Consider the following 56,243-nt stretch of genomic DNA (forward strand, 5'->3'; position numbering starts at 1 on the left):
GTTCGACAGGGGGCAACAGTCATGCCGGGCCCGGAGGCCAGCAGCCCTCTTGCAGGACCGCGGAAAAGATAACGGGGCGGAGAGGGCCGTTGCGGGGGATCACAAGGGCCTCGGAGGCGGCACGGGCCGTCGAGGCGGCGCGGGGACGCGGCCTCCCACCGTCCGGCAGGCCCTGCCCGTTACCGGACGGAGGGGTTCATGCGCCGGGGACCGTGACGGGCGCGGCCTTCCTGAGCGTCACGTGAACTCCTTTGCGGCAGGGCGGGCCGACCGGCAGGAGCCGGGTGCGGCTCCGTCGTCGCGTTCCCCGCCGGATGAGTACGGTGGGCCGGCGGGTCGCACGGCTGGTGGGCAGCCGGAGAGACCGCAGGCATCCTCCGCTGTTTCAGGTCTAGACCATGGCAGGTGGATTCAGGCCCGTCAACGCTCATATTTGGTCAAGGCGTTCATGGCTGGAACTACGGCCGGGGCGGGGTCAGTGCCGGACCGGCCCGCGGCGTACGGGTTTCAGCCGGTCGTAGCGGCCCAGGAACTCGAAGCGGTCGTGCCTGGCCTGGAAGAGGAAGGCGGTGTGGGTGGGGTCGAAGCTGTGGTCCTGGCCGGTGAGGAACCGCACCGGTTTGGCCACCCCGTCCAACGTGGTGCGGAAGAGCTGGTCCACGATCCGGCCGCGGGTGGCCCGGCTGCCGCCGCCGAGGGCCTCAAGGGCCCGGGCGACGAGGTTGACGGCGTCGTACGCCTCGGCGGCCCACGGCCCGGGAGCGGTGCCGTGGCGAGCGCGGTAGGCGGCGGTGAACGCCCGTGCGCCCTCGGTGGTCATCGAGGCCGGCTCGGTGTACGGCGAGGCGAACACCCAGTCCTCGGCGGCCGCACCCGCGGCGGTGAGGAAGGCGGGCCGCATCACGGGCCCGATGGTGAGGCGGGCGCCGGTGAAGCGCGCGGCGGCGAGGGCGCGGGCGCAGGCGGCGGCCCGCTCGGGCGAGGTGCCGGCGTAGACGACGGCTTGGGGCCGGCCGGCCAGCGCCTGTGCGACGGCCGGCCGGATGTCGTCGTGCGCGGCTACGGGGTGGAGGGTGGCCGTGCCGCCGACCGGTGGCTGGTCGCGGAAGCCGGCGGCCAGTTCCGTGGCCACCGTGCCTCCTGCCTCGTCCTCGATGACGGCGGTACGGCGGCTGGGGCGGGTGCCGGTGAGGTAGTAGGCCAGCGGCATGCCGAGCAGCTCGTCACCGATCCGGGTGACGCAGGTGGTGCTCGGATCGTCGGGCTGCGGCGAGCCGGGGGGTAGTTCGCCGACGGTGGAGGACACGAGCACCATCGGCATGCGGGCGGCCGCGTACAGGGGTCCCGCCGCACGCACGGCGGTCCCGCTGGCGGGACCGAGGACCGCGCACACGGCCTGATCGGCGATCAGACGGCGGGCCGCAGCTTCGGTGCCTGCGGGCCGACCGCGGTCGTCGAGCGCGGTCAGGGCGAGCCGGAAGCGGATGCCGGAGCGGGAGTTGTGCGCGTTCACGGCCAGCTCGGCGCCGCGCTGCTCCTCGGTGTCCGTGCCGTGCAGCGCGATGGTGCGGGTCGGCGGGCCGTCGCCGGGGCCGCGTCGAAGGGCCAGGGCCGCCCCGATGACGCCGGTGGCGAGTACGGCGGTCGCGGTACCGCCGACGGCGAGGAACCGGCGCCGTGTGGAGTCTGGTGCCTCCGGGCCCTTCTCCGGCTCGCCTGACCCCTCGGCCGTCTCCCGCGGGCCGCCCTCCTCGTGTGCCGGCGGGTCGGCCCGCGGCGGGGGGTCGAGCGCACGGGCGGCGTGCGCGGCGATCAGCCGCAGCACGCCCGGGGGCAGCCAGTCGTCGGCCCCGTCGGCCCCGTCGGCCTGCGGTGGCGCAGGTGACGGCAGATGGGCGAGCGGGAGCCGCGGGTCGGGGAGCGGCGGCCGTGAACCGGGCGGCTCACCCGTGCGCGACGGGCGTGGGCCCGGACGGGTCAGGGCGCCGGTGCGGTGCAGCGCGTCCCGGAGTTCCGCCGTGCCGGGCCGTTGCGCGGGGTCCTTGGCGAGGCAGCGGACGATCGTCGCGCGTGCCGGGTCCGGGAGCCGGGCGAGGCCGTCGAGGTCCGGTTCCTCGTGGACGGTGCGGTAGAGCACGACGGCCGGGTTGCCGGTGCCGAAGGGAGCCCGTCCGGTGGCCGCGTGGACGAGCACGCAGCCGAGCGCGAACACATCGCTCGCGGGGCCCGCGCTGTCGCCGTGCACCTGTTCGGGCGGCAGGTAGCCGGGGGTGCCGAGTACCGCGTCCGGTGTGGTGAGTGTCGTGGTGGCAGGACCCCAGGCGATGCCGAAGTCGATGAGCCGGGGGCCGCTGCGGTCCAGGAGGATGTTGGTGGGTTTGATGTCGCGGTGCAGCAGGCCGGTGGTGTGCAGGTCCGTGAGGGCCTCGGCGATGCGCCGGCCGAGGACGAGGACGCTCCGCGCGGGCAGCGGGCCCAGCGTGGCCACCGTCTCGGCCAGGGTGGGGCCGGCCACGAAGGCGGTGGCCAGCCAGGGCGCGCGGGACTCGGTGTCGGCGTCCGTGACCCGTACGACCCAGGGGCTGCGGAGGTGCGCCGCGAGACGGGCCTCGCGTTGGAACCGGGCCCGGAAGTGGGGGTCGCCGGCGTGTTCGGACCGGATCACCTTGAGCGCGACGAGTTCGCCCGCCGCGGTGCGGGCGAGGTAGACGATGCCCATGCCGCCGGCGCCGAGCCGCGCCAACAGCCGGTGCCCGCCGAGTTCTCGTGGGTCGTGTGCGTGCAGCGGCCGCACCGATCGACCTCCCCTCAGCCGATCGGCGCCGTGCCCGCGTAGCGGAACCGTCCGCCGCTGACCCGCACCCGGAAGAGGTGGTCGGCCTTGAACGTACGGTCCTTGTCGAACGCGTAGGTGGTGGCCAGCCCCTTGAAGCGGGAGGTGAGCAGTGCCGCGGCCAACTGCGACCGGGTGGGCCGCCGGTGTTCCCGCGCGCGCAGTGCGGCGAGCCGGTCGATGATCAGGCGGGTGGCGTCGTACGCCTCGGCCGCCCAGATGCCGGGTGCGCTGCCGAAACGTCTGCGGTGGGCGGCGGCGAACGCCTTCACCGCGGGCGCGTCGGGGCTGATGTAGGGGGTGATGGCCTGCCATCCTTCGGCGGCCGAGCCGGCGGCCGCGGTGAAGACGTGCGTGGCGGCCGGGTGGTCGAGGAACCGTGGGCCGTCGAAGCCCCGGCGGGCCAGAGCACGGGCGAGGAGGGCGGCGCGTTCGGGGGTGCCGGTGTAGTAGAGGCCGTCGATGCGCCGGTCGAGCATGTCCGTCAGGACCACCGACGGGTCAGGGGCGAGGGCGGGAACGTAGCGTGCGTAGACGTCCAGTCCCATCCCGGCGGCGGACTGCTGGGCCATTTCGGAGGTCTCCCAGCCGGTCAGCCGCCCTGCCCGGTCGATGAGCAGACCGGGCCGCCGTGCGCCCCGGGCGGCCAGGGCGGTGTCGGTGAGGTAGCCGCCGATCATGGTGAGTGGTGCGGCGTGGAAGTAGGCGTGCGGGTTGAACACGAGGGCGGCGTTGGCCGCGGAGACGGAGAGTTCCGAGACGCTCACCAGGGCGAGTCCCACCCGTTCGTAGGTGCCCACGGCGGCCTCCGCGGACGTCCATCCCGTGGGGCCGAGGACGGCCAGTACGCCGTTGTCACCGGTCAGCCGCTGCGCCGCCGACCTGGCCCCGGCGGCGGTCCCGTGGTCGTCCACGACGTTGAGGTCGAGGGTGAACGGACGGCTGCCGCGGGCGTTGAACTCCTCGACGGCCAGCCGTGCCCCGCGCTCCTGAGCCAGGCCCGCATCCCGTCCGGGCCCGCTCAGGTCCGCCTGGACGCCGAGCGCCCAGCGGCGGCCGCCGCCGGCCGACCCGCCGCCGTCGCCGTGCAGCGCGGCCCAGCCTGCCGCCGTGCCGCCCGTCAGGAGCGTGGCACCGGCGGCGGCCGCGGCGAGGAACCGCCGCCGGGTCGAGGGCCGGGTGGCGGACGGTGCGGGTTCGGGCGGCGGCGCGGACGCGGTGGGTGGGACGGCCGGCAGGTCCAGCATGTCGGCCGTCTGGTCGGCGATCATCTGTACCACCGGGTCGGGCAGCCAGTCGGCGGCGTCGGCCCGTGCCGTGTCCGCCGAGGCGCCGGCCGGCGTGCGGACCGCCGCGTTCTCCGCCAGCTCGGCTGCCGGGGGCCGCTCGGCGGGGCCCTTGGCGAGACACCGCTCCAGCAGGGTCCGCAGCGCAGGGTCGCTGACGCCGTGCAGGTCGGGCTCGTCGTGCACGGTGCGGTACAGGACGGCGTCCGCCGTGCCGGTGCCGAAGGGCGGTCGGCCGGTGGCGGCGAAGGCCAGGACGCAGCCGAGCGAGAACACGTCACTGGCCGGTCCGGCCTGCTGGGCCCGTGCCTGCTCGGGGGAGAGGAACCCCGGGGTGCCCACGACCACGTTGGCGGAGGTGAGGGCCGTCTGCTGGGCGGACGTGGAGCGGGCGATGCCGAAGTCGATCAGCCGTGGGCCGTCGAGGGCCAGCAGGACGTTGCCGGGTTTGACGTCGCGGTGCACGAGTCCCGCCGCGTGCACGGCGGTCAGGGCACGGGCCAGCATCCCGCCCAGGGCCCGTACCGCGTCAGGGGGCAGTGGACCGCAGGACGCCACCGCCTGGGCCAGCGAGGGTCCGGGCACGAACGCGGTCGCGAGCCACGGCGCCGACGCCGCGGGGTCGGCGCCGGTCACCCGTACCACCCAGGGGCTATCGACGCGCCGGGCCGCGGCCACCTCGCGGTTGAACCGGGTCCGGAAGTCCGGGTCGTCGGCGTACTCGGGCTGGATCACCTTCACCGCTGCGAGTTCCCCGGTGCGGGCGCGCGCGAGGTAGACCACGCCCATGCCGCCCGCACCCAGCCGTGCCAGCAGCCGGTGTTGGCCGAGCCATGCCGGGTCGTGGGGGAGTAGCCGCTCCATCACGCGCCTCCTGCGCCTGCGCCGGGCGCGCTGGTGCCGGTGCGGCGGGCCGCCGGCCCGCCGATCTCGGCCTTCGCCCGTCCCAGCATCCTGACCATGGATGCCGACGCCGACCGCGCGAACGGATCGGAGTCTTCGTCCCGGCCTCCGCAGGAGGACGTGCTCAGCACGACGGGGCCGAAGGCGGCCTGGGTCCAGAAGTAGGCGTACGGGCCACCTCGCTCATCGCGGCATTGGCCGCGCTCCTTCAGCTCGTCGTCGCTGTAGTCGTTGGAGCCCTCACCGAAGGCGAAGGCCGAGGACCGGAGCCCGGTCAGCCGTTCACCCGGGCGCAGGGTCTGCTGAGGGCACGCCATGGCCTCGTCGAGCACGCCGGCCTGCTCCCAGGCGGCCTGCAGGGCCGTGCGGTGCACGGTCACCGTGGCCGTCAGGCGCGCCGTGCGGCCGTGGCCGTCGGGCATCTCGAAGTGCCGGGTGAGGGTGGCCAGGACGTCACCGGGCAAGCGCTCGCGCCGCCAGGTGCAGCCGTCGTCCAGCACGGCCCAGGTCGCCGGGTCGCTCTCGTAGGGCGTGCCGCGCTCCGCGTCGGGACCGATCAGCTCCGGATCGGCGATCACCTTCCGCACCAGTGCCCGCGCTTGTGCGGTGGTCCGGGGGAATCCGGCGGGATCGGCCTGTGCGCCGGGTGCCCGCAGGGACTCGTCGCCTGCCGGCGATCCGTTCGAGCCGTGTGCGGGCGCCGGGGGTTCGCCGGTGCGCGTGCCGTGATCCGTCGCCGTGCATGCCGTGAGCAGCAGGCCGCATGCCACCAGCGCACTCCGTTCGCGCCACGCTCTGTTGAGCCCCACTGTCCTCCTCCGCCCCGCACGGCCACCGCACTCCGGCTCTCCACGGAACCTGACGTCGTGCCAGGCCGGGCGGTTCCGCCGGTGTCGGGTGACATGCGCTCAGGGTGCCATCCCGTCATGGACCGCGCGGGGCCGGGCGGCGTGTTCGCGGTCGGTGGCCGGTATGCCTCCGTGGAGGGTGGCCCTGTCCTGACTCTTGAGAGTTAAGAATTACTAGCCAGTACAGTCGAGGGCAACCGGTTCGACCTGTCGGAACACGGCTTCGGCGGCCCACCCGCCCCTGGCGCCCACGCCGGTCGGTGCCGTCGCGCAAGGCTCCCGGGTGGCGCACGGGAGCACCGCGGTGCGCCGGTCGCCGGCCGGTGGGCAGCGCGCCTTCGGTCGGCGGGCAGTGCGGCCGGCCGGCGGATGCGCGACGGGCCGTCGGCGCCGGGCAGCGTGCACACCCTCCTCGGCGGCGCCCGGGCGACGACGAGGTCACCGGAAAATGGGTTGGACGGGAAACACGCGGCTGTTAACGTGCGGGAGACCGTGCTGCCGCAGGAGGAGGTGAGACCCATGAACGCTGTATTCGAGTGGGTGCTCCCCCTCTTGGTCACGGTCGGGCGACTGACGTAGGTGTCGCCGGGAGCGCCTCGACAACAAGGCCTCCCGAAAGGCAACAACCTGTGTTTTCCCTGCATTTCACCGCGGAGACGTCATCGGACGGCGTCGTCGAACGCGACTTCACCGTGGGTGAGGTCACCGGCGTGCTCTGGTCGCCCGCATCCGGCCCCGATCGCGCGCCCCTGGTGCTCATGGGCCACGGCGGCGGCACCCACAAGAGGTGGCCGGCGATGACGGGCCGCGCACACCGTCTCGTGAAAGGCTGCGGTTTCCACGTCGCCGTCATCGATGCGCCCGGTCACGGCGGCCGGCCGCGCACAGCGGTCGACGAGCGGGAGATCGCCGCGATGCAGCGGGCGATGGCGGCGGGCGAGCCGGTCGGCCCGATCGTCGTCCCCTACAACGCCCACCTGGCGGAGCGTGCCGTGCCGGAGTGGCGGGCGACCCTGGACGCCCTCCAGGAACTGCCGGAGATCGGCACCGAAGGGCCGGTCGGGTACTTCGGTCTGAACATGGGCACCGCGATCGGGGTGCCCTTGACGGCGATCGAACCAAGGATCGTCGCCGCGGTCTTCGGCATCTTCTGGCACGACGAGTCCCTGGCCGAGACGGCGGGGCGGATCACCGTTCCGGTCGAGTTCGTGCTGCAGTGGGACGACGAGCACATCCCGCGCCAGTCCGGCCTCGCACTGTTCGACGCATTCGCCTCTAAGGAGAAGACGCTGCACGCCAACGCGGGCAGACACAAGGAACTGCCCAGGTTCGAGGCCGACAGCGCGGTCCGGTTCTTCGCCCGGCACCTCGGCGGTGCCGTCACCTCACCGGCGTGACCTGACCCGCTCTGACCAGCCCGGATCTGCTCTGCCGTCTCCGGGTTGAGCTGCTCGGAGCTGCACTGATGCGCTCAGATCCGCCATGGTCTGCCGCTGTTTGCCCTGTTTGATGGTATCGGCATCCGGCCACCGGCCGGATGCCGATACCGCAGTCCAGGGGCTGATGCCGGGGCGGCCCCCTCCGGGGCGGGCCTTCGGACCCTCTGGAGGCCGGGGCGGCGGAGATGTGGAAGGGCGGGTGCTCCGTGGGAAGGGTGGAACGGGAGCCGGGCGTTACAGGGGCCGGCAGGACGGGGCTCTGAGAGCCGACCGATGGATGGAGTCGAAGATGAACGAGAGTACGGGGCTGCTCAACGAACAGTCCGCGGTACGCACGCTGACCGTCGGAGGCACCCGCCTGACGTACGTACTGGACGGCGCCATGGAGATGGAGCCGGCCGGCTTCTTCCCCGCCGTACCGGCTTCCTTCTGGGCGGACCATCCGCAGGCCCTCACGCCCCGCGGGCGGGTCGCCGCCTCGGTGGGTGGTGTGCTCGTACAGCGTGGTGGCCGCACCCTGCTCATCGACGCCGGGCTGGGCTCCGTCACCATCCCCGCCGATCTCGGGGCCTCCCGCGCCGGCGCCCTGCTAGACACCCTCGCCGCCCTGGGGGTGGCGCCCGAGGGCATCGAGGCCGTGGCCTTCACCCATCTGCACAGCGACCACACCGGCTGGGGCTTCACCCTCGACTCCGACGGTGTGCGGCACCGGACCTTTCCGCGGGCCGCCTATCTCGTCGCCGGTCGGGAGTGGGAGCCGTACTGGCGCGACGAGATAGCGACCGGCGCGCCGTCGCGCTCGGAGGTCCTCGAACCCATGGCGGGCGTGCTCACCCGGATCGACGACGGGCAGGAGGTCTTCCCCGGTGTGAGCGCGCTGGTGACTCCGGGGCACAGCCCCGGCCACACCACGTATGTCGTGACCGACCCGGACAGCGAGCAGCGGGTGCTTGTGCTCGGCGACGCCTTCCACACCCCCGGCCAGATGACGCACCCCGAATGGCCCTCCGGCCCCGACATCGACATCCAGGGGGTCCACAAGGCCCGGGAGCGGCTGCTCGGGGAGCTCGAACGCCCCGGCACACTCGGTTTCGCCTTCCACTTCGGCGACCAGGTCTTCGGCCGTGTCGTCCGTGACGGCGCAGGCCGCCGGACCTGGGAGACGGTCCCCACCGAGGTGGTGCTGCCCACTCCGCTCAGGCTCCCCTGACCCCGAACGACCGCTCAGGACCTATGGCGCGGCGCTCCCGGGCGCGGCGCCACGGGCCGGCCCGGGGCCCTCGCTGCCTCGGGCCCGGCCCGGCGCGGTCCGCGGTCCCGGCGACGCATCGCCGGGGGACCGGTCGGACCCCGGCAGCGGGCCGGGCCCCGGAGCCCGCCGTTGACCGGCGACGGCGTCGCGCACCTTTCCCAGCAGCCGCTGCGTCGTGGCCACGTCCGCCGGGTCGAAGGAGCCCGCGGCCGCGACCATGGCGTCGATAGTGGCCCGAAGAAGGACCAGCCCATGGCGACGGCCTTGTCCTGCACGGTCAGCAGCACCCGGCGGCGGTCACGCGTGTCATGCTCACGGCACACCAGGCCCATTCCTTCGAGCCGGTCGATCAGCGCGGTGGTGGACGCCGAGTTCAACCCCAACTGCCTGCCGAGGGGGCCCGGCGTGGCCGTAAGCCCGGCCCGGCCCGTGTCCGGGCCGCAAGAAGGTCGACCCGGCCGAGATCGACACCGGCCTGCTGGCCGGGTCGTGGCGGCGCCTGGTGCTCGCGGCGCCGCACCTGGAGCCGGGCACGGTGGACTGGAGGGCGTACACGTTCTGCGTGCTGGAGCAGACGCACCGGATGCTGCGAAGCAAGCAGGTGTTCGCGAAGAACTCCTCGAAGTGGGGCGACCCGCGGGCGAAGCTGCTGGCCGGTGAGGCGTGGGAGCAGGCCAGGCCGACCGTGCCGGCCTCGCTCGGACTGCCCGGCGAGGCTGGTGAGCACCTGGCGGCGCGGGCGGTGCTGCTGGACGGCACGTACCGGGAGGTCGCCTCCCGGTTGCCGGACAACGCGCAGATCGTCTTCTGACGATGGCCGGCTGCACTTCGCCGCGCTGGAGCCGGAGCCCGAACCGGCCTCCCTGTTGGAGCTGCGGGCAGCGGTGAACGCGATGCTGCCCCGCGTGGACCTGCCCGAGGTGCTGCTGGAGGTGTTCTCCTGGACCGGCGCTGACCAGGCGTTCACCTCGGTCACCGGCGCCGGGCCCCGCCTCAAGGACCTGCACGTCACGATCGCCGCGCTGCTGGTCGCCCACGGCTGCAACGTCGGCTACACCCCGGTCATCGGCGGGATCGACGCGCTGAAGCACGGGCGGCTGTCCCACGTCGACCAGACCTACCTGCGGCTCGCGACCTACCGGGCCGCGAACGCCACCTTGATCGAGCACCAGGCGTCCATCGGCCTCGCGACCGCGTGGGGCGGCGGCCTGGTGGCCTCGGTCGACGGCATGCGGTTCGTTGTGCCCGTGCCGTCGGTGTACGCGCGGCCGAACCCGAAGTACTTCGGCCGCCGGGGCGGCGCCACCTGGCTCAACATGATCAATGACCAGGCCTCCGGGCTCGGTGGGAAGGTGGTGGCCGGCACGCCGCGTGACTCCCTGTACGTGCTGGACGTCCTCTACGACCGCGACGGCGGCCGCCGTCCGGAGATGATCGTCACGGACACCGCCTCGTATTTAGTTACATGGACACCTCGTCCCTCGTTGAGGGTCGGGGGCGGTCGGCCTGGCCGTCGAGTGCGACAGCGGCGGAGGGTTCCATGCGGGTACGCGAGAGCCAGGAGAGCGGGTCACTGCGCGTCGAGTTGCTCGACGACGGGGGTCAGCCGGTCGAGGCAGTCTGCGGCTTCCTGCGGTTCCTCGCGGCTCGGGACTGCTCGCCGAACACGCTGGTCTCCTATGCCTACGACCTGCGGCACCTGCGGCTCTTCTTCGCTGGTAGCGGTCTGACCTGGGAGCGCTTCGGACCGCCGGACTCGATCGCGCTGCTGGATTACCTGCGGTCGGTGCCGTCCCGGCGTCCGCGGCGGCGGATGACCCTGTCGGTGGTGACCGTGGACGCGGAGGGCCCGGCGACCAAGCTGGCGGCGAGCACGGTGAATCGAATCCTGGCGGCGGTGTCCTCGTTCTACGAGTACGCGATCCTGTCCGGCCTGGTGGAGCGGGCCAACCCCTTGGAGAAGCGACTGGACCCGGCGCTCGGCCGGGTCTCGGAGCGGCACCGGCCGTTTATGGGCCGGGCCAGCCGCCAGCGACCGGTCCGCCGGGCGGTGCGCGTCAAGACCGTGCAGCGGGTGCCACGCCCGCTGTCCGATGACCAGGTCCAGGCCCTACTGGCCCAGCTCCGCGGCCTGCGCGACAAGGCGATCGTGCTGCTGATGCTGCACGGCGGCCTGCGGCCCGGCGAGGTCCTGGGCCTGCACCTGGACGACTTGGCTTACGGCCGAAGGCGGGTGGTGGTCCGCCACCGCGACGACCATCCCAAGGGAGCCCGGTCGAAGTCGCGCTACGAACGAGTCGTCGACCTGCACGAGGCCGAGACCCTGGCGACGGTCAGCGCCTACGTGATGGGAGAGCGTCCCGCCGACGCCGACAGCCGGCTTGTATTCCTGATCGGCGGGCACGGCACCAGGCGGCTGGAGGCGTTGAGCTACGACGGCCTGGTGCGAATGTTCTCCCGGGCCTGCACCCGGGCCGGGATCCGCGAGCCGTGGATGACCCCGCACGCCCTACGGCATTCTCACGCGACCAGCATGTGGGAGGGCGGCATGCGGGAACTGACACTGCAGAAGCGACTCGGTCACGCCTCTCCCGAATCGACACGTATCTACACCCGGGTCTCCGACCCGGCCGTCGTCGCCGACTATCACAAGGCCCTCGACCAACTGGGCCGCGGGGGAGCCAACACGTGAGGGCCGGAGCAGTTTCCACCGCCGCCCAGCTCGCGGTGCCCTCGCAGCGCGTCTGGCAGCCGGCGAGGCACTGCCCCGAGGCCGAGTACCTCGCGTTCGTGAACAGGCAGGATATCCACCCGGGCTACCGCGGCGCCAAGCTTCGGCACTACCGCGCGTTCATCCAACGCTGGCCGAAAATGACCGATTGGTTCGCCGCCCCGCTGGTGGAACGGGTCGGCCGGCTACCCGGAGAACCGCACACGTCACCGTCCTTCCCGGTTTCCTTCCGGGCCCGCCCCTACCTGCTGTTCCTCGCTCTGCGTGGGCACATCACGTTCGACTACCCGTGGATGCTGGCTGCCGGGCAGCTGCGGGTCATCGACCCGGCCGGCGAGATGGGCATCGACCTGGGCACTGGCGCCCTGATCGAGGAGGCCATTGCGCTTGGATACGCCGCAGGCTCGGCCAGGCAGGCGATGAACTGGACGGTCAGCCGGATCGCCCTGCACGCCAACCTGTCGCGAGCCTCGGAAATCACCGAGGAGCACATCGCCGAGGCACTCGAAGGCGTCAGGCTGTTCGGCGAACGCGAGGACCTGCACCACTTCTACCCGTCGGCGCAGAGCTACCGCGACAACGCCTCCAAGCAATGGGTGACCCATCTGCACCAACTGCAGGTCGTGCTGTTCCACCGCGGTCAGGTGGCCGCCCAGCCACGCAAGTTGATGCCTTCGTGGAAGCTGCCGATGGACATGCCGCCGCGCATGCTGGCGGTCGCCCAGAAGTGGCTGGCGGCCCGCAAGCTGACTGATGCCCCGTCGACCGTGGACAGGCTGGAGCTCGCGGTGCGGGTGTTCGGCGTCTGGCTCGGCGAGAACCATCCCGAGATCACCACCTTCGCTGACGTCACCCGGGAGCACTGCCTCGACTGGATCAGCCACATCGCCCAGGCCCCGACGGAGAGGACCGGTAAGCCGCTGGGCGTGATGTCGCGCATCCAACGAATCTCCGGGCTCTCCCAGTTCTTCCGGGACACCGCCGTCTGGCAGTACGCCGACGTGCCCGGGCACACCCTCATCGGCGCGGGCGACGCCCCCAAGTACCCCCAGAAGGTGCCCCGCTTCATTCCCGAGCACGAACTCGACAAGCTGATGCCGGCCATCGAGGCGCTCGCCTGCCCGTTCCAGCGCGCCGCGCTGCTGGTGGCCCGCTGGTCCGGGGCCCGCCGCACCGAGATCTAGCGTCTGCCGATCGACTGCCTCGACCGCTACCCCGACGGCACCCCTCGGCTTCGGCTATCCGGCCGCAAGACCTACCGTGAGCGGGTCGTCCCGCTGCACGAGGACGCCGCAGCGGCCCTGCAGACCGTCATCGACCTGCGGCAGGATGCGCCCGAGCGGCCCTTCACCGACGAGCGCACCGGGGAGGAGATCCGCTACCTGTTCATGAGCCACGGCAAGCTGCTGTCGACCTACTACCTGTTCGAGACGCCAATCCAGGACGCCTGCAAGGCTGTCGGACTGGTCCGCCCGGGCGGCCGCGGCGGCACCGGACGCGGTACCGTCTCGGCCCACCGATTCCGTCACACGGTCGGTACTCAGCTCGCCGAACGCGGTGCGAAGCTGCACACCATCATGAAGGTGCTCGGGCACACCTCCGTGAGCATGGCCCTCGTCTACGCGCAGGTCAGCGACCAGGAAGTGCTGCGCGACTACCGCGCCGTCCTCGGGCCCGGAGCGACGATCGCGGGGCCGGCTGCCGAGGAACTCAGAACCGGCGCTCTGCCGGACACCTCGATCGACTGGCTGAGGACGAACTTCTTCAAGACCGAGCTCGAACTCGGCCGATGCCTGCGCCTGCCCGCCGAGGGCCCGTGCGAGTGCGACCTCTACCTGACCTGCGCCAAGTTCGTCACGACATCTGACTATGCGCCACGGCTACGGACGCGCCGCCGAGTCGAGCAGACCCTTGCCCTGGACGCCGCCGAGCGCGGCTGGGACCGCGAGGTCGAACGGCATCGCTGCACCAGCCAGCGCATCGAGAAGCTGCTGGCCGACCTCAACGAACCGCTTGACGGCCCCAACGAATCACCGGAAGTCGACCGACTTGAACTCTCGTCGCAGGCCCCGGGCCGCCCCGGCGATCCCAGTCCGCGACGCGGAGCCCCGTGACGGTGGATCAAGAAAGAGCGGATACTCCTCCGCGTGGCCGTGACAGAGCCGTGCGAAACGGTGGCTCGGCGGCCCGACGACATGGGAAGGATCCGAGTGATGGTGGGAAGCGAAGCGGTGGGAAGCGATCTGCTCGCCGACGACCAGATCAAACTGCTCCGGCGGGCGCTGGCCGAATGGGGCGGCCCGGCACACTGCAGCGATCAACTCGCCGTGGGCATGGGCTTTGCAGACAAGCGCGACATGCTCGACCAGTGCCGCAGGCTGCGACTCGCGCTCACCGACGACCTCCCGCTCGCCCAAGTCGACTGGGCCCGTGCCCTACTCGCCGCCGAGATCGTGTTCGTCAGCGACCTCATGGGGTCCGGGGGCGAGTGGTCCACCACCACGGGCCTCAGCGACGAGTCGACGATCCGGACCCTTCGGTCGATCCAGCGGAAACTGGGCAGGACCATCAGGCCGTATTACGGCAAGACTCCGGGCGAATGATGCTGTGGTCTCCAGCCAGCTCGACCGACTTCTCTCGCGCAGGTCAGCACTGCCACAGGAAGGCGGCCTGAAGGCAGGGTCCACAAGCGAAGGTGAAAGCTGCCCCGCCGCCGCCGAAGTTCATGGCCGTGGCATGGTCCGGTCCCTCTTCGAGCTGCGCGACCAGGTCCATCGGGCGAGCGCAGCTCGGGCACCCCGGCGTCTCGTCATCCTGCAGCCAGTCGGCCTGCCCACCAAGCTGTCCCAGGACACTGCGAAGGTCGTTTCCGCTGCGGCTGCCCCACTCCTCGCGAGCACTGCCGTAGTCGGAGCCAGGAACGGACACCAAGTTCACGGCGTTGACGGCGCCGAGACGGAGGAGGCCCTCGTCCTCGCCGGGCCCGGTCATCGGTTGCAGCCCTTCGGCGGGGAACAGGAGGGCCCGGTTGCCGCCGGCCGTCGCGCTCCACTCGTCGCACATACCAGGGTCGTTCTGGCACATGAATATCGCTATGACGTGCCCGGTTTGCGTGTCGTTTTGATCCATCGGCCGGTCCAGATCGTTCAGGACGACCTGAGCCAGGAACTGCATTGGCCCCTCGCATGTCACGCAAGCGGGCCATGGCGTCCCCGCCGGAGCCAGTGGCGCTCCGCCAGTGCGGGTGGTCAGTTCCTCGGGATCACCCGGCCCCGCGTACGTCATCAGTGTCGTTGTCATGGGACCGGACCCTACGGCAGCCCACCGACACCCACGCCGATCAGGCGATCGGGCGGCACGCCGAGGGGTGATCAACTTGAACTGTCCACATAAACAGCGACATCGTCTTCGGCCTGCTTACGCTCGCCGGATTCGCGTACGCGCCGCAGCTCGCCGACCTGCCCCATCAGAAGATGTGGCGCATCGACCGCACAGCCGACTACGGCGCCTTCCAGGGCGCGGCCCGTGGCCGGGTCGACCTCGCGCGGATCGAGCGGCACTGGGAGGACATCCTGCGGATCATCGGCTCCATTCACACCGGCGCCGTCCGCGCCTACGACGTGATCCGGATGCTGTCTCGCGACGGGCGACCGACCCCGCTCGGGGACGCGATCGCGCACTACGGGCGGATCGCGAAGACCTTGCACATCCTGCGTCTGGCTGACGAGCCCGGCTACCGCCGCCAGATCAAGGTGCAGGCCAACCTCCAGGAAGGCCGGCATGCGCTCGCCCGGAAGATCTTCCACGGCCGGGCGGGGCATCTGTACCAGCGCTACCAGGATGGGATGGAGGACCTGTTGACCGAACTACCGGGGGTGTGAGCCGACGAGCCCTCGGAGATCGACGCACGGTGACGGGACCTGGCACCAGGCCGGTCAGCTTGCCCCGAAGCCGTGCCATGCCACCTTCCTGATGTGCTGTCATCACGAGCTGTTGGAGGCCACAGCAGCTCGTGGAGGCTCAGGTGCAAGAGGGCATGCAGTTACGGGACGTCACGGCGCTCATGGTGCCGAGGGTCGGCCGGGTGGAGGAGACCGGCGATCCGTCGCTGCCGTACCGGCTGCTCGACCGGGACGGGATCGAGGTGGCGGCGGTCAGCCAGTTCCTGCTCGACATGCTCGCCGACGACGACAGCCCGGCCTCGCTCCGGTCGTACGCGTACGAGCTGCTGGCCTGGTTCCGGTTCCTGTGGGCTGTCGACGTGCCGTGGGACCGGATCGGCCGAGCGGAGGCCCGAGACTTCGCACTGTGGCTGAAGATGGTCAAAAAGCCGCCGCGGCCCCGGCGGCCGGACGCCCCGGCGCCCGGGTCGGTCAACCCGGTGACTGGCAAGCGGTACGCGGGCGAGAACTACGCGGCACGCACCCGGAAGCACGCGCGGGCGGTCGTCCGCAGCTTCTACGAGTACCACCGCGACATGCACGGACGGCCGCTGCTCAACCCGTTCCCCGAAGACCAAGCGCGCCGAGGACGAGCACCTCAACGCCCACCACAACCCGACGCACGCCTTCAAACGCCCTGCCCGCCGGGCCCCCTACCAGCCGAAGGAACCCCGGCGAACCCCGCGCGGCATCCCCGACCAGGCATTCAACGAACTGTTCGCAGCCCTGCCCTCGCACCGCGACCGCGCGCTGGTCGCCTTCTACATCTCGGCTGGCCCGCGCGCCTCGGAACTCCTCGGCGTCAGCCGCGATCGGGTCAGCCCCGGTGACCAGACGATCGGCGTCATCCGCAAGGGCTCCCGGGCCCTGCAATGGATCCCCGCCTCCAGCGACGCGTTCGTATGGCTGCGGCTCTACCAACAGCAGATCCGCCCGCAGGCCATCGACGGGCCGGAGGAACCACTGTGGTGGACTCTTCGGCGCCCGATCAGGCCGCTAAGCTACGACGCGGCCCGCATGGTGTTCACCCGGGCCAACGAGACCCTGGGAGCGAACTGGACCCTGCATGACCTGCGGCACAGCGCGGCCAAACGCATGGTGCGCGACCCCAAGCTCTCGCTCACCGACGTCCAATGGGTCCTTGGCCATCTCCACATCAGCACCACCGAGCAGTACCTCGAACCCGCCGAGGACGAGGTCGTCACGCACATGCTGGCCCACCACGCCCGGCAGGCTGCGGAGCCCGTCAAGCCGGTGATGCCCGCCCCGGGCTACCGTTCCGAGGTTCTCCAGACGCTGCTCGGCCCTGCCGCCCTCGGTGGAGGCCCGGCATGACCACCGCGACCGTGACTGCCCGGCCCTCCGCCCCCGTCCGTCACGCCCTTTGCCTCCCGGCCAGGAGGAACGCGAAGCGCCGGAGACTTGGTGGCAGACGGAAGAGCCGCGCGAGCAGGTGCTGGAGCGCACACTCGCGCTGCCGTTCACCGCGGACAGCGACGCCAATCAGCGCTCACGGCAGCGCGGCCTCGTCAAGCTGCTGGACTGGCTGGAAGACCAGCCCGGCCGCACCTGGCAGGAGCGCTGGGTGGCCAGCGGAGCTGAGGAGGCCGGCCGAGAGTGGACGCGGTTGCCGGTGCAGTGGCTCGCCGAGCACCAGCGGGCACGCAAGTACGACCGCGCCGATCTGCGCTGCGGCGTGATCCCGCTGCTGGGCGGACAAGTCGTACGCCCCGCCTACCGATGGCTGCTGCGGCAGCGCCCCTCGCAACTGCTGGCGCACATCCGCAGCGTCACCGATCCCGACGGTTTCGTGGCGCTCAAGGACCAGTACGCGGCCACCGGCCACGCGGGAGCCAACGACTGCAACAACGCTCTCAACCGCGTCACCTGGATCGTGGCCTCCAAGGGCGGGAGCGTTCACGACGTCACCATCGGCGACTGCGTCGAGTTACAGCACGCCATCGGCGAGCACCAGAGCAACGGCTACCACGGCAAGCACCTCTTCTACGCGCTCCTCGCGGGCCTCGGTGTCTTCGGCCCCGAGGCCCCGGCACGGCTGAAGACGGTGATGCTGCCGGGGCAGCTGACACCGGCGGCCCTGGTCGACCGGCAGGGCATCACCTGCACCGCGATACGCGACCTCCTGGTCGACTACCTCACCGAACGCGCGGTGGACGTCGACTACACCACGCTGGAGGACATGGCCCGCACCCTGGCCGGACTGTTCTGGCGCGACCTGGAGAAACACCAGCCGGGCATCGACTCGCTGCGGCTGGACGCCGACGCTGTCACCGCCTGGCGGGAGCGCGTCCGCATGGTCCGTGACCGGCACGGCACTCCCATCCGGCCGCGGGTCAACGCACACACCGTGTTCAGCTGGGTCCGCACGTTCTACCAGGACCTCGCCCGCTGGGCCGCCGACGAGCCGACACGCTGGGGCCCGTGGGTCGCACCCTGCCCGGTCCGCGACAGCGACACCGATCACAGTAAGAACCGCGCCCGCGGCAAAGCGGCCATGGACCAGCGCACCCGCACTCTGCTGCCCGCGCTCCCGGCCCTGGTCAAAGCAGTCGAGCGCCAGCTCAAGGACGTCCAGACCTGTCTCGCCACCGGGCGGGAGACCCCGGCCGGAGCCCCGTTCACCACTCCGGCGGGCGAGACTCTCCTGCGCCGGGCAGGGATGTCCTCCCGCGTCTACGCCGACGACCCAGCCACCGGCCAGCGCCGGGACCTGACCGTGGAAGAGGAACGCGCCTTCTGGGCCTGGGCCATCGTCGAGGTCCTTCGCCACATCGGCATGCGCATCAAGGAAGCACTCGAACTCACCCACCACAGCTTCGTCGCCTACCAGATGCCCACCACCGGCGAGATCGTGCCGATGCTCCAGGTCGCCCCGTCCAAGCTCGACCAGGAGCGGCTGCTGCTGGTCTCACCAGAGCTCGGCGAGGTGCTCACTGCGATCATTCATCGCGTCCGGCGCGGGCAGCAGGCCATGCCCCTGGTCTCCGCCTACGACAGTTTGGAACGACTCTGGAGTGCACCGATGCCGTTCCTCTTCCAGCGCCGCTGCGGCCCGGAGGACCGGGCCATTCCGCGCAACTACATCTACACCTGCCTCAACGACGCCCTCGCCGCGAGCGGGCTGACCGGGCCCGGCAACGAGCAGCTGCGATACACGCCCCGCGACTTCCGAAGAATCTTCGTGACCGACGCCCTCGACTCCGGCCTGCCCCCGCACGTCGCCGCCCGCATCTGCGGCCACCGGACGGTCGACACGACCCTCGGCTATGCCGCGATCTACCCCGAGGACGTCATCAACCACCACCGGTCCTTCATCGCCCGCCGCCGGGCGCTGCGACCTGAAGAGGAGTACCGCGAGCCCACCGCCCAGGAGTGGCAGGACTTCCTCGCCCACTTCGAGCTGCGGAAGGTCGCCCTCGGCGTCTGCGCCCGCGACTTCGGCACCCCCTGTGTCCATGAACACGCCTGCATTCGCTGCCCTGTTCTGCGGCCCGATCCCGAGCAGATGCCCCGCTTGGAGGAGATCCACGCGAACCTGATCGACCGGCTCCAGGAGGCCAAGGAACAGGGATGGCTCGGCGAGGTCGCCGCGATCGAGGCCAGCCTGGCCGCCGCCGAGCAGAAGCTCGCCGCCATGCGCGACCTCGCGGCCCGGCATACCACCATCCACCTGGGCATGCCCGATCTCCGTGGCGCCGTCGCGCGCATCGACTCCGAGCAGCGAAACGAAGATGCGAAGGGGTAGTCGTGAGCACTACAACGAGGGGATGACCGTCTTCCTCTGTTCCAAGTGCGGCACCGCGATCACGCCGGAGCTCACCGAGCTTGCCGCCGTCCCTGACGTCTCAGACGACGAGCGCGACCGGGACAAGGAGACACGCCGGGCGCCTTCCACCGTTCCGCAGGGCCACTACGCGATCGATCCCGAGCCCTGGGGACCTCCCTACGTCGTGCAGGACGATCAGGATGACCCGAAGCCAGCTCAGTCGCGCGGACCTGCGGTCTGCCGCGAAGAAGGCTTCGTCACCTCGGCCGGCAGCCGACACACAGTGCTGGTGCACCCTGATGACGCCACCGGCCTTCAGCCGCTACCCAACTGGGAGAACAGCAGTGGGTGCTGCGGACCGACAGGCGATGAGGGGCTCAACCGGTCCTGCCCCTGCGGCGCTCCGGTCGCGACCCTCGCGGCCGACTGTTTCGGACCCTTCGAACTGCACCTCGACCCAGTCCGCACCTACGCGTTCTCCCAGTAGGACCGCAAAGCGCGCGCGGACGACGTCCACGACACTCCCGACGGAACCCGTCCCCCCAACTTCTTCACGACTACTTTCCGTGGTGAACGACGGCTCCCAGGCGGACCTGCCGCCGAGCTGGGCTAGTTCGGATAAGACCAGATCGGCGCCCTCGGCCTCGTCCTCAACGCTCTGGTCCTCTTCAACACCCGTTACATGGATGCCGCCGTCACCCAGCTCCGCGCTGACGGCTTCGCGGTCCGGGACGAGGATGTCGCGCCTCTCCCCGTTCGTGCGGCACCACGTGAACATTTATCTGGACATGTTGCAGAACTGATATTGGCGATCTGCCGTCGAACGGCTGTGGCAGCATGCGGCCATGCCCTTCCCGCACCCCGACGGCGACTACGCGATCACCGCGATGTATTCCGTCCCGGACGACGCCTGGTACCTGGAACTGCACCTTGCCGCCGATCAACGAGGTCTTGTGACCGCCATCGTCCCCGACGAGGACCCGGTGCGAGAACCGACATTGTGCTTCGACCCCCAGGGCGGACACCTGGACATCCCGTACGAGGTCATGCGCTGGTTCATGGGTCAGGTCCAGGAGGAGATCCGTGCGTCCCGCGCCTGGATGCGGCTGCGGCCCGAACTCGTCGAGGTCATCCACCGGCTGCGCCAGGAGTATCTGGGAGCCATCGATGATGACGACTTTCCCCGTGTCCTTGCAGAGGTGCACTCTGTGGTTCCAGCAGCCGACCTCCCCGTCGTTCTCGCGTCTGCGTTCGGGCGGAAGCCTGACGGCACCACCGTGGATTCCTGACTGCGTTGTAACGGGACGTCAAGCAAACTGACCAAAAGAGGATCACGCATCCCTGGGTGCGTCTGGGGAAGTGGACTCACCAAGCTCGGCGAGGAGCTCGCAGATCCGTCCGGAGATCGTGGTATGTCGTTCCACCTCGCGTGGCCAGCCGCGTTCCACTGCATCGTTGATGAGCTGCTGCTCGGTGGCCAGACGGTGCCGCAGCTGCGGCGCGTATTCGCTCGTGGTGAAGAACTTCGAGCAGCGCAGATAGAGACCGCACGCGCAGGGTCCTTCAGCCGGGGTGCGAAGGCAGTGGCCGAGTTCGAGTTCTGTCTTGGAGAAGTTGCTCTTCAGCCAGCGGACGGTTTCCTCACCGAGCTGGTTGGCCAGCAGCGCCTCCGCGGCCGGGCCTGCGATGCGTCCGCCGGCAGCGATGACCTTCTCGTACTGCTCTTTGAGTACAGGGTCGGTGATGTGGGAGTACGTGGCCGCGCGAGCGATGTGTTCGCGCTCGGCTGCGTGCTCGTCCACGCGGCCACCGGACGGGCTCCCTTCGGCACCGGCAACGGGGCCCGCGCTGTCGCCGTGCACCTGTTCGGGCGGCAGGTAGCCGGGGGTGCCGAGTACCGCGTCCGGTCCACCCGAGAGTAGGCACCGGCAAAGGCGTGCCGGGCCGCGGTCGCCCGAGGTGCTTCGGCGGTACGAGGGCTTCAGGCCCCTTCCTCCGGTGCGCGGGTGGTGCTGCCGGCCGGGGTGAGGCAGCGGCGCACGAGTGCGAGGGTGCGCTGTGTGACCGTGTCGAGGGGGGTGCCGTTCTCGACGGCGGTCAAGGCGGTGTGCAGCATTCCGGCGATCAGGTCGGCCGTGAGCGCGGGCTCAGGAGTGCCGAGCTCCCGGACGGCGGCGCGGAACGGTTCGACCTGCTCCAGGTGGAGTTGCATCAGCCGCTGCCGGCAGGCCGGAGGAAGGCCGGCGTTCACGAGGGCGACCGCGGGCCGGTGTGCGCCTTCGGCGCCCAGGCGGAGGCTTTCCCCGAAAAACGCCTCGACGCGTTCCAGCGGGCCTTTCGCGGTGGCCATGGCACGGGTGAGTGCCTCGTTGGAGCGCCTGAAGGCTTCCTCCGTGATGGTGGCCAGGAGGGCTGTCGAAGAGTTGAAGTACTGGTAGACGCTGGAGCGGGCCAGGCCCGCGCGGGCGCCGACCGCCGCCGGTGTGACGGCGGCGGCGCCCTCGTTGACCAGGATGTCGATCGCCGCCCCGATCAGCGCCTCGCGTTGCTGGGCGCGGTGCTCGGCGACGGTGGAGGCGTTGATCTTCGGCATGCGGGGCGGGCTCCTGGAAGGGTGGACAGGGCCGGGAATGCGGCGCCGGTTGGCGGCCCCCGTCAGGACAGGCGGCCGTCGACCATCTCGTACACCCGGTCGGCAGCGTCCATTATCGCCGTGTCGTGGGTGACCATGACCGTGGCAGTGCCGCGCTCATGGGTCTGCTCGGCGATCAGTCGCACCGCCTCGGCGGACCGTACTCGGTCCAGTGCCGAGGTGGGTTCGTCCACCAGCAGGACGGCGGGGGAAGTCATCAGGGCGCGGGCCAGGCCCGCGCGCTGGCGCTCGCCGCCCGACACCTGATGCGGACGGGAGCCGGCGCGGTGGGTCAGTCCGACGGCTTCGATGAGTTCGTCTGCGCGGGCCCGGGCAGTGGTGTCGAGGCGTCCGTCGATGTGCAGGGGCAGCAGGAGCTGTTCCCTCACAGTGAGGGAGGCCAGCAGGTTCGACTGCTGGAAGACGAAGCCGATGTGGCGAAGACGGGCGGCGGTGCGTTCCTTGTCCGAGAGGGCGGTCAGCTCGGTGCCGGCGAAGTGCACGGTGCCCGAGGTGGGCCGCTGGAGGCCGCCGGCGACGGCAAGGAGGCTGGACTTGCCGGATCCGGAGGGGCCGACGACGGCGACGAACTCGCCGGGGGCCACGGTCAGGGCGACGTGGTCGAGGGCGGTGACGGCGGTATCGCCGTCGCCGAGGGTGAGGGTGACGTCGTCCAGGCGCAGCCCGCCGGAGCGGTCGGTGTTCGCGGCGGCCTGGTGGTCGGTGGCGGGTGTGGTCATCGGGTGGCTCCCAGAGCGGTCAGGGGGTCGACGGCGGTGATGTGGCGGACGGCGACGACGGCGCCCACGGTCCCGAGGACGATGAGGAGGCCGGAGGAGGTGGCGACGGCCGGTGCGGAGAGGGAGAAGGGGGCCTTGCCGATCATCGCGCTGCCCAGGGCCAGGCCGACGGCGGTGCCGAGGGCCGTGGCTCCGACGAGCACGGCGACGACCTGGGCGAGCGCGTCGCGCAGGATGTACCCGATGGGGGCGCCCAGTGCCTTCAGCAGGGCGATCTCGGGCTTGCGCTGGACGGTCCAGACGGTGAAGAACGCGCCGACGACCAGGGCGGAGATGACGTACAGGAATCCCTTGATCAGGGCCATGGTGCTCGACTCGGCCTCGTAGCCGGGGGACGCGTCGAACGTGGCCTCCTTGGTCTCGGCGAGGGTCCCGGTTGCCTTTTCGACCACGGCGACGTCGGCGCCCGGCTTCAGGGTCAGGGCCACTGCGGTGGCCTGGCGGCTCGCGGCCTCGGGCAGGTCGCCGGGCAGGCCGTAATGCAGATGCCGCCACGTGTCGAGGTCCGCGTAGACGACGCCGATGTGACCGTAGGAGACGGTCTCGTCGACCAAGCCCACGACCTTCAGCCGCACCCCGCTCCGGTCCGCGGTCAGAACATCGCCGATCTCCACCCCGAGATCGGCGATCTCCCGAGTGATCACGATGCCCGCACCGCCCTTCTTCAGGCCCTCACCCTTGCTGGGGCGGGGCGCCAGGGAGGAGTCCGGCGTCATACCGAAGACGGCGAGGTTGACCTGCTCGCCTTTCTTGGCGCCCTGGGTCACCTGGGCATTGGCCAGGGTGTTCCCGAACGGCTCCGCGCGCTCCACGCCCGGGGCCCTGGACCATGTCTGCCAGTCCTGCTCTTCCACGGTCGAGCGGGAGAACTGCTCGCTGGTCGCCTTCTCGTCGAAAGCCATGTGAGTCACGGGCAGCGCGCGCAGGCCGGATATGCCGCGTCCGCCAGACCGGAGGCAAGCCCGGACAGGAGGACACCGAGTACGGCGATGAGCGCGACCACCGCGCCCATCAGGGCGAAGCGACCGCGGGCGAAGCGCAGATCGCGTAGGGCAAGGAACACGGAGCTCTCCGAGCGATGAAGGGAATGAGGACACGACAGACTGGCCACGTCGCCTCTTTGCCTACACTTGACGACGTGAATGTCGGCATCTTATCGGATGTTGCCGACGCGCCCGTCGGCATGTTGTGTCGCGTACGTCGACCGGGTCCTCCCAGCCAGACCGCCCCTGTGCGGGTGTGGCCAGGCTTCGCCCGGGGTTTGCACCGGGTACGCCGACCGGCCGGATTGCTCACAAGGCCCGGTCGCCTAGCTGTTGATCACGACGCCGGAGCGGGCTGAGGAATCCGCCGTCACGGCCCGGGAACCGGCGGACCGCCGTCGCGGAGAGTTCCTTCTCGCTGGACCGCGGCGTCAAGGGAACAGCACCGACGCCTCGTGCAGTCGGCGCCCGACCAGGCCGCAGGCACGCTGCGGGTGAGGGCCTGCTCCGCGGTCAGCGACGGCTGCCGCCGGGAGCGAGCAGGCTGGTGAGCTCGGCGATCGCCTCTGGGGACGGCTTGAAACAGCGCCGGACGTTCTCCGGCTTCTTGTGCCTCGACTTCGCCATCAGCATCAGCAACGACGCGCCCTGCTCGCCGAGGTGGGTCAGGCAGGAGTGGCGGTACTCGTACAGATCCCGGCCCGTTGCAGGTCCACGTACGGCGGTGTGCTCGTCCAGCAGGGCGCGGGCCTGCCCGTACGACAGCCGGGCGAACCCGGTGTCCGGGCAGACGTCGCGCGGGCAGACGACCTTGCCGGGCCCCGGGCGGCGGTGGGTGACGAACACCGGCCCGCGGGTGCGTCCCTGCAGCAGGCGGGGCAGGAGCCGGGCAGTGCCGGCGTCCCAGTACACCGTCTCCAGCACGTAGTCCTCGCGGACCTGGCCCCCGGCGGCGGGCCTTGGTCCGGGCGCCCTTCGCCCTGACCGGGCAGCGGCGCCCGGCGAAGTCCAGGTCCTCGATGTTCACGCCAAGGATCTCCTCCGCCCTGGCCGACGTCTCGTGGAGCATCCGCCACAGGGTCTTCTCTCGAAGGTGAACCTCGCGCCGGGCGATCAGCCGGTCGACGGCCACCTTCGAGCGGGCCGGGGTCTCAGAGTCTGGTACTGCCAGCCGCTTTGCCCAGGCCGGGACAGTCGGGCCCTCGTAACCGCGCTCGGAGCACCAACTCGTCCAGGAGAGCACGGCGCCGCGGCGGGCGCTCCAGGTGTTCACCGCCGAGCGGCCCCACAGCAGTTCCAGCGCCTCGCCGATCTCGGCGTCCGTCGCGGTGCTGCGGGGCGCCTCCCACCACTCCCTGCCGACCGAGCAGCCGGCCGAGCTCAACCGCCTGCTCACTCACTTCCTGGCGTGAGACCCTGCGGCCGGGCCCGGGCGCGCCTCGGTGCGTCGACCGTACGGGGCCGCACCGGCGGGCAGGGGAGCGGACCACGCACGCCGCACGGGGCCCACTCCCGGCGGGGCCCCGCTCCGGAAGAGGCATGCGGGAGCGGGGCGCGGCTCTGGGGGGTCAGCCCCTGGGGCGGGTCACGAGGCGGCCGCGTACCTTGCCGTGGCGGAGCCGGTCGAGACCTTCGTTGAGGTCGGCGAAGGGGATCTCCTCCACGACCGGTTCGATCCTGCCTTCCGCGATGAAGTCCAGCACCTGCTGGTACTCGTCCTTGCCGGCTCCGTACGAGCCGCGCAGCTCGACACTCTTGCGGATGAAGGTGCCGTTGGAGAAGGCGGTGCTCTTCGTACCGAGACCGACCAGGACCACACGTCCGAGGCGGCGTACGGCGTCGATCGCGTCGGACGTCGTGGAGCCCACACCGGCGAAGTCGATGATGGCGTCGGGTCGCAGGTCCGCCAGCGCGGTGAAATCGGTGAAGCAGTCGCGGGCGCCTGCCTTGCGGGCCGCCTCGAAGGTGTCGGGGTTGATGTCCACGCCGTAGACCGTGGCTCCCGCGATCACTCCGGTACGGACGCCGTTGAGGCCGAGGCCGCCCAGTCCCACCACGGCTATCACATCGCCGGGCTTGGCCCGGGCCTCAGTGCGGACCGCGTGGTAGGCGGTGACGACCGAGTCCGTGGCGACGGCCGCGTGGACCGTGGAGACGCTGTCGGGGATGGGCACGAGGGTGGAGGCGTGTGCCACCAGGCGCTCGGCGTAACCGCCGTCGATGCCGATACCCGGGGCGTAGTACGCCTGGACCTGCGGATGCGCGATGATCGCGACGGCCACGCGGTCACCCGTCGCGAAGCCCTCCACCCCCTCGCCGAGGGCGGAGACGGTGCCCGCCACCTCGTGGCCGAGGGTGAAGGGCGGCCGGGGAGCGGGCTCGATCACGCCGTCGATCATGTGGACGTCGGAGTGGCACAGCCCGGCGACGTCGACGTCCACCACGACCCAGCCGGGGTCCGGCACCGGGTCCGGCAGGTCGACGCACTGCAGCGGGGCGCCCTTGGCCACGTATCGGAAGGCCTTCATCGATCACTCCAAGCTTCAATCGAGGTGGAACCGCGGCAGCCTACCGCCGCGTCAGTAGCCGCTGGTGAACAAGCGGTTGGCTGCCGCCCCGGCCCGGCCCGGCGCTGCCTGCCACCGCTGCCCTGCGCCCCACCACCTCCGACAGGACTCCGAGCGCGCCGCCCGCCTCGCGGCGCTGCCGCACCCCCGCCGGCAGCCGTCCACGTCCGGGTTCGATCGTTTGCGGAGGCGGACAGGTGGAACCCGTCCGGGGCAGCGGAAGAGCCCGTCGACCGGGGACGCGGGCACGCGCGAGGGAAAGGGGCAGGGATGTCTGTTGCAGTGGTGACCGGCGCGGATTCCGGAATCGGGCGGGCGACCGCCGTGCGGCTGGCTCAGGCGGGCATGGACGTGGGCATCACCTGGCACACCGACGAGAAGGGCGCGCTGGAGACCGCCGAGGAAGTACGGGCGGCGGGTCGCCGGGCTGATGTCGCCCGGCTCGATCTCACCGAGCTGCCGGACGCGGCAGGCGTCGTCGACACCCTCGCCGACGCCTTGGGCGGCCTTGACGTACTGGTCAACAACGCCGGCACGGGTACCTCGACGCCGTTCCTGGAGTTGGACCATGCCACGGTGCGGCAGGTTCTCGACGTGGACCTGGTCGGCCCCCTCCTGTGCTCCCAACGCGCCGCGCAGCGGATGGTCGAACAGGGCAGGGGAGGCCGGATCGTCAACGTCACCTCCGTCCACGAGCACCAGCCGCGCGTGGGCGCCGCGCCGTACTGCGCGGCCAAGGGCGGCCTCGGGCTGCTGACCCAGGTGATGGCTCTGGAACTCGCCGAGTACGGCATCACGGCGAACGCGGTGGCGCCGGGAGAGATCGCCACGCCCATGACCGGCCAGGAGGACGAGGACGTCGCACGCAAGGACCGCCCCGGCATACCGCTGGGCCGGCCCGGGGACGCCCGTGAGGTGGCTTCGGTCATCGCCTTCCTCGCGGGTCCCGAGGCGTCCTACACCACCGGGGCCTCCTGGGTCGTCGACGGCGGTATGGTCCGCATGGGCCCCCAGGCCGGTTCCCATCTGACCGGCAACGACTGGCGCCGGCCCTGAACTTGACGTCCAACTGCCCGGCCGGACCCGCCGGGACGCCGGCGTCCTCCGGCAGCGCGACCTACCGGCCGCGCAGGCGGCAGCGGTGCGCGAGGGGCAGCCGGTCACCTCGCTCCGTGGGCCCCGCGCGGCCGCTCGCGCTCGTCGAGCGCCTGACCGACCAGGCCGCCGCGCCGGATACGCCCCGCAACCGCACGCGCCCGCCCTAAGTCGTGATCAGGTGGCCGGGAAAAGGGATGGACGGGGTGTTGCTCGGGCTTGTAGCTTGCAGTCGACCGCGACACCGCCCGAGGAGGTGAGACCCGTGAACGCTGTATCGACGTGGGTGCTCCCCCTTGCCGTCACGGTCGGGCGATTGACGTAAGGTGTCGCCGGGAGCGCCTTGCCCGCAAGGCACTCCCGAAAGGCAACACCTATGGAATCTCCGCAGTGCACCGCCGAGTCGTCGTCGAACGACACGGTCGAGCCCGACTTCACCGTGGGCGACGTCCCCGGACTGCGTTCGTCGGCCTCCGGTGCCGAGCGCGCGCCCCTCGTGTTCGACGTGATCATTGCCGGGTGCGGGCCGACCGGCGCGATGCTGGCCGCCGAACTACGGCTGCACGGTGTGCGGGTCCTCGTCGTGGAGAGGGAAACCGAGCCCGTTTCGTTCGTCCGCATTGTCGGTCTGCATATTCGCAGTATCGAGCTGATGGACATGCGCGGACTGCTGGAGCGTGTGCGCGAACACGCAAGACGGCGTCCGGCCGGCGGATTCTTCGCCGCCATCGACAAACCCGCTCCCAAGACACTGGATTCCGCGCACGCCTATCTGCTGGGCATCCCGCAGCCGGTCATCGTCCGCCTGCTCGAAGAGCATGCGACCCGACTGGGTGCGCAGGTCCGGCGCGGGTGTGCGGTGGCCGGCTTCGAGCAGGACGACGAGGGTGTGACCGTCGAGCTGGCCGACGGCGAACAACTGCGTGCGCGCTATCTCGTCGGCTGCGACGGCGGGCGCAGTACGGTGCGCAGACTGCTCGGCATCGGCTTCCCCGGCGAGCCCTCGCGGACCGACACGCTGATGGGCGAGATGGAAGTGGGTGTGCCGCAGGAGGAGATCGCCGCCAAGGTGACGGAAATCGGCAGGACCAACGAGCGACTCCGGCTCAGGCCCTTCGGTGGAGGCGTGTACAGCGTGGTGGTCCCCGCCGCGGGCGTCGGCGACCGCGCGGAACCACCCACCCTCGAGGATTTCAGACAACGGCTGCGCACCATCGCCGGAACCGATTTCGGGGTGCACTCACCGCGCTGGATGTCCCGCTTCGGGGATGCCACCCGGTTGGTGGAGCGGTACCGGGTCGGGCGGGTGCTGCTGGCCGGCGATGCGGCACACATCCATCCGCCCACCGGTGGACAGGGCCTCAACCTCGGCGTGCAGGACGCATTCAACCTCGGCTGGAAACTGGCCGCACAGATCCGCGGCTGGGCGCCCGCCGCACTGCTGGACACCTACCAGGCCGAACGCCGCCCGGTCGCCGAGGACGTGCTGGACAACACCCGCGCCCAGATGGAACTGCACTCCACCGAACCGGGCCCGCGGGCCGTGCGCAGGCTGCTCACCGAGCTGATGGACTTCGACGAGGTGAACCGCCGTCTGATCGAGAAGATCACCGCGATCGGCATCCGCTACGACTTCGGCGAGGGCCCCGACCTGCTCGGCCGCCGCCTGCCCGACATCGACGTGAAGGACGGCCACCTCTACGGTCTGCTGCATCGCGGCCGCGGCCTGCTGCTGGACCGCACCGAACGCCTGACCGCCGGTGGCTGGTCGGACCGGGTCGATCACCTCGCGGACGCCACCGCGGCACTGGATGTTCCCTGCGTCCTGCTACGCCCCGACGGCCACGTCGCCTGGATCGGCGACGATCAGAAGGACCTGGACGACCACCTCTCCCGCTGGTTCGGCAAGCCCGCCGACTGAGCACGCCCGAGCGGCCGGAAAGCCCGTGAGGAGCATGGCGACGGCCCGCGGCCACAGACCATCGGAAGATCGTAAGGCGGCATCAGCCGCAGGGCCCTGGCTCCGGTCCTGCGGCCGGGGTGGTTGCCGAGACTCCTTCGCCAGGGTGTACTGGAGGGCGGCGTGACGTTGAGCGATGCGGCCTTGGCCAACCTGATGTGCGCCTTGGGTGTGACGGGCGCCTCCGGCACGTGCGCCGTTCGAGGGCCCGCTCCCGTCCCACGCCACTTCCATCCCCAGGGGGCCCATGCCCCCGATGCCTCGGGCCAAGGCCCGTCCGGGTGCCGGTGGGCCGGTACCCGCATGGACGAAAGGGCTGCCGATCACGCGACGGTACGTTCTCACCGGTACGCCGGGAGCGGGCAAGACATCGATCCTGCGCTGCCTGGCCGAGCTCGGCTACGCGGTCGTCGAGGAGGCGGCGACCGCAGTTGTCGCACAGGCCCAGGCGCGGGGGGAGGACGAGCCGTGGACACGGACGTCCTTCATCGACCAGGTCGTCGATCTGCAGAGGAAGCGGCAGTTGGGGACCTCTTCCACTGAGCCTGTCCAGGTGTTTGACCGGTCTCCGGTCTGCACCTACGCGCTCGCCGGATATCTGGGGCTGGGTGTGTCTCGCGCACTTGCTACGGAGATCGAGCGGATCACCTCCGAGGGGATCTATGAACGGCAGGTGTTCTTCATCCGCAATCTGGGATTCTGTGAACCCACCAGTGCCCGTCGGATCAGTTTCCAGCAGTCGCTGGTTTTCGAAGGCGTGCACGAGCAGAGCTACCGTGAGTTCGGGTACGAACTCATCGACGTCCCTGCGGACCGCCTGAACAGCCGTGTGGCCGCGATCAGTTCGACGATCTCGCGGTTGGCCCTGTGAGTTCCTCCGGGGCTCCTCAGGCTGGATCGGGAGGACCGGCGGGGCCGCCCTGCGCAGCCGGTCGTGTGACCGAGCGCATGGTCGCGGGCCGGCGGCGTCGGGCTGGGCGTCGGCTGCTGACCCAGTACTCTGACTCCGCATGACCGACACCGAGATCGAGATCACCGCAGACCTGGTGCGCAACCTGCTGCAGGAACAACACCCAGACCTCGCAGGGCTGGCGATCCGCGAGGTGGCGGGCGGCTGGGGCAACCAGATGTGGCGCCTCGGGGACGCGCTGGCCGTGCGCATGCAGCGCATGGACCCCACCCCGGAGCTCCAGCTCAAGGAGCGGCGATGGCTACCCGTGCTGGCCCCGCGCCTGCCGCTCCCGGTGCCGATCCCGGTGCGGTTCGGCGAACCGTCAGGGCGATTCCCCAAGCACTGGACCGTGATGACGTGGGTCCCCGGCGAGCCGCTGGACCACGGCTCGATCACCCGCGGCGCCCACGCGGCCGACACGCTGGCGGGCTTCCTCCGGGCGCTCCATGTTGAGGCTCCCGCCGAGGCGCCGACCGCCACGGACCGCGGTGCCCACCCCAGGAACTGCACGGACGGCTTCGAGACCTTCTTCAAGGCCGTTGCCCCCGACGACATCGCTGTCGACGTCCGGGCCGTCTGGGACGACGCCGTCGCGGTCCATGCGTGGGAGGGCCCGCCGATGTGGGTGCACGGCGACCTCCATCCCGCGAACGTCGTGGTCTCGGACGGAACGCTCTCGGGTGTCGTCGACTTCGGCGGCATGTTCGCCGGCGACCCGGCGTGGGACCTCGCCGCCGCATGGGTGCTGCTGCCTGCGGGCACGGCCTCGCGGTTCTTCGACGTGTACGCGAACGCGGACGAGGCGGCGATCCGGCGCGCCCGCGGGCTGGCCGCCCTGAAGAGCCTCTTCCTGATGCTCATGGGGCAGAACGGAGACAGGGGCCTTCCCGGCGGCAAGCCGAACTGGGGACCGGTGGGCAGGGCGGCACTCGATCGTGTTCTGCAGGGCATCTGATGCATGCTTCCGCGCTTGCGTTTCATCGTCCGAGGTCGAAATCGCGCCTCAGACCAGGCGGCTTGCCCGGGTGTTCACCGGACGGGGCCTCGGCGTGGCCGAGTGACGCCCAGCAGCTAAGCGATGGAGGCGGCCGTCGCGTCCGGCTGGGCGAGCGGGGCGCGCGCGTGCGGACCTGCTCGGGCGCCATCGCGGGCGGCCCAGGCGCTGGGCGCGGGCGGCGGCCAGGCCCTCGCGGGTGCCCTCGACGGATAGAGCAAGGGGTATCGCCTTGCCACCGCAGTTACGGGACAGACCTCAAGGCTCTGTCTGTGCTTGGTATCCGAAGTGGCGCGCCACGGTAGGCATGGGGTCCTTACCCGAATCGTTGCGCAATGGTTGGTGTCATCCAGCGGTGCCATTCCTGTGGTGTTCCGCTCCGCATGATGCGGGTCTTGATCATGGGATGTTTCTCTTCATCGTCGGGGTGCTTCTCCTCGTGCGCCCGCATGTTCGCGAAGCTGCTGCGCTCGACCGCCTCTGTGAGAACGTTCTCGGCAACTGAAATCCCAAGGTCTTGCAGATTTTTCTGCAGGGTCGGTACGGGACGGGATTTCAGGTCCTCGAACGTCGTGACCGTCATGTGCGGGTAGGCGCCCGCCGCTTCGTGCCACGCGCCGTAGAAGTCGGTCCAGTCGTGGAGGCGGCTCGCGCCGGTGGGTCCTGGCAGTGTGATGTACGTCACATCGATTGAGGGATGTAAACCGGCCGCAGCAACCCCGGCTCAAGGGGAGGCTCGGCCTTCGGCGGAATCATGTGCTTCGGCCAACTGCCGGGGCATATTCTGGAGTGCTCGATGACTTGCACCTGGCAGTGATCAAGCGGGGGGTTCATGAGCAGCGAACGCAACGACGTCCCAGATGCGCCCGAAGCCCCGGACGACACCGCGGCCGCGGTCGTTGAAGTGGCGTCGGACGTGGTGCTCGTCGTAGCAAGCATGGCAGCTACGCCGTTCCTGCAGGCGATCTCCACGTACTTCGGCAACGCCCTTGCGAAGGGGATGAGCACGGGGACCCGCGACATCCTGCGCCGGTTCATTGGGCGCCAGGCCCGGGCGAGCCTGGACGAGCCCGCCGACGACATCCACGCCATCCACCTCCGCACCGAGGACGGCTGGCAGATCGAGATGCGTGTGGACATCGCGCCCGAGGCCCTGGCCCAACTGCCCGCGCTGTGCGACGCCGATGCACCAGTCGGTGAAGCCGACCGACGCCCCGGCGCGGCAGGGACGATCCACTGGGATAACGCGGGACACTGGACGGCGATGACGGTGTCCAGAAGCGGGTATCTCGTCAGATTCACATGGGACGCCGAGGCCGAGCGGTGGCGCGAACGCCCCGGCCGGCCCATTCTCGTGACCTAAGGGTGTCCCGTGATCCCCAGCGGGCTCCCGAGGCCGGCTACGGCCACTCGCCGCGTTGTCGGGATCGCCCACGTACGACCCGGTACGAGGGCGGCCCTCCGCCGTGCGATTGTCCGCATCTGACGCCGCTCGCCGATCCACCGGGATTACGGGACAGCCCCAGACACACATACCAGTGACCCACCGGCCCGACGGAACTCTGATCTGCTACGCCTTCGCAGGTCAGAGCTTGGGACTGCGCGCAGAGTCACCGGCTGCCTCCCGCGCCACGCGCTCCAGCCGGCGGCGGTGGTTCTTCCACCAGGTCTGGTCTCCCGGTGGCATGTTGTCCTTGGCCGCCAGGTACCCGACGGATCCGTCGATGAGCTCTCGCACGATGTCGGCGTGGCCGGCGTGCCGCTGGGTGTCGGAGATGACGCGCACCAGGATGTGGTGCAGTGTCACCTCCCGTCGTTCCTCCGGCCACCACGGGACGCGGCCGATGGCGTCGAGCGCCAGCGTCGCGATCGTACCGTCGGAGTGGTGCCACGCCTGGTGGTACAGCTCGACGATGTCCTCGCGTGACTCGTCCGCGGTGGCCCACATGTCCGAGTTGGGCTCCGTGTCCTCCGTGTACCACCAGGGCGGCGGCTCCTCGTCGAAGAACGGCCGCCCGAACGTGTCGCCGAAGTACCCGAGCTCCACACCGGTGATGTGTTTGACCAGCCCCAGCAGGTTGGTGCCCGTGGCGGTCAGGGGGCGGCGGACGTCGTACTCCGAGAGCCCGTCGAGCTTCCACACCAGGGCGTCACGCCCGTCTTGCAGGTAACGGAGAAGGTCGGCCTTCGGGCTTGTTTCGATCATGCCGGGCAGTTTTCCACCCGCCACTGACAATCGGGCTCCACGGCACGAACGCAAGGCGCCGCCGGCCTTCGAAGCGGAAGCGACCGGATGGTGAACGACGGGCCGGGGGACCGGGCGACCGGCATGGGGGCCGTCGGGCCGCAGGCCCACCGAGGCGGCGTGCCCGGCGAGGGGGGAAGCGGCGGCCTCGGGGCATGTCGGCGTGCACCCGGCGTGCATGCGGCACGCACGGCGTTCCTCACCCCAAGATGGCACGTACGGCGTTCCTCACCCCGGGGCCGGTTCCATGGTCGTCGTGATCCGAGCGAGCGCGGGTGTCCGGGGCACCGAACCGAAGCCGAAGCGCACGGCGGGGGCGACGGGAGCCACCCCGCCGAGGTCGACGCCTTCGAAGAGCGCGGAGACCGAGACGATCGGCCGCAGGTCCCGGGCGCCGTACCACTGGCGGCGGAGGGGACCGCCGGGCCGTGCGCCCTGGTGGGTCCCCGCGCCGACCCTGCCCCGGGCCCCCGCGCCGACCCTGCCCCGGGTCCGCACGCCGGTCAGCAGCAGGCGGGCGGGCGGGTTCATCAGTGTGGCCCATGCCGGACGGCCGGCCACCGCGCCGGGCACGGCATGCAGCACCAATCCCAGGGGCCCTGGCCGACCCGTGGTGAAGCTGAGGTCCAGCGGCCCCGCGGTGACGGCCCAGGTGTTCCTCTCGACGCGAGTGTCGACGGGTGTGAGGCGCACCGCCTCGAAGGCGTAGGCGGAGCTGACGAAGTCGGCCGTCTCCCTGGTGGGGGCAAGCAGCAGCCGTTCCCCGTCCGCGCGTTCGAGCATGACATCGCTGAACGCCCCGAAGGGCGACCGCTCCCAGTGCCCCAGCACGATGCGTGTTCCGCAGGAGGTGCCGATCCCCGCGATCCATCCGTCGAAGCGCAGACGCAGAGGGCGGGAGCCCCTGCCGCCGCCGTACCGGTCGGGGTCAGGCGCGGCGCGGCCATGACGGGCAGGGCCTGGGTGTCCCGAGGCGTACATGCCTGACTCCTTGCGAGAAGTGGACCACGGGCTCGTCGACGGGCCGGGGGAGACCGGCCGCGGTGGTCAGCGTCTCCTCCAGGACGTCGACAGCGGCACGTGCCAGCGGCCAGGGCTCGTGCTCGGTCGGCGTCTTCCAGAGCGTGCCGAGGCTGCGAGTGAACGCCCGCCAGCGCGAGGTCAGCCACACGTCACGGTCCGTCGGCACCATCGGTTCACCGGGGCGCACGACCAGACGGTAGGAGGGCGTACCGCCCCGCCGTGCACCGGCGTACGAGACGGTGTCCCCGTGTGCGGAGACACCCAGCCTCCCCGGGCTGTACGGCGCACCGATGACACGAGCCGCCGTGAGCAGAGGGCAGGCCACTTCGATGGAGAGGAACCAGAGCCCGTCCTGTCCGTTGCGGTGGCGGACGTAGGTCCGCAGGTTGGTCTCCGCGAACGTCGGCAAGGCGGGCAGCGCCGCGGGGGTACCGGCCGGACGCATGTCCGCCATCAGGAACGGCGTGAACCCCACCCAGGCCGCCCCTTCGTACACGTCCACGGCCAGCGCCTCGGGCAGCAGGGCCTGCACCAGGTCCGGTGGGAAGGGCCAGTGCACGAATGTCTGGGTCAGCCAGCCGACCCGACACACCGGGAAACGGATCCGCTGCTCCGCTCGATGTCCCACCACGCGGGGCGGGTGCCCGACCCGGGTGAGCGGAAACATGCAGGCCAGGACCCGCGCGACCGGATGAGCCGGGAGTGGACCAGGTGAGCGGGGTGTGACGGGACGAGCGGGGGCGGGCCGGGCGGGGGCCTTCAGTTCGCGGACGGAGTGCCGCTGTAGGGGGCGACGGCGGAAAGGCGGGGATGGAGCCGTCGAGCGAGTTCGTGCCGGATGTCTGCCGCCAGGTGGCCGTTCTCACCCCAGATCACGATCAGCTCGGCCACGTGCCGGAGCTTGATGTTGGTGTGCATGGACGTCTTCCGGAGCACGTCCCACGCCTCGGCGGGGGAGACGTGTCCGACGGCTACGAGCACGCCGAGAGCCTGGTCGATCGTTGCATGGGAGTCGATCGCCTGGTGGAGCTGGGTGACCTCGTCCTCCAACTGCCGGATCCGGGCTGCCGGGGCAGGGATGACTTCGTGCAGGGGCTGGTCGGTGTGCTGCTTCAAGGGGGGCTCCCGCTGGAGGGTGGGGTGTCCGCGTCGGTGGTGCGCCTGCCCCCTGATGTGCGACATATCCCTACTGGTTCGACTCCGGTTCGACTCCGGTCCGACGCCGCGAGCTCGCTGCCGCGGCGCCGGTCCGCAAGTGGCCGCTTCCATGATTCCCGGGCCTGGTTCCACGGGCGCCGCCGTCGTCCGCTCCACCCCTGCGGCGCCGCCCATGGGGCCGGTCGGGCGGCGTGGCCCGGCCGTCCGGTAGACGCCTGCCCCCGGTGCGGGGCGGGCTGGTGACTCCCCGGTTGCCCAGGGTGATCGACTGATCCAGATGCGGGCCGTGGGACCGTCCATGACCCTGCTCGTAGGAAGCATCGCCGAGTCGCCTGGAGAATCCATGATCGTCAAGATGCTGCACGAGAAGGGCATGAAGTCGGAGCACGCCTACTGCGCCGCCTTCATCTCCATCGGCCTGTCCGTCGCTGCCTGGTACGGCTCGCTCCAGAAGGAGCCCGGTGCGGGCATGGACCGGGCGGACCGGTGGGGGATCTTCGTGGGTGAGTGGGCGCCCACCTTCTTCGGCCTCGGTCTGGCACTCGCCCACTACGAGAAGGAGAAGTCCGACTAGACCGCCCGGCCGGGCGGCGACCTGGCGGGGGAGCAACCGCCGGCCGCTTTCTCGCGGAAGGACCGGCGGCGCGGCGGTGCTGCTCAGCACCGCCTGAGGCCGAGAACGCCGAACTCGTGGTCCGCCCAGATCGAGCGGGAGGTCTCCTCGGGGTAGGGCACGGTCGACGCCTCGCGGTCGTAGACGCGGGTGAGCCGGCGGCGTCCGTCGAACCGGGGCCAGCCGGGCTCTCCCGTGGCGGCGAACCGCACCCAGGCGTCACGCATGTCGCGGGAGACGCGTTCCGCCTCCTCGCCGGGGTCAGGACCGAGGAGGAGCGTGGACAGCATGGGGCCGCGCAGGTTGCCCAGTACGAGCAGCGTGTCGAGGCTGTGCGCGGCACCCAGCGGCGTGGGGGACCAGTCGAGTGTGTACATGCGTGTCCGTCCGCCGCCTGCCGCGTGCGCCTCGGCGAGTTTCAGGGTGGGCATGCGGAAGAACCAGTCGGAGCTGACGAGTTCGTGGAGTCGGCCGAAAGTGGCGGTGGGGTGGGCGGTGCGATAGGCCGCTCCCCCCGTCGGGCCGGGACCGAACGCCTCCAGGGCCGCGGCCGCCTGCTCGGCGGTCACTCCCCGTGGCCCACCCCCGTTCAACGTGGTGAACAGGCGGAACTCGTCCCGGGTGTGTCCGGCGAGCAGGTCGACGTCGCGGCTGGCCCCCGCACGGAGAGCGTCCCAAGGCGATGCGGGAAGGACGTCACCGTCGACGACCGGTGAGTACGGCGTCGGGGTACGGCTCAGTACTCCCCAGCGGTCGGCGAATTCCGCCATCTTCCGCGTGACCGCGTCACCGGCTGCCTGGAGCCGCGCGGGCGGCACGGTGGCCAGGTCGGACACGGTGGGGCGCAGTCCGAACTCACCCGCGACCGTGGCACCGACGTCGGCTGCCAACGCGCGGGAGAGGAACGTACCGGGGACGCTCTGGGCCACGGCGCGGCGGAAGAGGCCCCTGGCCGAGGGCATGGCGAGCAGTGCGGCGATCGAACCGGCCCCGGCCGACTGGCCGAAGACGGTGATGTTGCCCGGGTCCCCGCCGAAGGCGGCGATGTTCTGACGCACCCAGCGCAGGGCGGCGACCTGGTCCAGCAGGCCGCGGTTGTCGGGTGCTCCCTCGATGTGCGCGAAGCCCTCCATCCCGACGCGGTAGTTCAGGCTGACGTAGACGACGCCCTCCCGGGCGATGGCCGACCCGTCGTACATCGGGTCGGCCGACGTCCCCATGAGGTAGGCGCCACCGTGTATCCAGACCATCACGGGCAGGTTCGCGGTGCCGGGATCGGGCGACCACACGTTGAGGGTGAGCCAGTCGCCTGACCCGTCCGGCACGGGCGCGGGAGAAGCGGGATCGGCGAACACGGTGGACTGCGGAACGGAAGGGCCGAACCGGTCCGCGTCGCGGACGCCGTCCCACGGCTCCGCGGCCTTGGGGGCTGAGAAGCGGCGGGGCCCCAGCGGAGGTTGGGCGAAGGGGATACCGCGGAAGAGGGCAAGGCGGCCTTCGTACCGGCCTCGTACCACGCCGTTGGCGGTACGCACTTCGGGGCTCTGACGCATGTTCCTTCTCCCGAGGACGGTGGGCGGGGCGTTGGGGTCCTGCTGTGCGCCTGGACGGGGCAGTCGCCTCCGGCACGATCACCTGCCGCGCGGTGCCGGCGGGCGAGGTCTCCCGTGCCCGGGGCGCAGCCGGAGGCGGCCGGACCGCAGCCCGCAGCGGGACCGGTGCATGCCCCGACGAGGCAGCACAGCCCGAATGCGGCGGCGAGAGAGGTCGTCCGGGCTTGCGGCGGCGGGCGGCTGGAGTCCGCACGCCGCCACGGGATCCCGCCGTCCGGCCGGCGGGTCCTGCTTCCGCCCGACATTAACGCAATGCCCTTGCGTTGTCTAACGCAAGGGCATTGCGTTGAGGTGGAGGGCAGCAGCTCCGGCTCCCTGCTCGGAGCCCGGTTCGGCACCAGGGCGACCCGCTCGCCCCGGGTGCCTGCGACGACGGCAGCCCAGGCTCGTGCATGGTCCCGGTCGGCCCGGACGTCTGGCTCCGTGCGTCGCCGCGGCCCACCGGCGGCTTCCACGGTGGCTCGCGTTTTCCGGTCGGCGGCCTCCACGGCGGCGCGCGTTTCCCGGTCGGTTCTCCCGCCGGGGGCGAGGCGTGCGCGCCGTGGCCCCGGATGTGCGGTGCGCGGCACCCGCGGGGGACCGGCACGGGTGCATGGCACCTGTGCCGGTCCCGCACACCCGGGGCAGCCGGCGGCGGCCGCTCTCCCGCCCCGCGAGGTCACACGCGCACCACCCACACCGTGCCGCTGCCGTCGAGGATGGCGATCGAGTTGCCGCTCGCGGCGGGCTCGCTCATGGCCGTGCTGTCGAACTGCCCTGTCCAGAGGGTTCGGCCGTGCTCCACTCCGACGATCCGCGTGCTGGTCCAGCGCTGGAGCACGCGTGCCTGCCCCGTTTCGGAGAGCAGGGCGTATTCGCCGGTGGTCTGCACTCTCGGGGCATCGGCGCGCCACCGTTGCCTGCCGTCGTCGGCGGCCAGGCACACCGGTCCCGATCCCGTGGGCAGGACGAACCCGCCCGCCACGCTCGTCGTCCCCTGTTCCTGCAGGTCGACCTGCTGGTATGTACTCCCGTAGGTCCAGGTCTGCTCGCCGGTGAGTCCGTTCAGCGCGGTCGGTCTTTGCCGGGACCCCGCGGCCAGCGGAAGGAAGACCGTGGTGCCCGACACCAGCTCGTCGAGCGGCTGGAAGGCCCCGGAGACGAAGGTGTCCGGTTTGGTCTTCTTGAACGGGCTCCGCCACATCACCTCGCCTGTGTCCGCCTTGCGGCAGACGAGGTCGACGGGGGCCGTCCTTCCGGCCTCGTAGCACAGCAGGCCCTCGCCCAGGGGCTGTGCCAGGTCGCCCTGCGGCTGGAAGCCGGAGCGCGTCCACAGCTTCTTGCCCGTCTTGCCGAGTACCGCGGTTCCGCCGCTGCACAGGATGAGGTCGCCGGCCGGCATCAACGAGGCGTCGTAGGGGGAGGACACGTCGATCACCCACCGCTGTTCGCCGGTGCGCGGATCGACTCCGATCACCAGACCGTCCTCTCCGCTGATCAGCAGGCCGCTGGGCCGGTGCACATGCAGCCCCATGGCACTGAGGGAGAGTGACCGCTGCCACCGGCGCTCGCCGGTGGCGGCGTCGAAGGCGTGCACCTGTCCACCTTTGTGATCGGAGTCGTCGGTCAGGGCGAGTACCGTGCCGCGGACGACCGTGAAGCGTGTCTCCCGGGCCCAGCGCACGTGGAGGGCCACCTTCCACAGGGGCTTGCCGGTGGCAAGGTCGAAGGTGTGGAGTGCGGCGGTCTCCTTGTAGTAGTGGCCGGCGGCCACATGACACCGGCCGTCGGCGAGGACGACGTCAGGACCGTCGGAGTTGATCACGTCGACGTCTGCGATCTTCTGCGACCAGGCGACCGGGTCCCGCTCGGGGTCACCGGTCAGGTACATCGCCGCCGCCCCTCCGGCGACCGCGACCGCGGCGACGCCCGCGCCGCGCACGAGCAGGTCGCGCCGGCTCATGCCCGCTCCACCGGACGGCCCGGCGGGGGCCTGAACCGTGGAGGCCGCAGCGAGATCGCCGGACACCGGGGCGGCCAAGGACGTGGAAGCCGCCCCGTGCTCCCCCCGGTCGGCGACGGTGGGGGTGTAGCGACGGGCCGCGGGTACGGCCTGCGGCACACCACCGAGGCGCCGCAGCTCGTCGGCGAGCACGGCGGCCGACTCGTGTCGCTCGCGGGGGTCCTTGGCCAGCAGCCGACCGACCAGGCGGTCCCACGGTGCGGAGACACCCGGCACGAGGCTGCTCGGCGCGGGAGGCGGATCGTGCAGGTGCGCCGTGACATACCCGAGGGTGTCCGGGGCGTCGAACGGCAGCCGTCCGGTCAGCAGTTCGAACAGCACACACCCGAGGGAGTACAGGTCGCTGCGCTGCTCGGGACGCCCGCGTGCCTGCTCCGGTGCCATGTACGCGGCCGTGCCCACCATGAACCCGGTGTGGGTCAGCCGGTCACCGCTGGCCGAGGGGTCGGCGGCGCGGGCGATGCCGAAGTCGAGCACCTTCAGGGTGCCCGAGGCCGCGACGAACAGGTTCGCGGGCTTGATGTCGCGGTGGAGGACGCCGGCGGCATGGGCCTCGCCCAGCGCCTCGCACACCTGCGCCCCCCACCGCGCCACCTCCTCTTCGCCGACAGGTCCGCGCCGGACGACGGAGTCCAGGCCCTCGCCCCGGAGCAGTTCCATCACGAGGAACGGCGTCGTGCCCTCGCCGGTGGCTGCCTCACCGAGGTCGTGGACGGTGACGATATGAGGATGCTGAAGCGCGGCGGTGATCCGCGCCTCCCGCAGGAACCGGGCACGCGCCTCGTCGGCCCGACTGCCGCCACCCGCAAGGATCGAGATCACCTTGACCGCGACCGGCCGCCGCAGACTGGTGTCCTGCGCCTCCCACACCTCGCCCATCCCGCCGCGCCCCAGCGGGCGGACCAGGCGGTAGCGGTCAGCGAGTATCAGATCCCGGTCGTCCACGGTCCCAAGCCCCCCGGCGGTAAGCGGTTCTCACTCGGCAGCGTAGACCGTGCCCCCAGACGGCACGGGACCCGGGCGACAGCGGACACCGCCCGTCTTCCCGCGCAGGAGCGCACCGGCCACCGGTCCCGTGCCCCCTGCGGTGTCCCGGCCGGCCCCGGAGCCGGTCGACCCGGCACGTCGGGCGCCGTCCGCCGCTTCGGCCCCCGGCCGGACACCACCTCCGCCACCTCCAGTCGGGCCAACCCCGTGTCCGCCCCGCTGAGTTCCCCGCGTGCACGCCCGGCGACCTCCGCCGGCAGCACCCGCTGCTCGATCGTCCACGTCAGCGCCTCCGCCACGGACTTCCCCTCCCGGACCGGACCTTCCCACCGCAACCCACGACGACAGGAACACCGATGCCGCGATGTGACCGAACGGGTTGGGGGCGGGCCTTCAGCTCCTGCCTGCCACCGGCCATGTCCCGGTCGGCGAGGAGTACCCCCTGCACACCATGCCACCCCCCGGCGACCTGGGCAGAGCAGGACGGGAGCCGTTCATTGGAGGAGGAGGCGCAGCGCCTCGTGGGAAGGAGAGCCCGGCTCCGCGGTGTAGGCGATCAGTTGCTGGTCGGGGTGGGTGTCGACGGAGAACTGCTGGACGTCGAGGGTGAGGGGCCCGGCGACCGGGTGGCGGTAGGTCTTGGCGAGCTGCCGCGGCCCGCGCACGCGGTGGTCGGCCCACCACGCACGGAAGTCCGCGTCGTGGACGCTGAGTTCACCCACCAGCGCGCTCAGGGACGGATCGCGGGGGGCGCGTCCTGCCTCCATGCGCAGGACGGCGACGCACTCGCGGGCGGCACGCGACCAGTCCGCATACAGGGCCCGGAAGGCGTCGTCCAGGAAGGTCAGCCGGATCAGGTTGCGCTCGGCCGGGGACAGGGCGCCGAAGTCGGTCAGCAGGGCGGCAGCCCCCCGGTTCCAGGCGAGCACGTCCATGCGGCGGTTCAGCACCATCGCCGGGACGTCGGGCATCGTGTCCAGCAACTGCCGCAGCCGCGGGCCGGCCTCCGGTCGGCCCGGCTGCCGTGCCGCGGTGGCGGGAGCGACGTCGGCGACGGTGAGCAGGTAGTCCCGTTCGTCCGGGGCGAGCTGGAGCGCGTCGGCGAGCGCGTACAGGACCGGACGGGAGACACGGCGGGTGCGCCCCTGTTCCAGCCGGACGACGTAGTCGACGCTCACATGCGCGAGCTGGGCCAGCTCCTCACGGCGCAGGCCCGGCACACGGCGCAGCCGCCCGTCGTCCGCCAGCCCCGCCTGGTGCGGGTCAAGAGCGGCACGGCGGGAGCGCAGGAACTCGCCCAGCGCGCTGCCGCCGGGAGCGTCACGGTGTCCCATGCATTCAGTGTGCGCGCGCTCACGGCCGTGTGCCTGGTACTGGGCTGCATAGGCAGGGCCCTCCCTGGCACCGCCTGCCCGGCGGCGCGACCGTTGAGGACGTGGCCAGCACACCGGACCGGCCACCGGGCTCACCGCGACCCGCACCTGCCACACCACTGGAGCACATCGCCATGAGGGTGGATGTCACCTTCCCCAGCGCCGGCCTGAAGATCGCCGGTCATCTCCACGTCCCCGACGGCGGGGCCGCGGGCCCGCGGCCCGCGATCGTCGTCGGCCACCCCGGCAGCGGCGTGAAGGAGCAGGCCGCCGGCCTGTACGCACGGCGCCTGGCCGAGCGGGGTTTCGTCACCTTGGCGTTCGACGCCGCCTACCAGGGGCAGAGCGAGGGCGCACCGCGCGGCCTGGAGGACCCGGCCCACCGGGTCGAGGACCACAAGGCCGCCGTCTCCTTCCTCACCACCCGTGAGGAGGTCGACCCGGAGCGCGTCGGTGTGTTGGGGATCTGCGCCTCCGGCGGGTACGCCCTCGCCGCCGCTGCGACGGATCACCGCATCAGGGCCGTCGGCACCGTCAGCGCCGTCGACATCGGCCGCCAGTTCCGCCTCGGCGCCGACGGCACCCAGGAACCCGCAGTCCTGCGGAGCATGCTGGAGGCGGCCGCGGCGGCACGCACCGCCGAGGCCCGCGGCGAGGGTGTGCGGACCTTCGGGCTGTTCCCCGACACCGAGGAGGAAGCGCGCCGAGGCGGCCCCCACGTCTTCGAGGGCTGGGAGTACTACTGCACCCCCCGGGCCCGACACCCGCGCTCGGCCAGGGCACTGACCTGGACCAGCGTCGATCGCATGGCCGCCTTCGACGCCTTCCACCGCCTCGACCTGCTCGCCCCGCGCCCGCTGCAGATGATCGTCGGACGCGAGGCGGTGACCGCATGGATGAGCATCGAGGCGTTCCAGCGGGCCGCGGGTCCCAAGGACCTGCTCCGGATCGACGGTGCCACGCACTGCGACCTCTACGACAAGGACGAGTACGTCACGCCCGCGGTCGCCAGGCTGAGCGACTTCTTCGATGGCCGCCTCGCCGAGCACGGGTAGTCGGCCGGCCCTGGACCCCCGACGGCGCAGCCACGCCAAGTCGACCCGGGCAGACGCCCACCGGAGCGCGGCGAAGCCCCTTGGGCACCGGCCGTGCAGCACCGGTGCGCGGCGGAGCGAGAACGTGGTGAGGCCGCCGGGGTCAACCGCCGGGAGCCTCCTGCACGGTGCCTGCCCCCGGGGCCGCGACGGTGTGGCACAGCAGCAGGCAGACGTCGTCGTCCCGTTCGGAGTCGTAGAGCATGGTCTTGAGCAGTGACTCGGCGGAGGCGTCCAGGTCCTGCTCCAAGTCCGCGGTGCCGAGTGCGCCGAGTGCCTGGGCGAGGCGTGCGATGCCGGGGTCGATGCCGAGGGTGCGCCGCTCGACGAGACCGTCGGTGTACAGGGCGAGCGTCGAGCCCGGCGGCAGGGTGACGGTGTGGTCCTCGTACCTGAAGGGCACGGGCACGCCGAGCATGACGCCCGGTTTCGCGTCCGTGACCTGCACGGTGCCGTCCGGGGCGCGGACGATGACGGGCGGATGGCCGGCGCTCGCCCAGACGACGTCCGGGTCGCCGGGGCGCAGGCGCACGATGACGGCGGTCGCGTACAGCTCGGGCTGCTGGTGCAGGAGCATGGCGTGCAGCCGGGTCAGGATCCGGCCCGGGCTGTCGCCCTCGACGGCGTAGGCGCGCAGCGCGGTGCGGAGTTGTCCCATCATCACCGCCGCACGCAGTCCGTGCCCGGTGACGTCCCCTATGACCGCAAGGAGGCTCCCGTCGGGCTGCGGGAACGCGTCGTACCAGTCGCCGCCGATGTTGAGGCCACGGGTGGCGGGCAGGTAGCGGGCGGCCAGGCACACGTCCTTCGCGTTCGGCAGCTCCGTGAGCTGGGCGTGCTGGAGGGCCTCGGCGGTGTCCCTGTGCTGCTGGAAGCGGCGGGCGTTGTCGAGGGCGATGCCGGTGCGCCGGACCAGTTCGATCAGCATGACGCACGTGTCGGGATCGAAGCGGGGGCCGGGCGCGGTCAGTGTCAGGACGCCCACTATCCGGCGTGCGGTGATCGGGATGCACAGCAGCGGCCGGTCCGGGGACAGCACGGAGGGCGGCCGGTCGACGACGCCGGGCAGGCCGCCGGGGTGAGCGGCGGCGTGCTGAGGCCGGCCGGTGCGGGCGGCGGCCACCGCGGGGGCGGGGCGGCCGCTGCGGGCGACCGTGGTGCGCTTGCCGGCCGCGGGTATCTCCTCCTCGTCGAAGAGCCAGATGTCCACGTCGCTGGCGTACTCGGGGACCAGCAGGCCGGGCAGTTTGCGCAGGATGTCCTCGTGGTCGAGCGAGGCGGTGATGGTCGCGCTCGACTCGGCGAGGAAGTTCAGCAGATTGCGGGCGTTCTCCGCCTCGGCCCGTGCGGCCCGCTCCGCTTCGAGCAGTTCGCGCTGGGCCAGTGCGGTGGCGTCCAGCTCGGCGTGCAGCGCGAGGACACCCTGGTTCGTCTGGTGCAGTTCCTCGCGGTACAGGCCGACCAGCCTCTCCCGGTCGTCCAGCCGCTCCAGCACGGCGCCGATGTCCTCGCCCGCGGTCAAAACGTCCTCGGCCAGTTCGGCGGCGTCCGGGCCGGTCAGTTCGACGCTGCCCGGCGGCACCGGCTGGGCGCAGGTGAGCGTGTGCTGCCAGGGCGGCTGCCGGGGCCGGCCGACCGGGCGCAGGCAGACCGTGATCTGCCCGTCCTCGCCCCCGGCGGGTCTCCGGGTGGTGACGAGCAGTTCCCAGGCGCCACCCTGGCCGAGGCACTGGCGCAGTTGCACGGTGAGGTCGGTCAGGAATCGCGCGCGGTCCAGGACCGGTACGTCGGCAGCGGTCGTGAGGCGGGCGGCGATGGTGCGTGCGCGGGCCGCGTCGGCGGGCGAGCCGATCTTCCAGGTGGCGAAGGCAGCGGTCATGGCAGCGGGTCCGGGCGTCGGGTGGCCAGTACGGCCACGCTGGTGTCGTCGCGCAGCGGCCGGGCGGCGCTGCTGGCGTCCCGCAGGATGGCCGCGGCCACGACGGCGGGGGAGCGGGCGAGGAGATACGGGTCCTCGGGCGGAGTCCAGAGGCTGGGCAGTCCGTCGCTGTGCAGCACGAGCAGGCCGTCCTGCGGCCACGCCACCTGCCGCACCGGCACCGTGGCCGGGAAGTGGGCACCGACGATGCCCGGATGGGAGACGAGCGCCTGCCAGGCGCCGCCCGTGCGCAGCCGCGCGGAGACGTTGCCGATTCCGGCGAAGCGGAGCTGCCCGGAGACCAGGTCGAGCTGCGCCACGGCGACGGCCGCGCCCCGGGTGGGCCGCAGCGCCTTGTGCAGGCGCCGCATCAGGTCGGCCGGGGGCAGGTGCGCGGTGCGGCGCAGCTCCTCCACCGCGGCGGTGGATGCCTGGGCCGCCTTGGGGCCGTGGCCGAGCCCGTCGGCGAGCATCAGGGTCACCTGGGTGTCCGCGCGGACACAGGTCCAGGCGTCTCCGGAGTGCTCCGCCCGCGCGAGCGGCACGTTGATGCCCCCGGCGTACGGATCGGGGCCGCTCCCGGCGCCCGGCTCCGGCGCCGACCGGTGCGCAAGCGCTCCGGAAGCGGTGGGCTCGGGGTCGACGCGGGCCGTCGCCACGGTTCCCCGGCCGCGGACGCTGTGCAGGTCGAAGGCGTCGGACACACGGCGGCAGGTGCCGAGGCCGGCCCCGAGGGAGGCCGCCGCGGTGCTGTAGCCGTCGCGCAGCGCCTGTGCGACATCGGCGATGCCCGGCCCGTGGTCCAGGGAGACCAACTGGACGGAGGGGCCGCGGGCGCCGCCCGGAGCCGGCGCACCGTCGACGAGGTTGATCACGACGCGGCCGCCTCCGCCGTGCTTGAGGAGGTTGGTCGCCAGCTCGGTGGCCACCAGCGCGGCGACCGCGGTGCGGTCGGGCCCGAGGCGGACCCGTGTGCCGGCCGCCTCTGCCGCCACCCGGACGTCCCGGACCCGCGTCGAGTCGTGCACCGGGATGTCCCACACCAGGCTCATGGCGCCTCCAGGCGCGCGGACGGCACGGTGTAGACCCAGGCGGTGACGGTGATGGTGGTGCCCGCCCCGGGCTCGGTGACGAGGTCGAAGTCCGGCACGAGGCGCTTCGCCCCGCTCAGTCCCAGACCGAGGCCGCCGCCTGTCGTGTAGCCGTCGGTCATCGCCAGCTCGATGTCGCTGATGCCCGGACCGTTGTCGGTGAAGCACAGTCGCAGCCCGAGGCTGCTGCCCCGGTCCAGGCGAGTGATCTCAAGCTCGCCGCCGCCCCCGTGCACGAGCGTGTTCCGGGCCAGCTCGCTGGCGGCGGTGACCAGCTTGGTCTGCTGGACCAGGCTGAACCCGAGTTCGGCGGCGGCCTGCCGCACTTCCTGCCGCACCCACGCCAGATCCGCGTCGGATCCGATCGGCAGGCTGGTCCCGCCGGTGCGGAGGGAGTCCGCCATCACGAACGCCCCTCACTGCCCGGTGGTGCGGCGGGCGCCGTCCGGGCGAGCAGTTCCATGGCGCGGTCCACGTCCAGGGCCGTGGTCAGCCCGGGCAGCGAGAGGCCGAGCTCGACCAGCGTGATGGCCACCGCGGGCCGCATGCCGCACAGCACGGTCCGGGCGGCGAGCAGCTCGGTGATGGAGGCGATCTCGGCGAGGACACGCCCCAGGAACGAGTCGATGATCTCCACGCCGGAGATGTCGATCACCACTCCGGTCACCTTGTTGTTCGCGATCCGCTCCGTGATGTCCTGCTGGAGCTGCTCGGCCATCCCGTCGTGGAGTTCGCCCTGCAACGTGACCAGCAACACGTCCTTCAACGCCAGCACGGACACCGGGGACGCCTGGCCGGAGAAGGGAGCGCTCATCGGGTGCCCGCACCCGTCGCCGGGCCGGAGGAGAACTCGACGCCCTGCTGGCCGAGCGCATAGGCGAGGGCGTCGGCCAGGGTGGCGCGGGTGATGACCGAGCTGAGGTCGATGCCGAGCTGGACGATGGTCTGGGCGATCGCGGGGCGGATGCCGGAGACGATGCACTCGGCGCCCATCAGCCGGGCCGCGGCCACCGTCTTCATCAGGTGCTGGGCGACGAGCGAGTCGACCGTGGGCACCCCGGTGATGTCGAGTATGGCGTAGCGGGCGCGCTGCGCGACGATCGCGTCCAGCAGGCTCTCCATCACCACCTGGCTGCGTGCGCTGTCCAGCGTGCCGATCAGCGGTACGGCGACGATGTTCTCCCACAGGGAGATCACCGGCGTGGCCACCTCCATGAGCTGCTGCCGCTGCCGCTCGATCAGTTCCTCACCGGCCATGAGCGTCGTCTCCATGATCACCAGGCGCAGGGTGCCCATCAGGACGGTCAGTGCGAGCAGGGAGTCCTGTGCCGCGGCGTCCGACTGGTCGGTGACCTCCTCGCGCAGCACCGAGGTGACCGGCTCCCGCAGATCGGCGACCTCGTCGGCGATCTGGGCCGAGCTGCTTCCGGTCCACGCCCTGCTGGCTGCCATCCTGCCGAGCTGATCACGCACGGTGCCGAAAGCGGGCGCCGTGATGTCGTCCAGCCTGCCCGACGTCGCCACCGTCGCCAGAGCATCGATCACTGTCTTGCACGCCTCCACCGACTCGTCCCGCGAGAGTGTGAAAACGGTGCGGAACAGCGTGGCGTCCGCCCAGCGCTGCGCGATCTGCTCCCGGCGCCGGGTGAGGAAAGCGCCCACCCACTCTGCCGCCTCCTGGGCCGCGTCTTGCTCCGACACCGGTATCGTCCTCCTCGTCATGGGCCGCAGCGGTCGTCGGTGTACACCCCTTCAGCCCATTATTGCCGTGCGACAAACATTAGCGCCGGGGCTGTCGGGCGAACAACCGGTGATCGATCACATGCCGTCCACCCGGGCCGGCGGCCGCCGTGCGATCACCGTCCGCGCCAGTCCACGCACATCACCAGGGCGTCGTCGTCAGGGTCGGGTCTGCCGCGGTGGCCGGTCAGCTCCCGCAGGACGGCGCGCGGGACCTCGGCGGCGGGCAGCAGGCGACTGGACGTGATCGCCCGGGCCAGGGCGGCGTCGCCGTAGGGCTCTCCGCCCGGGGACGCCACCGCGTAGACGCCGTCGCTGGCGAAGAGGAGCCGGTCACCGGGCTCGACCCGGAACTCCTGGGCCACGTAGTCGGTCTCCTCGAACATGCCCAGCGGAAGCTGCGCCTCGAAGTCGACGCGCTGCACCGTGCCACCCCGCAGGCGCAGCAGTTGAGGCGAGCCGGCGTCCACCACCTGGACCCGGCCCGTGGTGAGGTCGAAGTCGAGCATGAGCACGGACAGATAGGAGCGGCCGCGGTAGTGGGCGTAGACCGCCTGGTCGGCGAGCGCGGCCTGGTCGGCGAGCGGGAGGCCGGCCCGGCGCGCGTTGCGCAGCGCGTTGACGGCGAGGTTCGTCAGCAGGGCGGCCTCTATGCCCTCTCCCATGCCGTTGGTGACGTAGAGCATCAGGCGGTCGGCCGTCGCGGACCAGTCGAAGTTGTCGCCGAAGATCGCGTAGGCGGGTTCCAACTGGGCCCCCAGCTCGTACTCCGGGCTCGTGCAGGACCGCCCCGGCAGCAGGTGCCACTGCATCTCGGCGGCCAGCGTGAGACGGTCCTTGCGCCGGGCCCGCAGGTAGACGTCGGTGTCCCGCTCGGCCACGACCACCTCGTGCCCGAGGACTTCGGCGATGTCCGCCAACTCCGCGAGGCGGGCGCGTGCGTGGTCCGCGTCCGCCAGGGTCACCGACAGCACGCCGAGCCGGTCGCCGCGCGCGCTGACCGGGAGGTGGACGCGCACCCTCCCCTCCCTGCCGGATTCCACGAAGGGCTCCTGGGAGCCGAAGGCGCGGCCTGCGGGGCTGTTGTACATCGACAGGGGAGCCGAGTCCTGCCCCTGGCCGGGCACCGGCTGGAGCACCGTCAGGCCGTAGTCGGCCAGGTAGAGCTCGACGGACTCCGCCGCGTACTGCTCGACCAGGACGCGTCGGACGGCGTCGGGCAGCTCGTGGGCTGCCGCTCTGCGCAGCGCGCGCTCGGCGGCCACAAAACTGTTCACGTGGTAACTGCACCCATCCTTCGCCGGACACGCGCCGGCCCTGCCGGGGCGACGGAGTCGCCCGGGTCGACCGTGCCGGTCATCCAAGCCATGTCTAGCCCACTCGCACGCCTAGTACGCTGATGGACATACCAGTGCCTGCGAGAGTGTGACAGTGACTACCTTCCGCCCCCGCCCGGAGCCGGACGAGATCGCGCGCGTGACCTCCAGGGCCGCGGAGTTCCTTGAGGTCCTGTGGGGCCGGGCATCGTCCTCTCCGACGTCAGCGTCCCAGCTCCGTGTGCTGCTCATCCTCGAACACCACGAGGGCATCAACCTCCGCACCCTCGCGGACTCCCTCGCCTCCACGCCGCCGTCCACGAGCCGGTTGTGCGATCGGTTGCAGGCCGCGGGGTTCGTGGAGCGCACCGACAGCCCCGCCGACAGGCGTGAGGTGCGCCTGCACCTCAGCAGGCGCGGCCGTGCGTTCCTCGCCGATCTGCGCGCGCGCAGGGAGGCGGCGCTACAGGCGGTGCTGGACCAGATGCCCGTCGCAGGGCGGATGTCGTTGCTGCAGGGGCTGGAAGCCTTCTGTGAGGCGGCGTCCGTACAGATGCAGGACGACGAGGTGCGCGACCCGGGCAGCCGGACCGCCTGACCGCCACCTCGGGCACGGGACCCACCAGCACCTCGCGGTGTCGGTGACCAGCGCACGGAGCACCCCCCGCCGACCGGAACATCCAAGATCCTTCCCCGCACGCGTCCGACACGGTTACTTTGTTGCCTCGCGACTATAATTGTCAAACGGCAACTTTCTCGGGTCGCCGGCTCGTACCGTTCGGGGGCTTGGCGGAGGCTGCTCGGGGCCCGGGCACCGCGAGGCGGTCCGCGGCCTGGTGGGCGCGGCACGGCGGACGTGCGCGGGCCGAGCACGGCACGGCAGGTGCGGTGTGTGCGACACGGCGGCGCGGTGTGTGCGCTGTGTGCGCGGCGGTGGGCGCGATGTGTACGAGACGGTGGGTACGGTGTGTACGCACCGCAGCCGGGGAGGCAAGGGGCTTCAGGTCCAGGAGGGCGGTCGCCCCCGGGGCGCCGATCGGCCCGGAGGTGCGCGGCGCCCCCGTGTGCGCGGCGCTCCCGGTCGGGGGCGCTTCCTTACGGTCCGCACGTAGCTCCTCCGGAGGGCTTCGCGAACGCGCGTCGTCCATGGTCCGGAACTCGGCGCAGACACCGTGCGTCAACCCCGGTGGGCGGCGTGTGCCCGGAAGCCCGCGTGGTTCGGCTATGACTGGGAGAGGCGTCCGGTCAGCAGCCTCTTGGCCTTCTGCGCCCGGTCCCGGTCCTGCGACTGGATCTCCTGAAGGAAACCGGAGAGCTCGTCGTCGCCGGCTTCACGGGCGTCGGTGATGTAGGTCTCAAGCGTCGACGATTCACGGAGTGTGTGGTACAGGACGCTGACCAGGTTGTATGTCCTGTCCTTGGCGCCCATACGGGTCTCGGTCGCCATGGTGGCTCCTTGGTCTCGATGGCTGGCCTTTCGGCCCGCGTACCCATCGACCCGGCCCCCAAAGGTCCGGGCGGGCCCGTGTGCCCACGGTGAGCAGGCCCCTCGTCGGCGCCTCGTGCGGGCCGTCGTCATCGAAGCGTCGCGCGAGCCGCGGGCCCGTGTGGCCCCGGCCCATACCGCGGGGGAGCCCGGGGGGCGGGCGTGGGCCGCGCCCGGGGGGAGACGGGCACCTCCGTCACGCACCGCGGCGCGGCCTGCGGCGCGGTGCGCAGGAGACCGGGACCCGGGTGCCGCGACGCGGACGGGCCCGCGCGAAAGCCCGGGTGCCGGCCCTTCGCGGGCGCCGGGGGTCACCCCTTCGCCGTGCCGCCGAGGGCGTCGCGGGCCCGGTCGACCATCGAGGCGAAGGGGCCGGCCATCCACTGTGCGGCGGGGGATCCGGCCGTGGTGGGGTGCGGATGCGTGGGCGCCGCCCTCTCGGCCTTCTCCAGCCGCCCGCCCATCCTGCGCAACTGGTCCTCGTCACGTCCGCCGCGGACCGCGGGGAACTCCTCGGCCTCCTCGTGCTCGGCGTGGTCGCCCACGGAGCGTTCGAACTCCGCGAGCTCCCGCTCGAATTCGGGGCTCTCCAGATCCATCCGCTCCAGCCGGGCGAGGACGCGGTTGGCCTCGTCCTCCTCGTGATTGCGGGCGTCGGCCTCTGCCTCGCCCGCGGTGTCCTTGGCCACCGGCCGGATGATCATCTCCTCGGCGGTCTCGTGCACCGCGAGAAGCGCCCGCAGTTCGTCGAACCGCGCCTTCCGCTCCTGCCCGTGCGCGGCCCTGACCTGACCGAACAGGTCCCGGATCCTGGCGTGCTGCTGCAGCAGGATCGCCACCACGTCGCCGCTGGGCAACTGCTCCGCCTGCGCCCGCTCCTCCTGTGCCTTGTCCATGCCGTGCCCCTTTCCTCCAAGTGATGACGTGCGTGCGAGTGGCCACGGCGGTCCGATGGAAACCAGGTGCGGAGGGAATGATCAGGTGTGCGGCGGGCCGCCCGCCCTCGAAGGCCGGCCGGAGGACGAAGTGGCGGCGCCACGTGGGGCGGAGGCGATTTCCGCGCGGCCTGCTTCCGTGCACAGGCCGCACGGGCCCCACGCCGCACCCCCCGCCGCCCCGGTACGCCGCCGGACGCCGGGCCTGCGCGCCCGCACGGGGTGCGGCACTGGACCGTAGGAGTGGGGTCGACCGCGCATTCGGGCGAGTACCCCGGGGCCACGGGGGAGCAGGCGCGGCGCCCGGCTATCCATGGCCTAGGGCTGTGTGTACTGCCGCGCGAAATGGAGTCGTGATGGGATTCAATCCGCTGGAGCACGGGGGCATTCCCCTGGAGCGTCAGATCCGATCATGGCGTGAGCTGAACGTGGCGCCGATCGATGCGGATCACTGCGATCCGTACACGCGGTGCCGGATCATCACGATGAACGGTATCGAGGTCGAGGCGATCCTCTTCAACCACCACCTCGCCAGGCACTGTTCCGACCTGGATCTCAAGCGCCAGCTCGCGCAGGTGCGCTACACCGAGGCGCAGCAGCAGAAGGCGGTGAACTGGCTGCTTCCGGGTGTCTCGTCGGTGCTGGAGACGACGATCGCCTACGAGCAGGTGGCCGTGGACCTGACGGCGTGGGTGGCGCGGATGGAGCCGGACCCGTATCTGGCGCAGGCCTACCGCTTCGGGGTCCTGGAGGACTTCGACCACCTGTACCGGTACGCCAACCTGTTCGAGATGATCGAGCACCGCAAGGCGGAGTCGATCGTGGACGGCCTCACCGAGGTCATGCCGGGCCGGCCCACGACCCGGCACCACCGTCATCCCGTGGACAACGTCCGCGAGTCCTACGACCGGCGCGCCGCGAACCCGCTGTCGAAGCTGCACGCGCTGACCATCATGGCGGCCGAGCAGCAGACGATGAACTTCTACATGAACACCGGGCCCACCTACGTCGAGCCGATCGCGCGGCAGTTGTACCAGGAGATCGGTCTGATCGAGGAGGAGCACGTCACCCACTACGAGTCCCTGGTCGATCCGGGGGAGAGCTGGTGGGAGATGCTCGTCAACCACGAGTACAACGAGTGCTACCTCTACCACTCCTTCATGGAGCAGGAGAGCGACCCGAAGGTGAAGGCGATCTGGGAGCTGCACCTGAACATGGAGCTGGAGCACCTGCGCCTGGCCTGCGACCTGCTGCGAGCCAAGGACGGGCGGGAGCCGCAGGAGATCCTGGCCCCCGAGCTGCCCAACGTGCTCACCTTCGAGCCGAACAAGACCTATCTGCGTGATCTGATCGCCGACGAACTGGACCTGACCACCCTCGGCACGGGCTACGTGCGGGAGGCGCACGAGCGGTTCCAGCAGATGCAGGAGGCATTCCTCGGCGGGGAGAGCGCACCGAGCGACCAGGTCATCGACATGCACCGGGACATGCTCGGCCGCGAGTACCGGATGGAGACGGAAGGCCCCCACCCCGTCGCCGCCATGCGTGAACGCTGACCCCGAGGCCGACCGCCGCCCGGTGCGTACGGCGGCCGGCCGGTGTCCGTGAAACCCAACGAGCAAGTGAGGGCCGCATGACCGGAACAGCCACTCCCGACGTCGACGCGGGGACGGGGATGCCCTCTCCGGACCAGGATGTCGTCGCCCTGCTGATGGCCCAGCACGGCGAGATCCGCAACCTCTTCGACGAGGTCGAGCAGAGCGAGGGCGACCAGCGCCGCGATGCCTTCCGCGGCCTGGTGCGGATGCTGGCCGTGCACGAGACCGCCGAGGAGGAGGTCGTCCACCCCTATGCGCGCCGGTCCGTCGAGGGAGGCGCGCAGATCGTCGACGAACGGCTGGAGGAGGAGCGCAAGGCGAAGGAACTCCTCGCCCGCCTCGACGGCATGGACCCGGCCGACGAGCGGTTCATGCCCCTGCTGCAGGAACTGCGCACGGCCGTGACCGAACACGCCCGTGCCGAGGAGCGCTACGAGTTCGCCCAGCTCCGCCGCATCCACGACCAGGGGGCCCTGGCGACCATGGCGCAGGCGGTCAAGGCGGCCGAGGCCACCGCGCCGACCCATCCCCACCCCGGGGTGGAGAGCGGGGCCGAGAACGTCGCCCTGGGACCCATCGCGGCCATCGCGGACCGGGCCCGCGACGCCATCCGAAAAGCCACCGGCAAGGGTCGGTGACACCCGGCGGGGACGAGTCATGGCGGAGCACAGGGAGGAACGCCGCGGCAGTCACCGCGCCGGAGCGGACGAGCGGACGCCGGCCCGGAAGCCGACGGACATGCCCGGGAGTTCATGGCAGGCGGCCCTCAAGCGCACCCCGAAGGAGTTCAAGGGTGACAACCTGACCGACTGGGCGGCAGCCCTCACCTACTACGGAGTGCTGTCGATCTTCCCGGCCCTGCTGGCCCTGGTGTCGATCCTCGGGCTGGCGGGCACCGGCACCATCAGACCGCTGATGGACAACCTCGGTGCTCTCGCCCCGGGGGCCGTGCGCGACGTCCTCAACAGCAGCCTCAAGCAACTGGAGGCCGGACAGGGCCGGGCGGGCATCGGCCTGGCCATCGGTATCGCGGTCGCCCTGTGGTCGGCCTCCGGGTACATCGCGGCCTTCATGCGCGCATCCAACGCCGTCTACGACATCGGCGAGGGCAGGCCGGTGTGGAAGACGCTGCCCGTCCGGCTCGCGATCACCGTCGTCGTGGTGGTGCTGCTGGCCGCCATCGCGGTGGGCGTGGTGTTCACCGGAACCCTGGCCAGACGCACCGGGGCGGTCCTGGGCCTGGGCAACACCGCCGTGACGGTGTGGAACTTCGCCAAGTGGCCCGTGATGGTCGTGCTGTTCATGGTGATCGTCGCGGTGCTGTACTGGGCGTCCCCGAACGTGAAGCGCCCCTTCCGCTGGGTCAGCCCCGGCAGCACCGTCGCCGTGCTCATCTGGATCCTCGCGTCCGCCGCCTTCGCCGTGTACGTGGCCAACTTCGGCAGCTACAACAAGACCTACGGCAGCCTGGCCGTGATCATCATCTTCCTGATCTGGTTGTGGATCTCCAACATCGCCGTTCTGCTCGGGCTGGAGTTCAACGCCGAACTCGAACGCGCCCGTGCCATCGACAGCGGCCACCCGCCCGGCGAGGAGCCCTACGCCGAACCCCGCGACACCCGCAAACTCTGAAGGCGCGATCCGAGGACCCGGCACCGCGCCCCGCCCCGGGCCCGGCCGACGACCGGGAGACCCCCGCGGTCGCGCGGGCGGGGGACCGGGACCGGTGACGCACGGTTGCGGGTGGTCCGGTGAGCCGTAGGTGACAGATGGCCGATTCCGGGCACCCGGGAGGGACGACATCCACGATGTGCGATCGGAGGTAGGTCATGCCGGCCGGCTCGAACAGGAAGCGTGAGCGGCAGTACGAGCACGTCAAGGAGGGTGCGGAGCGCCGGGGCGCGTCCACGGGGCGGGCCAAGGAGATCGCGGCGCGCACCGTGAACAAGGAGCGGGCACGCACGGGCGAGGCTCGTTCGGCGAGCAAGGTCTCGACCCGGGACCCGAAGTCCGCGTCCCAGCGCGGCGGCGAACGTTCGCACCAGGGCCCCCAGGGTCCGACCAGGGACCAGCTCTACGAGGAAGCCAAGAAGAAGAACGTCGAGGGGCGCTCCTCGATGAACAAGCAGCAACTGCGCAAAGCCCTCGGCAGGTGAGCAGTCGCAGGTGAGCAGGAGCAGGTGAGCAGTCCCTGCCCCGTGCCCGGGATCGCGCCGGGCCGCCTGCCGCGGCCGCGCCGGTCCCGTGCCGTTGCCCGTGCTGCGCCGTCCCGCACCACACGCCGGTCCCGGGGCCGGTGCGTGTCCGGACGAGGCCCGTGATGGGCGACGTGCGCGGGCGCGGGGCGCAGGCACCAGAGGTCCGGGGCCGGCCGCGTCGACCGTGCCCCTGTCGACCGGGGCCCCGGGGGGAACGCGGGGCCGGGGGAGACGGCGGCCCGCTCAGTCAGCGGAGCCGTCTGCGCTTCTGCGACGGCCCACGGCCCGGGCCGGCCGTGGGCCTCGCCTCGCCTCGCCGCGCAGGGCCCCCGCGCGCGCCGTGCGGTCGGCCACGCCGCGGGAAGGACCCCGGGCACGGGGGAAGAACCGGGCGCGGGACAACCCGGGCATGCGACAAGAGCACCGTGGAGAAGGCCGGGAGGCCGGGAAGGCCGGGAAACCGGGAAGGCCGGGGAAGTCGAGAAAGGAGTCCGGTGTCGTCGTTGGGCACGTGCCTGGCCTCGGGGGCCAGGCGGCTCGGTCGGGAACTGGCGGCCCTGCGGCGAACGGCGAGCGCCGCCGTGCGCCGGCCCGGTCCCGAGCGTGACACCGTGGTGCAGTCCTGCAAGGCGGCCGGAGCCGCCATCGCGGCGTGGGCGCTGACCGGCTGGTGGCTGAAGGCGCCCTTGGCGCTGCTCGCGCCCTGGACGGCGCTGACCCTGGTCGAGACCACCGTCTACCGCTCCTTCCGATCCGGACTGCAGCAGCTCGCGGTCATCATGGCCGGTGCCGTGTGGGCCTCGTTCGCGATGGCGGCGACCGGCGGCAGCACTCTGGGAGCGATGCTGAT

The 56,243-nt window shown here is 71.4% G+C and carries 52 protein-coding genes and 4 pseudogenes (1 of these 56 running past the window's edge); 28 read left to right on the forward strand and 28 right to left on the reverse strand.

Annotated features, from left to right (window positions below):
• Positions 1-475 precede the first annotated feature (475 nt).
• The 3 genes from IE313_RS27950 to IE313_RS27960 are packed head-to-tail and all read right to left on the reverse strand — an operon-like array spanning position 476 to position 5,831.
• Positions 476-2,794, reverse strand: coding sequence for a bifunctional serine/threonine-protein kinase/ABC transporter substrate-binding protein (locus IE313_RS27950; RefSeq protein ID WP_189937050.1), 2,319 nt, complete (start codon positions 2,792-2,794; stop codon positions 476-478).
• A gap of 14 nt (positions 2,795-2,808) precedes the next feature.
• Positions 2,809-4,983, reverse strand: coding sequence for a bifunctional serine/threonine-protein kinase/ABC transporter substrate-binding protein (locus IE313_RS27955; RefSeq protein ID WP_189937052.1), 2,175 nt, complete (start codon positions 4,981-4,983; stop codon positions 2,809-2,811).
• Positions 4,983-5,831: a hypothetical protein gene (locus IE313_RS27960; protein WP_189937054.1), complete on the reverse strand. Its 849-nt coding sequence runs from the start codon at positions 5,829-5,831 to the stop codon at positions 4,983-4,985. The genes IE313_RS27955 and IE313_RS27960 overlap by 1 nt, the downstream gene beginning before the upstream one ends.
• Positions 5,832-6,499: 668 nt before the next feature.
• On the opposite strand from IE313_RS27960, the gene IE313_RS27965 reads away from it, so the two are divergent.
• Positions 6,500-7,267, forward strand: a complete 768-nt coding sequence (locus IE313_RS27965; protein WP_189937056.1) for a dienelactone hydrolase family protein — start codon at positions 6,500-6,502, stop codon at positions 7,265-7,267.
• A gap of 331 nt (positions 7,268-7,598) precedes the next feature.
• Positions 7,599-8,519, forward strand: a complete 921-nt coding sequence (locus IE313_RS27970) for an MBL fold metallo-hydrolase (protein WP_189937058.1) — start codon at positions 7,599-7,601, stop codon at positions 8,517-8,519.
• A 14-nt stretch (positions 8,520-8,533) separates the two neighbouring features.
• On the opposite strand, the gene IE313_RS27975 is transcribed toward IE313_RS27970, so the two are convergent.
• Positions 8,534-8,944 (reverse strand): MarR family transcriptional regulator, encoded by a 411-nt coding sequence (locus IE313_RS27975; protein ID WP_229925019.1) that lies wholly within the window; start codon positions 8,942-8,944, stop codon positions 8,534-8,536.
• Between the two features lie 53 nt (positions 8,945-8,997).
• Here IE313_RS27975 and IE313_RS36500 point away from each other — a divergent pair.
• The 5 genes and pseudogenes from IE313_RS36500 to IE313_RS27995 form a co-directional block, all read left to right on the forward strand.
• Positions 8,998-10,018, forward strand: a pseudogene (locus tag IE313_RS36500) (Tn3 family transposase); the annotation flags it as partial.
• 83 nt (positions 10,019-10,101) lie between these two features.
• The gene (locus IE313_RS27985) at positions 10,102-11,253 is read left to right on the forward strand and encodes a tyrosine-type recombinase/integrase (RefSeq protein WP_189937211.1); all 1,152 of its coding nucleotides are present in this window, start codon (positions 10,102-10,104) and stop codon (positions 11,251-11,253) included.
• On the forward strand, positions 11,250-12,476 hold the full coding sequence (locus IE313_RS35635; protein ID WP_229925021.1) for a site-specific integrase: 1,227 nt from the start codon (positions 11,250-11,252) through the stop codon (positions 12,474-12,476). The genes IE313_RS27985 and IE313_RS35635 overlap by 4 nt, the downstream gene beginning before the upstream one ends.
• Before the next feature lie 9 nt (positions 12,477-12,485).
• Positions 12,486-13,406, forward strand: coding sequence for a tyrosine-type recombinase/integrase (locus IE313_RS35640; RefSeq protein WP_268256798.1), 921 nt, complete (start codon positions 12,486-12,488; stop codon positions 13,404-13,406).
• Between the two features lie 99 nt (positions 13,407-13,505).
• Positions 13,506-13,895 carry a hypothetical protein gene (locus IE313_RS27995; RefSeq protein ID WP_189937060.1) on the forward strand — a complete coding sequence of 130 codons (390 nt, stop codon included), beginning with the start codon at positions 13,506-13,508 and terminating at the stop codon, positions 13,893-13,895.
• Between the two features lie 43 nt (positions 13,896-13,938).
• On the opposite strand, the gene IE313_RS28000 is transcribed toward IE313_RS27995, so the two are convergent.
• Positions 13,939-14,592 carry a DUF1963 domain-containing protein gene (locus tag IE313_RS28000; RefSeq protein WP_189937062.1) on the reverse strand — a complete coding sequence of 218 codons (654 nt, stop codon included), beginning with the start codon at positions 14,590-14,592 and terminating at the stop codon, positions 13,939-13,941.
• A gap of 95 nt (positions 14,593-14,687) precedes the next feature.
• Between IE313_RS28000 and IE313_RS28005 the strand changes: the two are divergent.
• From IE313_RS28005 to IE313_RS28030, 7 genes and pseudogenes are all read left to right on the forward strand, one after another.
• Positions 14,688-15,161 (forward strand): annotated as a pseudogene (locus tag IE313_RS28005) (Tn3 family transposase); the annotation flags it as partial.
• Between the two features lie 167 nt (positions 15,162-15,328).
• Entirely contained in the window at positions 15,329-16,063 is a 735-nt protein-coding gene (locus IE313_RS35645; protein ID WP_229925022.1) for a site-specific integrase, read from the forward strand.
• A complete protein-coding gene (locus IE313_RS35650) occupies positions 15,999-16,568 on the forward strand; it encodes a tyrosine-type recombinase/integrase (RefSeq protein ID WP_229925039.1) in 570 nt (189 codons plus the stop codon). Before IE313_RS35645 ends, IE313_RS35650 begins: the two co-directional genes overlap by 65 nt.
• A gap of 118 nt (positions 16,569-16,686) precedes the next feature.
• Positions 16,687-18,999, forward strand: coding sequence for a tyrosine-type recombinase/integrase (locus IE313_RS28015; RefSeq protein ID WP_189937064.1), 2,313 nt, complete (start codon positions 16,687-16,689; stop codon positions 18,997-18,999).
• A gap of 22 nt (positions 19,000-19,021) precedes the next feature.
• On the forward strand, positions 19,022-19,507 hold the full coding sequence (locus IE313_RS28020) for a hypothetical protein (protein WP_189937066.1): 486 nt from the start codon (positions 19,022-19,024) through the stop codon (positions 19,505-19,507).
• A 135-nt stretch (positions 19,508-19,642) separates the two neighbouring features.
• Positions 19,643-19,799 (forward strand): annotated as a pseudogene (locus tag IE313_RS28025) (Tn3 family transposase); the annotation flags it as partial.
• A gap of 66 nt (positions 19,800-19,865) precedes the next feature.
• The gene (locus IE313_RS28030; protein WP_189937067.1) at positions 19,866-20,309 is read left to right on the forward strand and encodes a hypothetical protein; all 444 of its coding nucleotides are present in this window, start codon (positions 19,866-19,868) and stop codon (positions 20,307-20,309) included.
• 42 nt (positions 20,310-20,351) lie between these two features.
• On the opposite strand, the gene IE313_RS28035 is transcribed toward IE313_RS28030, so the two are convergent.
• The 6 genes and pseudogenes from IE313_RS28035 to IE313_RS28055 all read right to left on the reverse strand — a co-directional run.
• Positions 20,352-20,822, reverse strand: a complete 471-nt coding sequence (locus IE313_RS28035; RefSeq protein WP_189937068.1) for a hypothetical protein — start codon at positions 20,820-20,822, stop codon at positions 20,352-20,354.
• Between the two features lie 179 nt (positions 20,823-21,001).
• Positions 21,002-21,613 carry a TetR/AcrR family transcriptional regulator gene (locus IE313_RS28040; protein ID WP_189937069.1) on the reverse strand — a complete coding sequence of 204 codons (612 nt, stop codon included), beginning with the start codon at positions 21,611-21,613 and terminating at the stop codon, positions 21,002-21,004.
• 62 nt (positions 21,614-21,675) lie between these two features.
• Positions 21,676-22,392 carry an ABC transporter ATP-binding protein gene (locus IE313_RS28045; RefSeq protein ID WP_189937070.1) on the reverse strand — a complete coding sequence of 239 codons (717 nt, stop codon included), beginning with the start codon at positions 22,390-22,392 and terminating at the stop codon, positions 21,676-21,678.
• On the reverse strand, positions 22,389-23,354 hold the full coding sequence (locus IE313_RS28050; RefSeq protein ID WP_229925023.1) for an ABC transporter permease: 966 nt from the start codon (positions 23,352-23,354) through the stop codon (positions 22,389-22,391). Before IE313_RS28050 ends, IE313_RS28045 begins: the two co-directional genes overlap by 4 nt.
• 5 nt (positions 23,355-23,359) lie before the next feature.
• Positions 23,360-23,515, reverse strand: coding sequence for a hypothetical protein (locus IE313_RS35655; protein ID WP_229925024.1), 156 nt, complete (start codon positions 23,513-23,515; stop codon positions 23,360-23,362).
• 433 nt (positions 23,516-23,948) lie between these two features.
• Positions 23,949-24,756, reverse strand: a pseudogene (locus tag IE313_RS28055) (site-specific integrase); the annotation flags it as partial.
• Here IE313_RS28055 and IE313_RS28060 point away from each other — a divergent pair.
• Entirely contained in the window at positions 24,701-24,847 is a 147-nt protein-coding gene (locus IE313_RS28060; protein ID WP_189937235.1) for a hypothetical protein, read from the forward strand. The pseudogene IE313_RS28055 and the gene IE313_RS28060 overlap by 56 nt on opposite strands.
• A gap of 156 nt (positions 24,848-25,003) precedes the next feature.
• Here IE313_RS28060 and IE313_RS28065 read toward each other — a convergent pair whose 3' ends face one another.
• Entirely contained in the window at positions 25,004-25,963 is a 960-nt protein-coding gene (locus IE313_RS28065) for a zinc-binding dehydrogenase (protein WP_189937071.1), read from the reverse strand.
• A 309-nt stretch (positions 25,964-26,272) separates the two neighbouring features.
• Between IE313_RS28065 and IE313_RS28070 the strand changes: the two genes are divergently transcribed.
• From IE313_RS28070 to IE313_RS28085, 4 genes are all read left to right on the forward strand, one after another.
• Positions 26,273-27,058: an SDR family oxidoreductase gene (locus IE313_RS28070; RefSeq protein WP_189937073.1), complete on the forward strand. Its 786-nt coding sequence runs from the start codon at positions 26,273-26,275 to the stop codon at positions 27,056-27,058.
• 415 nt (positions 27,059-27,473) lie between these two features.
• On the forward strand, positions 27,474-29,018 hold the full coding sequence (rox, locus tag IE313_RS28075; RefSeq protein WP_189937075.1) for a rifampin monooxygenase: 1,545 nt from the start codon (positions 27,474-27,476) through the stop codon (positions 29,016-29,018).
• Between the two features lie 295 nt (positions 29,019-29,313).
• Entirely contained in the window at positions 29,314-29,928 is a 615-nt protein-coding gene (locus IE313_RS28080) for an ATP/GTP-binding protein (protein ID WP_189937077.1), read from the forward strand.
• Between the two features lie 139 nt (positions 29,929-30,067).
• Entirely contained in the window at positions 30,068-30,964 is an 897-nt protein-coding gene (locus IE313_RS28085; protein ID WP_189937078.1) for an aminoglycoside phosphotransferase family protein, read from the forward strand.
• A gap of 355 nt (positions 30,965-31,319) precedes the next feature.
• Here IE313_RS28085 and IE313_RS28090 read toward each other — a convergent pair whose 3' ends face one another.
• A complete protein-coding gene (locus IE313_RS28090) occupies positions 31,320-31,688 on the reverse strand; it encodes a sulfotransferase domain-containing protein (RefSeq protein WP_189937081.1) in 369 nt (122 codons plus the stop codon).
• A 147-nt stretch (positions 31,689-31,835) separates the two neighbouring features.
• Here IE313_RS28090 and IE313_RS28095 point away from each other — a divergent pair, with 147 nt between their 5' ends.
• Positions 31,836-32,366 carry a hypothetical protein gene (locus tag IE313_RS28095; RefSeq protein ID WP_189937083.1) on the forward strand — a complete coding sequence of 177 codons (531 nt, stop codon included), beginning with the start codon at positions 31,836-31,838 and terminating at the stop codon, positions 32,364-32,366.
• Between the two features lie 222 nt (positions 32,367-32,588).
• On the opposite strand, the gene IE313_RS28100 is transcribed toward IE313_RS28095, so the two are convergent.
• From IE313_RS28100 to IE313_RS28115, 4 genes are all read right to left on the reverse strand, one after another.
• Entirely contained in the window at positions 32,589-33,209 is a 621-nt protein-coding gene (locus tag IE313_RS28100) for a DinB family protein (protein WP_189937085.1), read from the reverse strand.
• A gap of 267 nt (positions 33,210-33,476) precedes the next feature.
• On the reverse strand, positions 33,477-34,229 hold the full coding sequence (locus tag IE313_RS28105) for a hypothetical protein (RefSeq protein ID WP_229925025.1): 753 nt from the start codon (positions 34,227-34,229) through the stop codon (positions 33,477-33,479).
• Positions 34,177-34,875, reverse strand: a complete 699-nt coding sequence (locus IE313_RS28110; RefSeq protein WP_373317083.1) for a YqjF family protein — start codon at positions 34,873-34,875, stop codon at positions 34,177-34,179. The genes IE313_RS28105 and IE313_RS28110 overlap by 53 nt, the downstream gene beginning before the upstream one ends.
• A gap of 155 nt (positions 34,876-35,030) precedes the next feature.
• Positions 35,031-35,387: an ANTAR domain-containing protein gene (locus tag IE313_RS28115; protein ID WP_229925027.1), complete on the reverse strand. Its 357-nt coding sequence runs from the start codon at positions 35,385-35,387 to the stop codon at positions 35,031-35,033.
• Positions 35,388-35,772: 385 nt separating this feature from the next.
• On the opposite strand from IE313_RS28115, the gene IE313_RS28120 reads away from it, so the two are divergent.
• A complete protein-coding gene (locus IE313_RS28120) occupies positions 35,773-36,003 on the forward strand; it encodes a hypothetical protein (protein ID WP_189937215.1) in 231 nt (76 codons plus the stop codon).
• Positions 36,004-36,086: 83 nt separating this feature from the next.
• Here the strand turns inward: IE313_RS28120 and IE313_RS28125 are convergent, their stop codons facing one another.
• The 3 genes from IE313_RS28125 to IE313_RS28135 all read right to left on the reverse strand — a co-directional run bounded on the left by IE313_RS28125 (position 36,087) and on the right by IE313_RS28135 (position 41,978).
• On the reverse strand, positions 36,087-37,595 hold the full coding sequence (locus IE313_RS28125; RefSeq protein WP_189937090.1) for a carboxylesterase/lipase family protein: 1,509 nt from the start codon (positions 37,593-37,595) through the stop codon (positions 36,087-36,089).
• Between the two features lie 718 nt (positions 37,596-38,313).
• On the reverse strand, positions 38,314-40,602 hold the full coding sequence (locus IE313_RS28130; protein WP_189937092.1) for a serine/threonine-protein kinase: 2,289 nt from the start codon (positions 40,600-40,602) through the stop codon (positions 38,314-38,316).
• 536 nt (positions 40,603-41,138) lie between these two features.
• Entirely contained in the window at positions 41,139-41,978 is an 840-nt protein-coding gene (locus tag IE313_RS28135) for a helix-turn-helix domain-containing protein (RefSeq protein WP_189937094.1), read from the reverse strand.
• 173 nt (positions 41,979-42,151) lie between these two features.
• Here IE313_RS28135 and IE313_RS28140 point away from each other — a divergent pair, with 173 nt between their 5' ends.
• Positions 42,152-43,072, forward strand: coding sequence for an alpha/beta hydrolase (locus IE313_RS28140; protein ID WP_189937096.1), 921 nt, complete (start codon positions 42,152-42,154; stop codon positions 43,070-43,072).
• Positions 43,073-43,214: 142 nt separating this feature from the next.
• Here the strand turns inward: IE313_RS28140 and IE313_RS28145 are convergent, their stop codons facing one another.
• The 6 genes from IE313_RS28145 to IE313_RS28170 all read right to left on the reverse strand — a co-directional run bounded on the left by IE313_RS28145 (position 43,215) and on the right by IE313_RS28170 (position 49,137).
• On the reverse strand, positions 43,215-44,990 hold the full coding sequence (locus IE313_RS28145) for a PP2C family protein-serine/threonine phosphatase (RefSeq protein ID WP_189937098.1): 1,776 nt from the start codon (positions 44,988-44,990) through the stop codon (positions 43,215-43,217).
• The gene (locus tag IE313_RS28150) at positions 44,987-46,081 is read right to left on the reverse strand and encodes an ATP-binding SpoIIE family protein phosphatase (RefSeq protein WP_189937100.1); all 1,095 of its coding nucleotides are present in this window, start codon (positions 46,079-46,081) and stop codon (positions 44,987-44,989) included. Before IE313_RS28150 ends, IE313_RS28145 begins: the two co-directional genes overlap by 4 nt.
• Positions 46,078-46,524 carry an ATP-binding protein gene (locus tag IE313_RS28155; protein WP_189937102.1) on the reverse strand — a complete coding sequence of 149 codons (447 nt, stop codon included), beginning with the start codon at positions 46,522-46,524 and terminating at the stop codon, positions 46,078-46,080. Before IE313_RS28155 ends, IE313_RS28150 begins: the two co-directional genes overlap by 4 nt.
• The gene (locus tag IE313_RS28160) at positions 46,524-46,934 is read right to left on the reverse strand and encodes an STAS domain-containing protein (protein ID WP_189937104.1); all 411 of its coding nucleotides are present in this window, start codon (positions 46,932-46,934) and stop codon (positions 46,524-46,526) included. The genes IE313_RS28155 and IE313_RS28160 overlap by 1 nt, the downstream gene beginning before the upstream one ends.
• Positions 46,931-47,827 (reverse strand): STAS domain-containing protein, encoded by an 897-nt coding sequence (locus IE313_RS28165; RefSeq protein WP_189937217.1) that lies wholly within the window; start codon positions 47,825-47,827, stop codon positions 46,931-46,933. Before IE313_RS28165 ends, IE313_RS28160 begins: the two co-directional genes overlap by 4 nt.
• 149 nt (positions 47,828-47,976) lie before the next feature.
• Positions 47,977-49,137, reverse strand: coding sequence for a PP2C family protein-serine/threonine phosphatase (locus tag IE313_RS28170; RefSeq protein WP_189937106.1), 1,161 nt, complete (start codon positions 49,135-49,137; stop codon positions 47,977-47,979).
• Between the two features lie 148 nt (positions 49,138-49,285).
• Between IE313_RS28170 and IE313_RS28175 the strand changes: the two genes are divergently transcribed.
• Positions 49,286-49,774, forward strand: a complete 489-nt coding sequence (locus IE313_RS28175; RefSeq protein ID WP_189937108.1) for a MarR family transcriptional regulator — start codon at positions 49,286-49,288, stop codon at positions 49,772-49,774.
• A gap of 624 nt (positions 49,775-50,398) precedes the next feature.
• On the opposite strand, the gene IE313_RS28180 is transcribed toward IE313_RS28175, so the two are convergent.
• Both IE313_RS28180 and IE313_RS28185 read right to left on the reverse strand, forming a co-directional pair.
• Entirely contained in the window at positions 50,399-50,623 is a 225-nt protein-coding gene (locus IE313_RS28180) for a hypothetical protein (RefSeq protein ID WP_189937110.1), read from the reverse strand.
• Positions 50,624-50,973: 350 nt separating this feature from the next.
• Positions 50,974-51,558: a hemerythrin domain-containing protein gene (locus IE313_RS28185; protein WP_189937113.1), complete on the reverse strand. Its 585-nt coding sequence runs from the start codon at positions 51,556-51,558 to the stop codon at positions 50,974-50,976.
• A gap of 395 nt (positions 51,559-51,953) precedes the next feature.
• On the opposite strand from IE313_RS28185, the gene IE313_RS28190 reads away from it, so the two are divergent.
• From IE313_RS28190 to IE313_RS28210, 5 genes are all read left to right on the forward strand, one after another.
• A complete protein-coding gene (locus IE313_RS28190) occupies positions 51,954-53,153 on the forward strand; it encodes a hypothetical protein (RefSeq protein WP_189937115.1) in 1,200 nt (399 codons plus the stop codon).
• Between the two features lie 77 nt (positions 53,154-53,230).
• The gene (locus IE313_RS28195) at positions 53,231-53,833 is read left to right on the forward strand and encodes a hemerythrin domain-containing protein (protein ID WP_189937117.1); all 603 of its coding nucleotides are present in this window, start codon (positions 53,231-53,233) and stop codon (positions 53,831-53,833) included.
• Positions 53,834-53,852: 19 nt separating this feature from the next.
• Positions 53,853-54,827: a YihY/virulence factor BrkB family protein gene (locus IE313_RS28200; protein WP_373317081.1), complete on the forward strand. Its 975-nt coding sequence runs from the start codon at positions 53,853-53,855 to the stop codon at positions 54,825-54,827.
• 197 nt (positions 54,828-55,024) lie between these two features.
• On the forward strand, positions 55,025-55,351 hold the full coding sequence (locus tag IE313_RS28205; protein WP_189937120.1) for a plasmid stabilization protein: 327 nt from the start codon (positions 55,025-55,027) through the stop codon (positions 55,349-55,351).
• A 536-nt stretch (positions 55,352-55,887) separates the two neighbouring features.
• Positions 55,888-56,243 carry the 5' portion of an FUSC family protein gene (locus IE313_RS28210; protein WP_189937122.1) on the forward strand. It continues 829 nt past the right edge of the window, so 356 of the gene's 1,185 nt are visible here — the first part of the coding sequence; the start codon lies at positions 55,888-55,890; its stop codon lies off the right edge, out of view.

The sequence above is a fragment of the Streptomyces sulfonofaciens genome (genome assembly GCF_014656295.1).
GTDB lineage: Bacteria > Actinomycetota > Actinomycetes > Streptomycetales > Streptomycetaceae > Streptomyces > Streptomyces sulfonofaciens.

Bases quoted from the DNA above. Each gene is read 5' to 3' on its own strand.
- IE313_RS27955 (WP_189937052.1), bottom strand. From the start codon at position 4,983: ATGGAGCGGCTACTCCCCCACGACCCGGCATGGCTCGGCCAACACCGG.
- IE313_RS27970 (WP_189937058.1), top strand. From the start codon at position 7,599: ATGAACGAGAGTACGGGGCTGCTCAACGAACAGTCCGCGGTACGCACG.
- IE313_RS27985 (WP_189937211.1), top strand. From the start codon at position 10,102: ATGCGGGTACGCGAGAGCCAGGAGAGCGGGTCACTGCGCGTCGAGTTG.
- IE313_RS27995 (WP_189937060.1), top strand. From the start codon at position 13,506: ATGGTGGGAAGCGAAGCGGTGGGAAGCGATCTGCTCGCCGACGACCAG.
- IE313_RS28000 (WP_189937062.1), bottom strand. From the start codon at position 14,592: ATGACAACGACACTGATGACGTACGCGGGGCCGGGTGATCCCGAGGAA.
- IE313_RS35645 (WP_229925022.1), top strand. From the start codon at position 15,329: ATGCAGTTACGGGACGTCACGGCGCTCATGGTGCCGAGGGTCGGCCGG.
- IE313_RS28020 (WP_189937066.1), top strand. From the start codon at position 19,022: ATGACCGTCTTCCTCTGTTCCAAGTGCGGCACCGCGATCACGCCGGAG.
- IE313_RS28030 (WP_189937067.1), top strand. From the start codon at position 19,866: ATGCCCTTCCCGCACCCCGACGGCGACTACGCGATCACCGCGATGTAT.
- IE313_RS28040 (WP_189937069.1), bottom strand. From the start codon at position 21,613: ATGCCGAAGATCAACGCCTCCACCGTCGCCGAGCACCGCGCCCAGCAA.
- IE313_RS28045 (WP_189937070.1), bottom strand. From the start codon at position 22,392: ATGACCACACCCGCCACCGACCACCAGGCCGCCGCGAACACCGACCGC.
- IE313_RS28050 (WP_229925023.1), bottom strand. From the start codon at position 23,354: ATGGCTTTCGACGAGAAGGCGACCAGCGAGCAGTTCTCCCGCTCGACC.
- IE313_RS28065 (WP_189937071.1), bottom strand. From the start codon at position 25,963: ATGAAGGCCTTCCGATACGTGGCCAAGGGCGCCCCGCTGCAGTGCGTC.
- IE313_RS28070 (WP_189937073.1), top strand. From the start codon at position 26,273: ATGTCTGTTGCAGTGGTGACCGGCGCGGATTCCGGAATCGGGCGGGCG.
- rox (WP_189937075.1), top strand. From the start codon at position 27,474: ATGGAATCTCCGCAGTGCACCGCCGAGTCGTCGTCGAACGACACGGTC.
- IE313_RS28080 (WP_189937077.1), top strand. From the start codon at position 29,314: ATGCCTCGGGCCAAGGCCCGTCCGGGTGCCGGTGGGCCGGTACCCGCA.
- IE313_RS28085 (WP_189937078.1), top strand. From the start codon at position 30,068: ATGACCGACACCGAGATCGAGATCACCGCAGACCTGGTGCGCAACCTG.
- IE313_RS28095 (WP_189937083.1), top strand. From the start codon at position 31,836: ATGAGCAGCGAACGCAACGACGTCCCAGATGCGCCCGAAGCCCCGGAC.
- IE313_RS28100 (WP_189937085.1), bottom strand. From the start codon at position 33,209: ATGATCGAAACAAGCCCGAAGGCCGACCTTCTCCGTTACCTGCAAGAC.
- IE313_RS28105 (WP_229925025.1), bottom strand. From the start codon at position 34,229: ATGTACGCCTCGGGACACCCAGGCCCTGCCCGTCATGGCCGCGCCGCG.
- IE313_RS28120 (WP_189937215.1), top strand. From the start codon at position 35,773: ATGATCGTCAAGATGCTGCACGAGAAGGGCATGAAGTCGGAGCACGCC.
- IE313_RS28125 (WP_189937090.1), bottom strand. From the start codon at position 37,595: ATGCGTCAGAGCCCCGAAGTGCGTACCGCCAACGGCGTGGTACGAGGC.
- IE313_RS28135 (WP_189937094.1), bottom strand. From the start codon at position 41,978: ATGGGACACCGTGACGCTCCCGGCGGCAGCGCGCTGGGCGAGTTCCTG.
- IE313_RS28140 (WP_189937096.1), top strand. From the start codon at position 42,152: ATGAGGGTGGATGTCACCTTCCCCAGCGCCGGCCTGAAGATCGCCGGT.
- IE313_RS28145 (WP_189937098.1), bottom strand. From the start codon at position 44,990: ATGACCGCTGCCTTCGCCACCTGGAAGATCGGCTCGCCCGCCGACGCG.
- IE313_RS28150 (WP_189937100.1), bottom strand. From the start codon at position 46,081: ATGAGCCTGGTGTGGGACATCCCGGTGCACGACTCGACGCGGGTCCGG.
- IE313_RS28155 (WP_189937102.1), bottom strand. From the start codon at position 46,524: ATGGCGGACTCCCTCCGCACCGGCGGGACCAGCCTGCCGATCGGATCC.
- IE313_RS28160 (WP_189937104.1), bottom strand. From the start codon at position 46,934: ATGAGCGCTCCCTTCTCCGGCCAGGCGTCCCCGGTGTCCGTGCTGGCG.
- IE313_RS28180 (WP_189937110.1), bottom strand. From the start codon at position 50,623: ATGGCGACCGAGACCCGTATGGGCGCCAAGGACAGGACATACAACCTG.
- IE313_RS28185 (WP_189937113.1), bottom strand. From the start codon at position 51,558: ATGGACAAGGCACAGGAGGAGCGGGCGCAGGCGGAGCAGTTGCCCAGC.
- IE313_RS28190 (WP_189937115.1), top strand. From the start codon at position 51,954: ATGGGATTCAATCCGCTGGAGCACGGGGGCATTCCCCTGGAGCGTCAG.
- IE313_RS28195 (WP_189937117.1), top strand. From the start codon at position 53,231: ATGACCGGAACAGCCACTCCCGACGTCGACGCGGGGACGGGGATGCCC.
- IE313_RS28200 (WP_373317081.1), top strand. From the start codon at position 53,853: ATGGCGGAGCACAGGGAGGAACGCCGCGGCAGTCACCGCGCCGGAGCG.
- IE313_RS28205 (WP_189937120.1), top strand. From the start codon at position 55,025: ATGCCGGCCGGCTCGAACAGGAAGCGTGAGCGGCAGTACGAGCACGTC.